We start from the raw sequence: 49049 nt of genomic DNA, 5'->3' as shown, positions 1-49049 counted from the left end.
GCGCGAAGTCCCAGGTTGCGTGTGTCGACCGGCCGTCGCGCCATCCGTCCCTCGATGCGGCGGTCGGTTCACAGGACCTTCCTGCGGAGACGCGTCGCCTTCCCAAAGGCGGCGCGTCTTTGACTCTGGAGGCCCGCATCGCCATGGTCCGCCGGATGCAAGATCCGCAGCACCACATTCGTTGGCGCGACCTTCAGCTTGATCCGATCCACTGGGTGCGTGAAATCCTCCGCGTTCTGGGCCTGGCCCTGTCGCGCCTATGGGGTCGCGACGTCATGCTGTACGTCGGCGGCGTCTCGTTTTTCGCGCTGCTGGCCGTGTTTCCGGGGCTGGCGATTCTCATCGGCCTCTACAGCTTCTTCCTGACGCCCGAGAGCGCCGCGCGTCAGGCGACCAAGCTGGCCGAGCTGATTCCCTCAGGGGCTCGCTCGATGTTCCAGGACGAGCTTTCTCGCCTCGCCCATGCGCCTGGCCAGACCATCTCGTTGCAGAGCGGCGTGGTGCTGATCGTCGGCGCCTACGCCGCCCATCGCGGCTTCAAGGCGTTGCTGGCGGGGCTGTCGTTCATTCACGACGAGGAAGACCAGCGCGGCTTCTTCGGCTTCAACATCATGGCGCTGCTGGTCCTGATGGCCGCCTTTGGCCTGCTGTTCTTCATGTCAGGCGTGTTTCTGACGTTGCGTCTGCTGAGTTCGGCCATGGATCTGAAGCCGCTGGCCGGAGTCTCGTGGATCCAGTCGGAATGGACCTGGGCCAGCTTCGGCATCGTGGTCGGCATGAGTCTGGTCTACCGCTACGCCATGTCGCGCGGGGTGGTCGGCTGGCGCGCCTCGATCTCGGGCGGTGTCGCGGCGGCGGCCCTATGCGTGTTCATGTCGTGGGCCAGCGCCTTCTATGTCGAGAAGATCGTTCACCTGGGCGCGACCTACGGCTCGATCTCGGCGGTGATCATCTTCCTGATCTGGCTGTCGTGGAGCGTGAACGCCATCTTCTTCGGCGGCGCCCTGGCCACCGAGGTCGAGATCGCCCTGGACGAACGTCCCCGGGCCCTGCTGGAAGGGCCCAGGGCGATCCCGCTCAAGGCGCCTTCCGAATATGAAAACGGATAACTCCGCCCTCCTGGTCGGTGATCTCCAGCACGCTCGCGCCGATCTGACTGGCGAAGTGCGGGACGTCGATCCGGGCCATGGGATCGGTGGCTAGCAGAACGAGTTCAACGCCCGGCGCAGCGGCCTCGTGAGCCTTGCGCAGCTTCAGGGTCGGAACGGGGCAGTGGTGGCCGCGCGCATCGACCAGGATCGGCTCAGACATCGAAGACAGCCTCGGCCTCCGCGGCCGGCAAGATCCGATATTGGCCGGGCTCGAGGTCGGCGGGCAGGGTCAGGCCGCCGATCCGCTCGCGATGCAGCGTGACCACGTGGTTGCCGACGGCGGCGAACATCCGGCGGACCTGGTGATAGCGGCCCTCGGTGATGGTCAGCCGCGCGGTCTTGTCGTCGACGACGTCCAGTTGGGCCGGCAGCAGCGGCTTTTCCTCGCCTTCGAGCATCAGCGTTCCGGCGGCGAAGATCTCGCCCTCCGGGCCCCTCAACGTGCGGTCGAGCGTGGCCAGATAGGTCTTCGGCACATGGCGCTTGGGCGAGATCACCCGGTGCAGGAAGTCGCCGTCGTCGGTGATCAGGATCAGGCCGCTGGTGTCCTTGTCCAGGCGGCCGACCGTCGACAGGCCGGGATCGCGCAACCGCCAGCGGCGCGGCAGCAGGTCGTAGATCTTCTCGCCCTCTTCCTTGTGCGAGCACGTCACACCCAGCGGCTTGTGCATCAGCAGCACCAGCGGAGCCGGCGGATCGACCGCGACGCCGCGAATGGTCATGCGCTCGGGCAGCGCAGCGTCGACGGCGATGCGGGCCCCGGCGTCCTTCAGGATCTTGCCGTCCAGCACGACCTTGCCGCTGGCGACCAGGGCCTGGACGTCCTTGCGGCTGCCGTAGCCGAGATTGGCCAACAGCCGGTCCAGCCGGGCCATCAGCGCTTTCGTCATTTACGGGCCTCGAAGACCTTGTAGCCGCCGCCCTCGGCGGCCAGGCCGACCTTGGCGAAGCTCTCGCCCAGGATCGCCTCGTATGGCAGGTGGCGATTGGCCACCATCCACAGCACCCCGCCCTTGCGAAGGGCGGCGGCGGCCGAGGCGATGAAGGCCTGGCCCAGGGTCTTGTCCTCGCCGCCGCCATCATGGAACGGCGGATTGCTGACGATGAAGTCGAGATCCTTCAGTTCGGTCTGACGGACGTCACCCCAGACAAACTCGGCGCGCGGGTCGGAGACGTTGCGGCGGGCCACGTCCAGCGCGCGGCGGTCCAGCTCGACCAGGGTTAGCTTGGTGACTTTCGGCGAAGCCAGGACGTTGAGGGCCAGCAGTCCGATGCCCGCGCCGAAATCGGCCCCGGCTCCGGCGAACGGCGGCAGAACCTGGAGCAGGGCGTTGGTGCCGGCGTCCAGGCGATCCCAACTGAACACGCCGGGCTGGGTCCACAGGCCGTTCTCGGAAATCTGGCGCGGGGCTCCGGCGGCGATGGCCTCGGCCAGGCCCTTGATCACGGCGGGGCGGACCACGAGGCAGATGCGGTTGTGGCGACGGGCGCTCTCGCCAACCTCGCAGCCCAGGGCCTCGAGTTCCTTCTTCAGGCGCAGGCCGCCGCGATCCTTTGGGGCGAAGGCGGTCATGCGGCCGCCCGGCGTCAGAACACGCAACGCCTGGGCGAGGACAAATCGTCGCTCCACCGCGCCGGCGGGCGCGCGAACGGTCACGGCGGTAAAGGATTCGTCCGGAACCGAGGCGATGTCCCTCGAACCGGCGACCAGCGGCGACAGCTGCGCGGCTTCCGCCGCGGACGGCGCCAGGTCATGATCAGCCTGGCCATAGATCGCGGTATTGGAAGCCGACATGCTTGTCCTGAAAGGGTTTTCCGGTCGCCAAGAGCTCTGGCGGGCAGGGTGTCTAGCATACCCCCCTTACGCCACAAGGGTTTGCGGGGCTTTTCGGATCTGAGACCAAAGTTACAGCCTAACGGGTTCGCCCCGCTAGGCCGCTCGTCGGGGCACGGCCTGGGCGCTGGCCAGCATGGCGCGGATGTCTGAAACCTCAACGATGGTCAGTCGCCCGACCTTCTTGAGCGTGATCTTGCCGGCCGCGTGCAGCCGATAGATCGTTGGGCGCGACATGCCGGTAACCTCCAGGGCCTCGGCGATCGTGTAGGATAGGCGCTCGTCGGGGTTCAGGGTGCGCTTCGGACGCTCGGCGTAGCTCTCAGCCCCCATGTCCGCTCTCCTTGGTCTGGATTGCGCGGGCCGGCGCAACGTCCGAAAGCAGTTTGGTTCCGTTCAGATAGATGCGGACGCCGTTGAAAATCTGCTTGGCGAGCATCGATCGGGCCATCGCGTCGTTGACGCTGATCTTGCCCGCGCGCAGCTCGTCTAGATCGGAAACGAGCCCGGCGATGATATTCGGAATGCCAAGTTGCTCAGAGACGGGCGCGGTGACGTAATCGCGTTCAGCCATAGTGGACGCTCCATGTCTTGCGTGCGGCTTCAGTTCTCAGCGCCTCGGCAAGCGCCACGCCACGGATGACGTTGCGGCGGTCCATGAATGACCCGGCGAGGGGCTTGCCAACCCCGCGCGAATATTCTCGCTCACATGATCGACAGAGGGGCGGAATGATGCGTTCGGGTCCTCGCAGGTGGTTCCACCGCGTGTCCACCTCGCAAAGGCAAATCGCACAGGTGAAGTCGGTCTTCGTCTTCACGCTTCTCCCCCTTTGGCTTCTGGATGGGTGGCGACAAGAGGTAGTTCAGCCAGTTCCGACCTTTCGTCGGCTAGCCGATCCCCCTGCGCCGAGACCGGATGGAGATGGCGGAACGTCGTCGTCGCCAGTACCCGCGTGGAGCCATTGCAGAGGGCGCAAAACTCGTCGGGCGCCATGGTGTCGATAGCGCAATAGCGCCGATGACCGGTGCCTCCCGGCAACGCGACCTGGCCATGCATCCACCGATAGTCGCCGCACCATCCACACGGCTCCATGCAGCGCGGGCAATCCACCTCGCGTTCGGACATCACCGTCCTCCCTCCCTATCCGTAGGAGCGGGAGGGGCGAACACCTTCATCGAGACCGTGAAGTTGTGCAGGTCGCGGACCATGAAGCCGCCAGCCGCCACGCGGTTGTTGCGGAAGTAGAGGACCGCTCCGCCATCGTCTTCGTTGAAGGTGTAGTTGCGGATCTCGCGCGACGGGACCTTGCCGGTGTCGGCCGCCGCAATCGCGTCAATCCAGGCGTGAATGCGGGTCGCCGCGTCGATGGCGTCGCCGAAGCGTTCAACGGTCTCCACGTCCCCCGCCTGTCCTCCTACGGGCGGAGGAGCGGGAGTGGCGATCGGCAGTGCCGAGCCCTTAGGCTTCGACTTTTGCTTTTCGCGGATCTGCTCGACCTTGGTCCAGACGCGGGCCAGTTCACGATCGGCGGCTTCATCAATGTCCACGCCGATCGTGTTGCAGAGCGCGGCCAGAGTGACCATAACGCCGCCGACCTCATTCCACTTCTCGCCGACAGGCCGACTGAACACGTAGTCGACGAGTTGGTGCGCACGCGTCGCGTCGTAGCCGTTGGCTTGGCAGAGCTCCAACGCCTCCTCTATGAACCGGTCGTTTCGCTCCAGACGGTCGGCGGCAATCTCTTCGCCGAAGCACGCCAGCATCCACGGCGCAACGCGCTCTTGGAACGTCGCCACCGCTTCCGGCAGGGCGGCTTCATCACGGACAGAACCGGAAGAAGAGACGGATTCATCCCGGAGTTGCCCGGTGTGGACGGCTTCGCCGCCATCAGGGAGCGGCCTAAGGACTACACGCCACGCGGCGTCATCGTCGAGATGCACCGCCTCCGCATCGACCCGGCGGGCGTAGAACGTGGCGTCGGCCAAGTCCTTTACCCAGACCGTTCCGCCATCCTGCCAGGCCCGGTACTGGTCCATGTTGGCGTTCATGATCACCCAACCCTCGGTCATTCCGGTTGCTCCGCGTTGGTGCTTTCCATGTACGACTTGGCTGAGAGGAGTGCGGCCAGCGGCGTGGCGCCTTGGCCGATCAGATCCCACTCGCGGTCGTTGATGCTTCCGCTGCGCTCGTGGACGCGCCAGAACGTGTCCTCCTCCTCGGCGTCAAAGCCGTAGTCGAGTTCCAGGCTGGGGCGCTCGGCGAGCCAAGCCAGCATGTCGTGCGAGTGCGGGCGGGGCCACGCATCCGCGCACTGGTCTGTCAACCGTTCCGGGAGGCACCCTGCTTCTAGCGCAGGGTCACCAGGAGAGCAGCGGCCCTCCTGGCGGGCGGCGTCGAGCATCCAGGCCAGTTGTTCGAACCGCATGGTGATGTTGTTGCGGTCGATCGCCACGCCGCCGGGAACGTTACCGATCAGCGCGCGGTCTTCGGGCTTAAGGTCGGTCATGGGCTGCTCCGCGTACCGGTGTTGCGGAGGCGCATTGGCCGGATCAGCCAGGGCAGCCCGGATGTCTGCGGCCAGATCTGGGTTCGTCGCCTCAATGCTATCGGCGTAGGCGTTGGCCGCGACGACGGCGTGCGGATCGGCGCCAGAGAAGTCGAGCACCAGAGAGTAACGGCGATCAGCCGATATGGGCTTGCCGTCGACGCGCTCGATGATGAAGCGCGGCTCCAGGCCGCCGGTCGTGGCGCGAGTGGGTTCGGTCATGCTGCAATCTCCATCCATGGTTGGTGAGCTGAGATCAGGTCGGCGCTCAGGCGCGCCGCATCCATCTTTGGAATAGCCAGGGCGAACTTGGTCCCGCCGGAGCCGTCGGTGCTGTCCGCGCCGGCGTCCAAGGCTGCCCTGAAGCGTTCGCCGGTGTTCACGCGTCCTACGTGGTACCAACAGCGCTTGCGGCGGCAGAACGCGCCCCACTTGCCCATTTCCTTGATCTTCCACTCGGTAGAGCCGCCGAGGAAAATCCCCACGCGCTCGTTGACGAGGTGCTCAAGGTCTTCAGGCTCAATGCCGTCTTGGACAGGGATCAGCACAAGGTCGGACGCCGACGCGCACCGGTTCATCCACCGGATCGACAACTCCAGCGATCGGCGACCATCGGCGATGATGTCCGGAAGGATCAGGAAGTCCGGCTTCCAGCCTTCGCTGGCCATCTTCTCAAGAAAGCGCTCGTATTGCTCTTCCTGGAACGGGAGGTTCTGTTGCGTGGAGGCCCAGACGCCGTTGTCGCCGCAGGACGGGAAGCCCTCGGTCCGCCAGACGCCGCCAGCGGACACGAGCAGGCGCCACCCGGCCTTCCACATCAGAAAGAGGTTTCGAGCCGTGCCCGTGCGGCTGGCATAGCAAAGCATGGGCACGCCTGGCCGCAGCTTCCCGCGCTCGATGGGGAATTCCCACACGCCGCCGTAAGGAACGTTGCGGCATACCTTCCGATAGACTTTCCCGGTCTTCTTCGGCCCGTACCGGACGCCGATGTCGAAGTCGCGCATGCGGACCATCACGGCCTCACACAGGCGTAGATCCGCTCCAGCGGGCGGTTCACGTCCACGATGCGGCAACCCGTCAGGTGCTCAGCGACCCAGCGGCCAATGTCCTCCGCGCGCGAGAGGCCGTCGCCGAGGTCGGTGTGGTCGATCTGGTCCAGCACGGCTTTGAGCTTCTGCTGAAGTTCGACCGCGTCTCCGTCGCCAAACCAGGCCACGACCTCGTATGTGTGGCCATGCAGCGGGCCGCCGCCCTTAGGACGGTGGGCGATGCTCAGGACAGCGCCGACGCCGATGAGGGCTTCGCTCACGCCTCCCTCCCGTCCTCTAGCGCCGCACGGCCGGCAGCGGTGATCTGCATGATGTTGAGGTCTTCGGATCGATACCGAAACCTAATCAGGCCAGCCTTTGCGAGGCCCATCACGGGCGGGTTCGCCAGAGAAGTCGAAAGCTCTCCATGCTTGACGAGCGCCGCCAAGAAGGCGCGATCTTTGTCGGTCAGCTTCCCCATCACCCTTCCCCTTGTTCATGGACGGGCCGGCAGCAGTAGTGATCGCCGCTCGCTCCCCGCCACAGACGGATGCATCGGCAGCGGATGCCAGGCGGAAGGCGTCTGAAGCCCTCGGGCGGATTGTCAGGGTTCGTGGCGAGCGCAGCCGTCGCAGGGGCGGGACGGTGTTCTGGACACGGCCCGTCATCTTCGGGGTCGCTGCAAATCGCGCACGGACCCCCGTCTTCTCCCTCCCCCTCCCCGCCCTTAGACAGGAGAGCGCGGATCACGTCGCCGGACATGACGCCCTGAGACCAACGAATGTAGCTGTCGGGCAGCGCGGCGTTGATGGCGGGACGGCCGTCCAGAACCTCTTGAAGAAGGTCGCATTCGGCTTTCGCCTCATCGCGTTCCGCAGTCCGCTCCAGCACAGCCTGTTGCAGGATAGAGCGGGCCTCGTTGGCTTCGGCGAGGGCGGCGAGAACCGTGTCGACCGCGTTGGCGTAGTTGCTCGCCTCGATCGCCACGGCCGCAAGCTGCGGGTTCGGGTCGAAGATGTCCCCGCGCTTGGCCGTTTCACGCGCACGATCGCGGCTCTGGGACAGCCGCTCAACGGCGGCCTGGATGTCAGCGGTCATCGGAGGGCTCCTCGGCAAGGACGCGGTCCTTCTCGGCGTCGGTCAGCGAGAAGCGGTGGCTCTCGATCTTGATCGGGGAGTTGCCCCAATCGAACGCCCGGTAGCGCAGCGATGACGGGCCATCGGGACCGGTGCGCAGTTCGTAGACCGTCCGACCTGGCCCGAGGCTCGTGTAAAACACGTCCTTGCCAAATTGCTCCGCGAAGGCGATTTCGCGGCGCGTGCTCTCGCCGATGTAGCCGCCGGGATTGATGACCACGATGGCATGGCTGGCGTCGATCTTGGCGATGTGGATATGGTCGAGCCGTTCCTTCTCCTCGGGCGTGAACGTATCGCCGCTGTGGCCGAAGCCCGCGACGGAATAGACGAGGAAGCCGGCCAAGGTCAGGCGCTTGTTCCACAGTTCGTACTCGTCGCGGAACTTGGTCGATCCGCACAAGGTGATGCGGCCGACTTCCTTGCGCGTCACGTCCCAAGACGCGGTGATTTCCGTGATCTTAGACATTGCTGTCGGCCTCGCTCTTATTATGGGAGAGGGCAGCGTCGATGCGCGCTTGTGTTCTCTGGCCTTGCGAGCTCCGAAGGCTAATCAGAAGGTTCTCGTAGACCGCCACCTGCTGTTCGGCCTTCTCAGCGCGGGCGGTGAGGTCGGCGATATCGGCCTCGGCGCCCTTGGCCTCGCTTTCAGCGTTGCCGTAGTCGTGCAGCGCGTCGTCAAGCTTGTTGGTCAGGTCTTCTATCCGCCCCTCTGCTTCTTCAAGGGCGGTGAGAAGGGAGAGGATGACGTCGTGGAATGAACGATCCTCGACCAGGGCGATGTCGGCCGCTTCGGTGGCGTTATAGTTCTCGACGCTGTCGTTAGCCTCGTATGCGGCATAGGCGGCTTTGGCCTTCAGCGCCTTCGCCTTCAGGTCTGCCAGCACTTCAGGTGATAGGGTGTCGGTGTTCTCGGTCATGGGTGTTGCGCTCCGAAAAGGTCGCCCTGGGCCGGCGAGATCTCGCGAAGCCATGCGTCGACGGGAGGGGTGATGCGGCTTGACAAGCCGTGGCGGATCTGGCGCGCGGCGGCTGATATGGCGGCGCCGCGGTTGCTGTGGACCTGAAGGCCAACCGGGAAGCTGACCCAGGCGGCCGAGCCCTCAGCGTCGAAGCCAACGCTGTAGCCGGCGGCCTCTGGGGCGAGGATCAGGCGGCAACGGCCGGGGCCGGTGAGGATCTCGGCAGTGGTCTCGCCCTTACCCACGGCCCGTCTCCTTCGAGGAAGGGCCGCGCCGCTCAAGCCAGGACCGGAAGGCGACAGCGTGGGTCGGGCACAGGTCCTTGCCCTCCTCCGGCGCCGTGGAGCAGGCGGCGCAGATCTTGGCGTCACAGGTCCCGCCCTCGACCTTCCAGTCACAAAGGAGGTCGGCCGGGCGACCAGAGCCGCAGGCGCAGCGCTTCGGCTTGACCTTGGGGCCGCAGACGAAGCCGGTGACGCCGTTGATGCTGAAGGGGGTGCAGGGCATCAGAGGCCCTCGACCTTGACCATGCGCGCGGTCATGCTGCCCTCCGGAGTTGATGGAGGGGCTGATGCACGTAGGATTTCCGGTGGAAGTAGTCGGCGACGGCATAGACTGGCCCGCCTGGGTTCAGGCTGTCGGGTCGGTCGCCGCGATCTTCTTCTCGGTCCAGATCCAGCGGAAGACTGCGCTCGAAGCTGACGCTGAGCGCTACTCGGCCCTCGAAGGCGTGTTCACGTTGGCCTACGAGGTTGCTCGCGACTACCAAAATGCATGGCGGGAATGGATCTCCGGATCTCTCTTGGAGCCGTTCGATAAAAATCGCATCGTCTACGCTGACGGCTTTTTGGCCGAGGTTCCGACCTTTGCCCTCGGCAACCCGATTGCCGCTAAGCTCGTGAGGAACATGCGCGACATTTTGGCTGAAACCTCGTCGTTCGGCTGGCCGCGTCCCGCCGTACCGCCCGAAGCCAGCACGGCTAAGAGGGCAGACAATTTGGCCAAGGTGGTGGAGTCCGCTCTGGGATATGAGGCCCTCGTACGCGCAAGCGCGGAAAAGAAGCGCCACCGGGCGCGGTTCTGGTGGGTGCCTGGTGCGTAGGGTCAACGGCCCATCTCCGAATGGGCAGCATCACGAGCGGCGTTGAATGTAGCGCCGTCGGCAGCAAAGCCTTTGTGCTGCGTGGACATGTGGCGCTGCAGGTTCACGAAGGACCGATTGCAGCAGGGGCAGAGGCCGGCGGCGGCGCGGTTCTTCAGGCGCGTGACCTGGCCCCGGGCGGCGCTCGCGCGGCGTTCGGCGGCGGCGCGCATCTCCTCACGCTCGTTGGCCGTGTTCCAGGCGATCCGCTTCTCGTCTTCGACCTGGGCGACCTTCTGGGCCAGCCGGTCACGCTCGCGGCGAAGGAGGTCTGCTTCCGAAGGCCCCTCGCTAAAGATTTGCCCATGGCCGTAGGAGCAATAGAACGAGACCTTCTCGCTCGCCTTAGCCGCCCGGTAGTGGCTTTCAGGCAGGCCGAACACCGTCTTGCACCGGTAGCAGGTGACCTTGATCAGGGCCTCGTTCATGCTTCCGCCCCTGTAGGCCCGGGAACGGGAAGGGCGGCATTGGCACCGGGAGGCACCACCCCACGGGACTCGTAGGCGTGCGCTAGGGCCTCGCCAAAGGTCGGAGCCGGCTTCGGCGCAGGGGTCAGCACGACGCCGCTGACCGCATCAACCTTCAGGCCATGCAGCGGACAGGTGATCACGCCGTTGGCGTCGGGCTCGACGCTGCCCATGGGCCAATTCTGGTGCGGGCAGACCCAGCCGGAGCGGGCGCGGGAGCACTGGTGGCCCGCGTAGTGCTCGTTCAGCTTCTCGACCGCAGGCGCGTCGCTGAACTGATAGTCCAGCACCGTTCGCTTGCAGGTCATGACCCGCCAAACCAGCGGTGGCAACGGGCGGGCGTATTCCCCACGGCGATGCGGAGCGATCGGCGTGCGTTGCGCGATCTTTAGAGCGATGGGGTCGCCACTCCTCCCGGCGTCCCACCAGACGTCGGCGCCCATTCCCCGCCAGATCCGCGTATCGATGAAGCGCGGGTCAGCGTGATAGTGCTCCTCCTTGAAGTTGAAGAACCGGGCATCGTCATGCAGCGGCAGGAACACCGGCCATGCGCGCGGCTTGTCTCCTCGCCACAGCCATTCGACGGTCGGGACTAGATAGCGGCGGCCGACGACTGGCGGCGCTGAAAGATTGGTGATGCGCTCAGCCATGATCGTTCTCCCTGGCGGCTCTGGCCGCCTTCTTGGTGGGGCCGATTGATCCGTCGAACTTGCGGGTGCGGCTGGAGAAGCCGGCCGACTTGATCGGGACCTTCCGGCGGCCGATGCCGACCTCGCCGGCCAGGCGCTTGGCCTTGGCGATGGCGGGGATGTCGCGATCGGCGGTCTTCTTGTCGGAGCAGGGCTTGCGCCATAGCTCGCGGTTCTCGACGGCGTCGGAGCCGCCCAGGGCGCGCGGGATCCGGTGCTCGTCCGTCACCTTCTCGCGAAGGGCATCGAGCTTGACGCCGCAGCCGCACCCGCACTTGCCGTTCTGGTCCAAGCAGAGCTGGAGGTATTCGGCGCGGGTGAGGGGGCGGCGGGGCGCGGTGTTGGCGGTGACGGGGGCGCGCTCGGGAACGATCGTGATTTCCGGCTTCATCAGGCGGCCTCCGCCTGCTTGCGCAGCGTGGTCACGTCCACGCCGATGAGGTTGGAGACGAAGGCGAGGATGGCCTCCTTGCTCGCCCTGAACTCCTCGCGCGGCATGGCGCCTTCGGCTTGGCTCTTGGGCGTGCGAACGATGACCCAGGTCCCCCGGCGGCTGACCAAGGCGAAGCCGTCGGCGTTGGCCGCGAAGGTCGCCGTCTTGCAGGCGTCTTCCTCGGTCTCGTGGGCGATCCTGGCCTCGTTGTAGAAGCCGGTGCGGACGAGGGCCTTTTTGCGGAGCATTTCGGGCGAGGGGAACTCGTTGCCCAGGTGATGGGGCAGGTTCTCCCAGGCTAGGCGGATCAGCGCGAAGAAGTGGCGATGATCTTCAGGGGTCCGGTCGGGGACCATGAGATAGCCGTAGCCATGCGTGAACATGGCGGCGGCGCGGCGCGCGTAGTCGGGCTGCACCCGAAGGGCGCGGGCCTTCCCGTCCCAGATAAAGCCGATGCCGTTCATTCGGGCCAAGCTCCGAAGATCGCGTTGCGGGCGGCCTCGGCGGCGCCAGCGTCGCGGAATTGAAGGGTGAGGGCGGCCGAACCGTCGGCGCCCTGGGCGACCTGGCCGTGGTCGGTGACCTGACCGAAGGCGCGGAGGTCGCGGACGGTCTCGCCGAACCGGCGCAGGTTCGCCGCCTCGCTCTCGCGGATCTTCGCGCCCTTGGCCTCGGCCGCGCGCTGTTCAGCGGCAAGCCGGGCCTTGGCGGCGTGGGAGAGCGGGGCGGCGGGCTGCATCAGGCGGCCAGGGCGGTCGGCTGGCCGAAGGCCAGAACCTGGGCGACCAGTTTGTCGAGTTCGTCGTTGAACTCGCGGACCTCGCGCGCCAACTCGGCGATATAGAACTCGTCGCGGTAGACGCGGACGATCGGCATGGGCATGCCGGGGCAGTAGAAGGCCAGATCGACCCAGGCGCGGTCGGTGACCCAGAGCTGGCCCTGGACCTGGGCCTTATGCTCGGACGGACAAGTTTCGTCCCAGCCCGTGATCAGTTCGACCATCAGGTGCGGGGCCTTGGTCTTGATCTCCAGCAGGCCGTCATCGGCGACGGCGCGGTCCGGGCTTGCGCCGGCGCGAATGGCGTCGTTGCGGGCGAACCCGACCTTCTGGACTTCGACGCCCTGGATGAAGGCATAGTGCGCGGCCGCGTCGTCTTCCTGGGCGTGGCCGCGTTCCATGTCGGCGTTGGTGAAGTTCACCATCGGCCGCTTTTGGATGATCTCGCCGGCCAGCTTGCGCATGTAGGTGTTGCGGGTCTTGCGCTCGCCGCCGGCCTTGGCCGCCTTGGCGAGCACGTCGCTGAACGCCGAGGCCGTCGGGATGCCGAGGCGGGCGGCGGCCCATTCGGGCGAGTTCTGATCGCAGTCGATGAAGCGAACAGACATGGTCAGGCGGCCTTTCGTTGGTTCAGCAGCCGGATGGCGTGCTCGAACTGGTTGGAGGGGAGGGCGGAGAGGTCGGAGATCTTGAAGACCCGCAGGAAGCCGGCCTCGTCGCCGCCGGTGCGGTCGATGAGGTTGGCCAGTTCCGTGACCTGAAGGGCGGTGATGGCCGAAGGCGGTGGCGCTACGACGTTGCCGTCCCCGTCCTTGGCGACGGCGATATTGAAGGCCAGGCACAGCAGGTAGCGCTGGGCGTAGGTGAAGGCCGACGCCGCGGCGTGGATCAGGGTTTGAACCTGCTCGCCGTCCTCGACGCCGTCGGACGGGAAGTCGGCCCGGTGCGTCTCGCGATGGCCGTCCACGTGGGTGAGGACGATGACCACGCGTTGGTGGCGCTGGAGGTCCGACGGCTCGGTCGTGAAGCCCACCGTGAATCCGGCCGCCGTGTAGAGCGGGCGAAGGACAGCGTCGAGCGCCGGATAGGTGGCGTATTGGCTGTCGAAGTCGCTGTTGATGGCGTTGGCGCGGATAGCGGTCATGGCCGCCTGCACGCCGTTCATGGCGACGGTGAAGGCCCGGCGCCCGGCGTCGTCGATCGCCTCGCGGTACATCGTCCGCATCAGCTCCATCTTTTCGACAGACACCGCCGGGTCGATGAGGCCCTTGGCCATGGCCTGGAGGATGGCCGGGGCGTCGGACTTCACGACGTGGAGCTTCGGCTTGACCGATGCGGGGCGGACGCGCGCGGCCGGCGCCGGGGGCGGCGCGGGCTCGGCGGCGAACTGGTCGAGGACGTCAGCCAGCATTGCGGCTCTCCAGGGTGAGGGTGAGGTGGGCGATCTGGTCGCGGCCGATGGCCAGGACGACGGCCTTGGCGGTCTCCTCGTCGAGGCGGCAGACCTTCATCAGGTCAGCCTTGGCCAGGCCCAGGGCGGTCAGCAGGGCCGACGGCTCGGGAGGGGGCGGTGAAGGCGGAGCGGTGGGGGCCGGCGGGGGCGCGCTGAACGCCACGGTCTCGCCATGTGCGACAGCGGCCGGCGCCGGGGCGGCGGCCAGGCGCTCAGCCTCCGCATCGCGCAGCCGCTTCAGATCCGCCGCGTCCTGCTCTTTCTGCTTGGCCTCGGCGATTGCCGTGGTCAGGGCGGCGATGGCCGTGGCCCGCAACCGTTCGCACGCGTCCCGGTGCTCGGGCTCGAAGTCGTTCGGCAGGAGGTAGTCGCGAACGGCCTGGAGGCGGGCTTCCAGCGTGGCCGCCGTGTCGTTCAGCAGGACGACAGGAGCATCCTGCAGGAACTTGAACGCCGCCTCGGCGCGAGCCTTCTTGTCGGCCTCCGCCTTCTCCCAATCGGTCAGGGGCTTGCGCGCCTTGACCGCGAGGTCGTTCAGCTTGGCCTCGGCGACCTTGCCGGCCGCGTTGACGGCGGCGGTCTGCTTGCGCCAGCCCTCAGTCAGGCCCAGGCGGGCCTTGTCGATGGCGGCCTTTCGCGTGTTGCTGCGATAGGCGAGCGACGCGATGGCCTTGCGGCCCGTGTCCGTGGTCAGGTCGGGCGTGTGGGCGTCGACCTCGGCGGCGCAGGCGGCATAGAAGGCGGCGGCCTTCTTCTCCTCCTGGAGGACGATGCCAGCGTCGGCTTCGAACTCAGCCAGGATGTCCGCGCCAGCCTCGGCCGACGCTTCAACGGGGGTGATGGCGTTCATGCGAACACGCGAGCCAGGGCGGGCCCTTCCAGCTTCATGGCGGTGGCCATGCGCTCGCCGGTGATGGCGGCGTCTCGCGCGGCGATGATGCGCGCCTCTTCGCGAGCGTAGCGCTCAGCCGCCTTAGCCGCCGCCTTCTGTTCCGCCTTGGCGTCCATCCGAACTTGGCGGAGGGCCTTCATGGACTTCAGCAGCGCGGCGCGGGCGATAGCGCCCTCGACCAGGGCGGCGTCGATCTGGTCGAGCGGCAAAGAGCGGCCGACGAGCCGGTCGAACCGGATCGCGGCGGCCGAAGCCGTCTGCGCTGGCGTGGAAACGGTGATCGGGATGGCGACGGGCCAAACCATGGCTATTCCCCTCTCTGGGCTAGAACCGCTCTTGGCGGCGTGGTTGCGGGTTGGGTGGTCAGGCCGCGTCGAGCGGCGGGCCGTCGGCCTTCGCGGCGCGAACCGGGAAGGGCTTGACGTTGGAGGTCGCGGCGACGGCGGCGCCCAGGCCGCCGTGGGTGATGACGGACGTGGTGAGCACGAAGGCCAGCGCCTCGGCCTGGGCGACGTCCGAGAACGACAACATCGCGACGTGATCGCCGGGCGGGCCGATCAGGACGTGGAAGCCGCCGCCCTGGCGCGGGCGCACCCGCATGTCGTCGCCGATGGCGATGTCGATGTTCGCTTGAACCTTGGGCATCACTCGACCTCCGGCAGGGCGGCCATGAGTTGCTCCTGGGCGCTCTCGGCGATGAAGTCGGCGATGTTGGCCAGGATCTTCTCGCGCGCCGCCTTGTCGACGCCGCCGAGGAGGTCGACGCGCGTCCAGCCGCCAGCGCAGCGGCGCAGGCCCGACAGGCTCATGACCTCGACGTCTTCCATGCTGGCCGGCTCGGCGGGAGAGCCACCGCTCGCGTAGCTGGGGCGCTCTTCGGGACAACCCGGATTGAACGTGCCCTTGAGGTCGACCTCGACCTCGAAGGTGTCCGTGGCGGTGACTTGGTTACGGGGCATTATGCAGCCTTTCGGATGGGGAAGACGCGGGTGACGGTGACCTGGGCGTGGGAGCCGTTGCGGCTCAGAACCACCCTCAGGACGGCGAAGACGACGCCAGCGCGGGCGAGGCGCGCGGCAGCGGCGATCCGAAGCTCGTCGGTCTCGCTGAGGCCGTTGCCGATGCCCATGTCGAGATCGAGGAGGAGTTCATCTCCAGCCGCGCCCAGGTCTCGGCCTGAGCTACGGGGGACATCGCCTTGATGCGGTCGACCGTCAGGCGGGCGGGAGGAGCGATCTCGGTCATCGACCGAAGACCTCCCAGAGGAGGGCCGACGTCAGGCCGACGGCCTCGCGCATGGAGCGGTGAAGGGCGACGGCGTCGACGCCCTCGGCCAGCGTCTCATGGTACTCGCCGCCCTTGTAGGCGATGCGGTAGCCGTCCATTCCGGGGGTGATGGTCAGGACCAGGGGGCGCATCTGCGCTTCGTGGTTCGGGGTGATCGTGGCGGCCATGGTCAGGACTCCAGCGAGCGGATGACGACGGCCGGCGACCAGTGCGCCATCGAGCGCAGCTTCTTGCGGGCCTGGGTCGGGGTGAGGTTGGCCTTCGCGGCCAGGGTGGCGAGGCGTTCAGCGGAGAGGCCGTCAACAAGCGCCTTGGCCTCGATCGTCAGCGCCTTGAGCGTGGCGGCGCGGTCCTTGCCCTCCGCCTTCATCGTCGCGGCCAGCTTCGCCTTGTAGGCGTCCAGCTGCTTGTCGATGTCGCCGCGCTTGGAGAGCGGGATGTTCAGGATGCCGTGGTCGAGGGCCATGGTCAGGCCTCCGCCGAAAGGCCGACGACCGAAGCGCGGTGATCGCGATCGACGGTGACGGGACGACGGGTGACTTCGGCGACCTTCTCGACCTTGGCCGGAGCCTGGGCGACCGAAGCGGCGCCGACGGTGAACACCTTCACGCCCCGGGTGAAGTGACCCTTGCTGTTCCGACCCTGGACCGTCTTGCCAGCGCGAGCGCGGGCTTCGAGGTCAGCGCGGGCCGCGGCGTACTCAGCTTGCGTCGTGTGCAGCTTGCGAGCGACCGGCGCGTGCGAAGCGGTCGCTTCGGCCATTGCAGCTTCTAGGGCGGAGGTGGTGGGCACTGGGTGGCTCCATCAATTCGATGAAGCGACAATGCAAAATGCATTAGTGCCGGTCAAGTGCATTTTGCATTATTTCTGCAACGCGCTATCCTCCGCCCATAGAAAAGCCCCGCGCTTGGCGGGGCTGGATGGAGGTCGAGATGGACGAGCGAGCGGTCGGCGAAAGTGATTTGGCCTTTCACAAGCGCCGGGTCATGGAATTGGAGGCTGAGCAGACGAAGGCCGCAGCTTCAAACCCCTCGCGAGAGTTGCACAAGGCGTTCTTGCGCGGCGTAGAGCGCCTGGCGCAGGAAGCCAAGACGCAAGTCGTGCTGAAACCGCCAGGCGAGCGCAGCGGGATAAAGCTGACTGGCCGTGGTGATGGTCTTACGACCGGCATTCATGACGCGCTGACCGGCGAAGACCTCGGAGCCCGCTACGGCGTCCGCAAGATCGATCTGAAGATCACGGGCGACGACTGGTCCGGCGCCAGCTTGGTCCTGGAGCTTGGTTGCCCTGTCACTGCCGAACTAACCGGCTGCTGGCCTAGCGGAAATTTCAGCTGATCTTAGCGCGGCCGGCTGGCGTCAAGCGGAGCAGACCGATTTCTCTGCTCCGCTCGATCAGTCCGCGATCGCGCAAGGGCGAGACGTTGTTGAAGTCCAGGCCGTAGGGCTCCAAGGCGGGGCTGACATCTACCCACCATGCAGCGCCACTTCCATTCGACACCTTCATGATTGTTTGGAGGATCAGAATGGTGTGAGGGTCAGAAGTCATTTAGCCTCCAGCGCGGGTTCGATCATTCACCCCTCCTAGGGGTAGGGGAGGGCTAGGGCTTGATCCCAGGAAAGTCGGGCTCGAGCTTCGCCGGCAACGCAGGCAGCGGCGTCTGGCATCTCATGAGCCACAGGCCCGTGAACTCGTTGCGAGCGTCCCATTCGCGAACCGCGGCGCGGCTGATGCCGGGGCTCAACGCTTCTGACGGGAGGTCCAGCTCAACAGTTACCTGGTCGTCGACCACAATGAAGTGCTTGAAGCCGGCGTAGGCGCCGAAACCGTTTTTCCCATTCACCTCGCCGCAGACAGCCCCGCCGTGCTCGACTACATCGCGGAACTGCGCGGAAGCTGGATCTCGCAAGCTATGTGCGACGAGCTTCTTGGCGGCGGCCGGTCGGCCATCGTGCGTGAGGACGAAGAACACGCCCCAGATCGCGACGGCGCCAGCGGCCAGCACGCCGGTTTTCCAGTCGATCGCCATTCCCCCTCCTAGCCGCTAGGCGGCGCTAGATTTCCGCGACCACCATAGTCACACGGCCTATGACTTCCCAGGTCTCCCCGTCGCGGGGATAGATGGGCTCGTTTGCCGGGTTCCAGCTCTCGGGCTCCAGGCGATACGGATCCTTACCGCCAAACCGTTTGAACGTCGTCTTGCCTCGGCTGGCGAATATGTAGCGGCGCCCGCGCACCAGTTCGCGGTCGGCTCGATTGACGATCAGAAGGCTATCGTCGGGCGCAACCCGGTTCATCGAGTCGCCGCGCGCTTTCGTGCCGAAGTAGTCTCCAGGCGGCAGGCCGCTGATTTCGATCGTCTCGCTCTCGGGCGGTAGCTGCGAAACATTGTCCGCAAGTTGGCCGGCGGCGACCCAGTCGATCACCGGTATCTTCCGCGTCTTTGTCTCAGTGGGTACTGGCACGGGAACAAGCTGCGGCTTGGTCTTGCGCCCGTAGAGCAACCACTCCGGCGTTGTCCGAAGGAATTCGGCATACTGCGCAGCCTTCTTGGCCGGGTAGTTCCGCGTGCCGTTCTCATGCTGGGTATAGGTCGGCACCTTTGCGCCGACAGCCCTGGCCATCTCTTCGATGGTCAGGCCCGCCCTCTCTCGCGCCTCGCGCAGTCGCTCACCCATAGTGCCCATGGCATGAGGGCTAGCGCGCCGATTAATGCAATAGGCACTTGCCTCGCTAAATGCAAAATGCATTATACGGGCCTATGCGAACCCATGCAGTCATCATCCGTAGTCGCCCCGCCAGCCAGGTCAGCGAAACGCTGGGTGTGAGCTTGCACACCGTCCGCTCGTGGGCGCAGCGAAACTCGATCCCAGCCGAGCACTGGGCCAGACTTCGCGATCTGGGCGTGGCGACGTTGGAAGAGCTTGCCGACGCGGCTGCTGACCGCGCGTCCCAGGAAGCCGCATAATGTCGGCCTTCACCCTTCACGTGATCACGGCAGTGGCCTTCGGCCTCTCGTCGCCTGCGGCAGCCATCCATGCCGCAGCGCACTTCTTCTGGTGCGAGTTCTGGCGATCCGCCGCCTGGGCGACCCTGGCCGTGACCTACGGCGTGTTGGCCTTTTCCTATGACACTCGCGCGATGGGGGCTGCCTAGATGTCGGCCTTCCAGATCTACATGTGCTTCGTCGCTGGTATGGCCGCTGCGGCCTTCGCTGAGATGCTCTATCGGCGCCTCGTGGAAGGCCGTCGTCAGCGCAAGATCGAGCGCGAAATCGCCACAGACATCCGCGCCGCGCGCCTCGACTTGGAGGCTACGCGTCGTGTTCGATAGGTTCGAGTGGCCCCATCTCCGACTCCATGACCGCCATGATGCGGTCGAAAGCTCCTGGCGAAAGCTTTTCCATTTCCTGCATGAGGCCGACGATGAGCAGTCGGTTCTGGCGGGACTGATAGGCTTGGCCAGAGGCATTTGTCGATACCTGCTGCACAAGCTCGTACAGGCGAGCGGTAGCTTCATCCATCTCAAGTTCTCCGTGAGTCGTTTTGCAGCTCTCACGGGAGGGCGCCCCGTCGTGCCGGTCAACCCGGCCGGCGGGGCAATGCCAAGGCTGTCGGCGTAGCGCCATGGATCGGGGGCAATCACACAACCAGATCGACCGGCGAGCCGCTCCCCCGGCTGGCTGCGTCGTGGCGCGCGGGGGCTTAGCGTCACCCGCTGGGAATGGACCTCCGCGCGCCTTTTCACGCCACACTCCGATCGCGTCCGGAGCTGCCCATGGCCTCTAAGGTTTCCATCCGGGGCGGCTCTGTCTTGGTAGACGATCAGGATGTCGCACTCGCGCAAGCAAAGCCGTGGAAATTCCGCGCGAACGGCAAGGTCGTGCGTATCGAGCGAAAGCGCATGTTCAGCTTCGCGAGGGAACTCCTTGGCTATGACGGGTCTGAGCGCATCTACCCGCTGAACGGCGACACGACTGACTATCGTCGCGAAAACCTGAGCATTGGCCGCAAGATCTTCCGCGAGCCATTCCTGGACGACGACGGAGTCTGGAAAGTGCCGCTCGCGTGCGGCCGCATGTCTCCCATCGACGAAGGGGACGTGCCCCTGGCGGCGGGCCACTTGTGGTTCGCCTTCACCTGCAATTCGTCGCGCGGCACGATGCACGTCGCCCGTCACGTGCGCGATGGTAGTGAGGACGGGGTTGTCTGGCTTCACCGCCTCATCATGGACGCGCCCGATGGCGTCCTCGTTGACCACGCTGACCGTGATGGCCTGAACAACCGGCGCGCCAATCTTCGCCTGGCAAACTGCGCTCAGAACGCTTCGAACAGGGACTCCGCGCCGAACCATACCGGATTGCGCGGCGTGCGGCGTATCCGCCAGACAAATCGCTACCGCGCCGCAATTACAGGGCGGAGAACCTCTCTCGGCACGTTCGACAGCCCGGAAGGGGCCGCCAGGGCCTATGACGCGGCGGCCCTGCGGATTTACGGCGAGTTTGCGGTCCTCAACTATCCGCGAGGCGACCAATGACGGCCGGCTCACCCCGCAACACCGTGCTCGTCGGGGCCGCGACCGAGGCGCCGTGTTCGGTCATCCGAGTATTCGCCCCGTCGTGGCCTCGCACCTCGCGCTACGGCCGTCGTGGCGATCTTTTGGGCGAACACGCGATGGCAATGAGCCTGAGCGGCGAACTCTTCTGCCCGCCGCTCGGCCTCTCTCGCCAGCACCAAGTGCTGAACCACCCTCTCCATGTCGTTCATCGCCGCCGCCCTCTTGGCCAAGCCCCACGCTTGGACGGTCGGAACATGCCCGAACTCAAAATGGGCTTCACCTTGCGAAACGGAGCTATCGCGCAATGAAGGCCGTTGAATTCGAGCCCGCCATGCTCAAGGCGCTGTTCAAGCAGCTGGTCGCGGCAATCGGGACGCAAGACGCTTGCGCCACCTATCTCGGCATCAGCCGCCAGCGCGTCGCCCAGCTGCTCAGCCTAAGCGAGGACCACGCGTCCGACATTCCGACGTGGGGGCAGGTTTTCACGCTGGAGGCGGCCCTAGAGCGGTCGGTCGTGTTCGCCGGCCTGGCCAAGATGATCCAGGGCGAGCCCGAGGTCGACCTGATGGCGACCTCGATCAGCAGCACCGTTGCTTCGGCGACCAGCATGCAGGCCGTGGTGGAAATGGAAGCCGACGGCAGAGAGGAAGAGCACGAACTGAAGCGTGCAGAGGACGCCGCCCGCGACGCCTTCCTCAAGGCCCAGGACCATTACAACGCCGTCCGCGCCCGCAAAGCTCAAATCCGGCTGGTGTCGTGATGAGCGTGATCCGCACCCCGACCGGCTCCGGCCGCCGCCCCACCCCGTTCGCCGCCGCCATCGTGCTCGAGCTGCTGATCTGGGCGGGGATCGTCGCCGCAATCCTCTTTGCCGTGAAGTCCTGCGGGACCTGACGGCCTGGGCTATCGCGCCGGGGCCCATCCTCTCACCGGCGCACAAGGAGAGGGCTTTCTTCTATGCGCCCATTCACCGACACACTTCGGGATATGCGAAAGGGGCGGGTCGTCGACTCCGCCACTGAGCAACTCGCTGAAGTCGTGCGCGGCGTTCTTGAGAACGGCAAGGCCGGTTCCCTGACGCTTACGCTCAATGTCAAGCCGCAAGGCAAGGGCGACAATGCCGTCATCATCTCCGCGAAGATCGCGACCAAGGTCCCGCAGCCCAAGCGGCCGGACGCGCTGTTCTTCGCCGACTTGGACGGCGACCTGTTCCGCGACGACCCGACCCAGCGGGAAATGTTCGTCACCACCACGCTCGGCGATGTCGTCGACAAGCGCACCGGCGAAGTCGTCGCCGAGAAGGCGGGAGCCTAACCTATGACCACGGAAGCCAACGCAATCGCCGATCTCGCCCGCAAGGCCGCAGGCGTCCCCGAGGTCGTCAAGACCGAAAGCGGCCGGACCTTTCTCGTCGCCCCACATGACGTGACCGTCAAAGATGTGACCGAGCCGAACACGCTCGACGTCGCCAAGCCTAAGCACATCACTCAAGCGGTCACGCTCCAGACGGCCGACTCCCTGGTCGAATACGTCAACCGGTTCAAGACCGCTGACACGGTGCTATTCGCCGACATCAGCCGCAACAGCATCCAGGCGGCCATCGACTACCATGGCCCGACCTCGGCGGCCCTGGTTGCGCACTCAAGCCACCTGACCCTTCCGTTCGCTGCTGAATGGACGACATGGGTCGGCATCGACAAGAAGTTGATGCCGCAGCTCGAGTTCGCCCGGTTCCTGGAGGAGAACGCGGCCGACATCGTCGCTCCGTCCGGCGCCGATCTTCTTGAAGCCTGCCGCGACCTCCAGGCGGTTCGGAAGGTCAACTTCAAGAAGGCGGTCAGAACAGCCACCGACACTGAGAACTTCGAGTACAGCGATGAGACCGAGGCGCGCACCACGGGCGGCGTCGAACTGCCGACCAAGTTTCAGCTCGGCGTCCCGGTCTACTTCGGCGGCGAGCCCGTCACGCTCTATGCCTTCCTGCGCTGGTCGCTGGACGAAGGCGCTCTGAAGCTCGGCGTGGCGCTGCACAGGGCCGAGCATGTTCGGCAAGAGACCTTCAAGAAGATCGTGCTGGACGCGGCCAAGAGCACCGAGCGTCCGGCCGTCTTCGGTCGCCTGGGGGTCTAAGTCATGGGCGCCGTCCACTCACACCCCAAGGCGTCTGCTGTAGTGGTCGGCGCCCTTGATCACGGCTTGCGAGCCCTGTTCCGCATGGCTTGGCGCGGCGAGCGGCCCATCACCACACGGGAAGCTGCGAGCGTCATGGGCCGCGCCGCCGCTGCCAAGCGAGAGCGCGACAATCGAACCCTCGCCGAACGCAAGGCTGACTTCCACGCCCGCCTTCGCGCGGAGCGGGAGGCCGGTTGGCCGATCAAGATTGAACGGCCCTGACCCATGGCGAGGGGCGAACTCTTCACCTCGACCTACGCCTTCAACGACCGCATCGGCGGCTGTGAGCGCGTCCAGGTGATCACCTGCGCTTGCGGCCGCAATGCCCTGGTGAAGGACGAGGTCACGCGTGGGAGCGGGTTCACCGCCGCTTCAGCTCAGTTCCGCCGCCTCGGCTGGCGCGTCGCCGGCAAGCGCCGCGACGACACCTGTCCCGATTGTCTCGCCGGCCGTCCCGCGCCGGCTCTCAAGTCCAAAGGTCTCAAGATGACCACCACTCAAGCAGCGGCCCGCCCGGGCGTCGCCGTCGGCATCTCCGCCGAGCCGCCCCGCAAGCCCACGCCCGACGACTGGCGCCGGATCCGTGAGGCGCTCGACGGCGACTACGACGACCTCGCCGGCTGCTATCGCGAGACGCTCAGCGACCGCATCGTCGCCGATCGCCTCCTTGTCCCGCGTGCATGGGTCACCGAGGAGCGCGAACGGCGAGGCCCTGAGCGTTGCGCTGCCGATGCGGTCGACCTCGCCGAATTGCGCCAGGTCGTCGCCGGCTACTCCGACCTCATGGCCAAGCACATGGAGCTTGCCGCGAAGGCGGAGACCCACGGCAGGGCCGCCCAGCGCCTCGTCGAAAAGCTGACCGCCCGAGGTGTCGCTTGAGCACCTACATCAACACCCCGCCCAATACTGTCCGAGGCCTGGAAGGCCCCGGCCATAGCTGGGAAGAGCAAGCCGCCCGCCGCCTAGTTCACCAGTACGGCCATGCCCGGGCGAGAGCGATCGTCGAGGGGATCGACCCCGCCACGAACGCCGACATCGCCGCTTGGAATGGCCTTGGTGGGCGGAGGGCTGCGGCTTGACCTACCTCCGCAAGGAAGTGATCGGCGACGCGACCCTATACCTTGGCGATGCGCGCGAGGTGCTGCCGACGCTGGCGCCGGCGGACTGCGGCCTGATGGATCCCCCCTACCTCGTCACCTCCGGTGGGGGCTCCCTGGAGGCGATCGACAAGGCCGGCTTTTCCGGCTGGATGCGAGACGCCTACAACAACAGCGGCGAGATCGTCGCGTGCGACCTCGATTGGTCGGACTGGCTTCCTATGCTGCCGGCCGCCCTTCGGCCCGACGCGCATGTCTACGTCTTCACGAATGACCGAAACCTCGTTGCCGCCCAGAGCGCAGCCGAGGCGGCCGGCCTGCAGTTCCACCGTCTGCTCACCTGGGACAAGCGCGCGGCCATGCCGAACCGCTGGTACCAACAGACCTGCGAATTCGTCCTCTTTATGAGGAAGGGCAAGGCCTTCCGGATCAACGATCCGTCGTCGAAAGCCCTGGTCTCGATTTTCCAGCGTGACGAGAGCGACCACCCGACTGAAAAGCCGGTCAGCCTTTGCCGGTTCTACATCGAGAACTCGACCAGGCCGGGCGAGACGGTCCTCGACCCGTTCATGGGGTCGGGAACGACGGGCGTCGCCGCAATTGGCGCCGGTCGAAAGTTCATCGGTATCGAACTGACCGAGCAATGGTTCGCCGTGGCCTGCGACCGTATCGCCAAGGCCGCGGCTGCCGCGCCTGGCATGTTCGACGCGCCGCCGGCTGAAGGGGTTCAGGCCAACCTCTTCGCTGATAGGGCGGGAGAGGCGGCATAGATGGCCAAAACGCCAGAACAACCCGCCCTGTTCGACATGTCGCCCAGGCCGCGCGAACTGAACGATCACGGCCAACGCGTCGTGGCGTGGTTCTCTTGCGGCGCTACATCCGCCGTTGCGACCAAGCTCGCCATCGCGCGCTGGGGTGAACGCGTCGAAGTTGTCCGCATCCGGCTAGGCCGAGAGCACGAGGACAACGACCGCTTCGCAGACGACTGCGCGAAATGGTTCGGTCGGCCGATCACTGAGATCGGATCGCATCGCTATAAGGATCACTTCGAGGTCGCGCTTGGCGAGCGCTATATCAACGGGCCTGACGGCGCGAAGTGCAGCGCACTGCTGAAGCGTGCTGTCCGTGAGAATTTCCAGTCCTTCGACGACATCCAAGTCTTCGGCTTCGATGCGGACGAAGAGATCTCGCAACATCGAGCCCGCGACTTCCGGCTCCATCATCCTGAAATCATGTGCGTGACCCCGCTCCTTGATGAGGGCCTGGGGAAGTCCGACTGCCTGGCGATGGTAGAGCGAGCCGGGATCGCTCTGCCGACAATGTACCTCCTCGGGTACGGCAACAATAACTGCAAAGTCTGCTGGAAGGGCGGCATGGGTTACATGAACAAGGCGCGCGTCGACTTCCCTGAAGACTTTGCAGAAGCGGCCCGCATCGAGCGCATCGTTGGCCGGTCGGCCATTCGCACCAAGACCGACGGCCAGGTCTTCCTCGACACACTCGATCCCAAGCGTGGGCGGTTTGAAGACGAGCCGCGCATTTCGTGTGGCGTCACCTGCTTCAGCGCTGAGCGCAAGATCGCGGGAGAGGCGGCATGACGGCCGGCAACCTGTCTGGCTACGTCGCTGAGAAGCGCGCCCACGGTATCCCGTGGAACCACATAGCCAACATGGCGGGGTGTTGCGCCGACGACCTGGGCGCCTACCGCGTGGCTGAGGCGAGAGGCCTGCTGGTCGCGCCACCCGCGCCGACACCTGCAGTGCCCGCGCCGGTCGTCAAGGCCGCGCCTCTGTCCGTCGCCCAGGCCGAACCCGCCCCGCGCCGTCGCCGTCGCGGCCCCGGCGGCCTGCTGCTTGCTGTCCTATTCGCCGTGGGCGACGGCTACAGCACGAGCCTGACGATCTCGGCTCTTATTGAGACCAGCATCGACAACGTCAACGGCGCCCTGCGTCGGCTTGAGGCCAGCGACCACGTCGAGCCGGTGTCGGAATGGAATGTCTCACCTGTAGTCTGGGCTGCCACTGAAGGCGGCATGGCGCACCTGCGCTGTCAGATGGCGGAGGGGTTCGACTGATGAAACGACAAGAGGCCTGGCTGAAGCTCGCCGACCGCGTCGGCCTGTCGCGCGCCAACACCGTCGCGGTCTGCGTCTTCCTGAACATGAAGCGGTCCCCCGAGTGGATCTCAAAGAACCTTCACGTTGCCATGTCGGACGTGCTGAAGATCGAGGCCGCCTCCAAGCCGCTGCTGCGCCGCTCGCGCCGTGATGCGGCGGCGCCAGCCGGCGACCCGATTTGTTTCTATTGCGGCGCGACCGACGGGATCACCAAGGATCACCAGATTCCGAAGTCGCGCGGCGGCGGGCGAGGCAAGAACCTCGTCTGGTGCTGCGTCAACTGTAACTCGGCCAAGGGCGACCGCACCCCGGAGGAATGGCTCGGGTGAGTGCCCCTCCGTATATGAAGCTCTATGTCGCCGACTACTTGGGCGACACGCACCACCTCGGCGCCCTTGAGCACGGGGCTTACCTGCTGCTGCTCATGGGCATGTGGCGGGCCGGCGGCGCGCTTCCGGCGGCCGACGCAAACCTGTCGCGCCTGGCCCGCTGTACGCCAGCGGAATGGGACGCGATCAAAGGCGTCGTTCTCCCTTACTTCACCCGCTCGCGGGGCAAACTGACCCACCGTCGCCTCTCGGCTGAACTCGCCAAGTACGAAGACACTTCCGGTAAGCGATCAGAGGCGGGAAAACGTGGTGCGGCCGAAAAGGCCAAGAAAAACAATGCCAGCGGCGAAGCAATTGCTTCCAGCGCCGACAGCAATAGCCGGCATAACCAGAACCAGAACCAAAACCAAATAGATGCTGTTGCTGTAGTAGCGCGAGCGCCGCGCGAAGTGGCCGCCGAGGTCGACGACTGGCCGAAGGGCGACGCAAACGCTCACGCTGGCGACCTCCAGGCCGTCAACAGGCACATCGACCTCGCCCGTCAGCCAGGCCTGATCACGTCGCTTGGCGAAATCTCCCGCTGGCGGTCACTCGGCTATTCCTGGTTCCTCGACGTAATCCCGGCGGTGGAAGCCCACGCGGCGAGGCCAAGGGCCGGGCCGATGACGACCTGGACCTACTTCACTCCCGCGATTGAGCGGAACCACGCCAACCGAACCCGCCCCGTTGAACCCGTCCAAGTGGACCAGCCCCATGAACGACCTCACCACGACCGGAAGCAAGCCGCCTACGTTGACCGACTGTCGGATATCGACCGCGCTATGGCGTCTGCTTTCGAGTGAAGCGCCGGCCGATCTGGAGGTCGAGGCGATATGCCGGGCGCCGGCGCTACTCGCTGAGGCCAGGGCTTCGGTAAAGGCGCTGAGCGCCGTGGCGGCGCCGTGCGGATCTGATGCTGTCCGCGCTCTGCTCCAGCCGCTCGTGCTCGTTTACGGCGTTGGGGAGGCGGCGCGATCGGCGGCGTTCTGGAAGGTCTACCGGGAGCAGCTGGCCAGCTTCCCATATGAGGCCTTAGAGCAGGCCGTGACCGACTATGCCGGCCAGCCAGGCGCGGAGTTCTTCCCGAAGCCTGGGCCGCTGAAGGCTCTCGCCACCGCCCGCGCCGTGCCAATCCTGAAGGCGCTATCACGCGCCAAGCGCGCCGCCAATTCTCAGCCTGTGAAGGTGATTCCGCCGGCCGACGCGGCTCACCGCCGAGCCGAGGTCGCCAAGCTCATGGCCGGCTTCGCCATCAAGTCCAAGCCGGTCCGTCCCGGCAACCGCGCCTGACCACAAGCTATTCGGGGAATAGATCATGACCGTCACCATCACCGACCCGGCGCCCAAGAAGGGCGAGCCGATCGACGACACGCTGCACCGCCTGACCGAGGATTCGAAGATCCCGCGCGGCCCGCCCGGCCACAGCTGGTTCGCGATCAAGGCTAAGCCGATGGGTGAAGGCCGCCTGGTGCGCGGCCTCCAGCGCATGAAGCTGGACACCTACCGGCCAATGTCCACTCACTTCCTCCGCAAGCGCTCTGGCAAGGTGAAGATCAAGCGCCCGCTCTTCGCTGGCTATGTGTTCGTGTGCTGCGGGATCGAGCATTTCGACGACATCTTCAAGCTCGACGGTTACGGCCATTTCGTTCGCTGCAGCGGATCCGACCTCTACTTCAAATTCCCCGACATGAAGATCGGTGACCTGATGATGCGCCAGCGCTTCGGCGAGTTCGACGATCCGACCCCGAAGGAGGGGAAGTACAAGCCCCAGAAGGGCGACCGCGTCCTCGTGGTGGCGGGCAAGTGGTACGGCTATTTCGCCGAGGTCCTGGGCTTGGTCAGCAAGAAAAACCGGGCGAAGGTACAGTTCGACTTGGGCGGAGCCCCCCAAGAGGTCGAGTTCACGCAATTGACGCCTGAGGCGGTCTGACACCACCCCTTGCGCGAAAGCGCGAACCACGGCACAAGATAGGGCAATGACCTCGCCTCGGCGTGGTCCTGGACGAGGGCTGAGGGTTTCGACCCGATAAGACGGTAGCTCGCTAGACGGGCAGGCCCCCCAGAGAAGCCGGAGCGCCCCAGGGTGTTCGCGCTTCTCACGTATCCAGAAATGCGCCTTCGCGGTCGTAGCTCAGCGGTAGAGCATTCGCCTTCCAAGCCTTGTGCGCGGGTTCGAGTCCCGCCGGCCGCTCCACCTTTCCCGCCCTTCCTCATCCCCAAGGCTGAGAAGCCCCCGAAACCTTGAGCCGGGGGAGGGCGGGGAAACCACTTCGCGCCGCCGTCACATCCTACAGCAGGGCCTATGAGCAAGGCGGGCCTGGCGCGAAACCCATAGGAGGTCGACCATGCTGCAAGCCCTGGGCGGCTTCCTCGCCGGCGCCTTCGTCACCATCATGGCCGTGGCCTGCTTGGCCGGCCTCGCGTACCGCGCCTTCGTCACTGGCCGATAGGCCCACCCCCTTCACCAGATCCACCCATGTAGCGCCTACCGGCGGGAAGCGAGGCCGCATGGCCAAGAAGATCGACTGGGAGGCCATTGAGCGCGAGTATCGCGCTGGCCAACTGTCCCTACGCGAAATCGGCCGCATCCACGGTGTGACCGACACCGCCATCCGCAAGAAGGCGAAGCTTGAGGGATGGGCCCGGGACCTCACCGACCAAGTCCGCGCAACGGTGCGCGCCAAGCTGGTTCGCGAGGATAGTTCGCAGTCAGGTTCGCAGGACGGTTCGCACCCAGAACGTGCGAACGACCGCGACATCGTTGACGAAATGGCGGCGCGCGGCGTCGAGGTGGTTCGCTCTCACCGACGCTCGCTTGCCCAGCTCAACGCGATCGGCGACATCCTCGCGACGCGCCTTTCACAGATCCTCGACGGCGTTACGCCGGATGGGCCGTGCATGAGCGAGAAGGAGAGCCCGTCTGACGTGTTGGAAAAGCTGTCGCGGACTCGGCAGCGGTCGATCCTTCTAGAACGCCAGGCCTTCAACCTCGACAACCTGCCAGACGAGCCGAACGGCCAGGGCGGAGGGCAGGTCACCATCTTCGCCTTGCCGGACAATGGTCGAGGCTAAGGCCGCCATTCGGCCTCAGGCCGGGCCGCAGCTGACGTTTCTGGCTTCGTCTGCGGACATTGCGATCTACGGCGGCGCTGCTGGCGGCGGTAAGACGTGGGCCCTCCTGTTGGAGCCGATGCGGCACGTCTACAACGGCGACTTCGGCGCAGTCTTCTTCCGTCGAACGACGGTGATGATTCGCAACGAGGGCGGCCTGTGGGATGAGAGCGGCAAGCTCTACCCGCTGCTAGGCGGTAGGCCTAAGGAGCATGTGCTGGAGTGGCGCTTCCCATCGGGCGCTGCGGTCAGCTTCGCCCACCTCGAGCACGACAAGAACGTCCTGGACTATCAGGGCTCGCAAATCCCGCTGATCTGCTTCGACGAGCTGACGCACTTCAGCCAGAAGCAGTTCTGGTACATGGTCAGCCGGAACCGCTCGATGTGCGGTGTTCGGCCGTACATCCGGGCGACCTGCAACCCCGACGCCGACAGCTGGGTCGCCAAGTTCATCGCCTGGTGGATCGACGAAAAGACCGGCCTTGCCATTCCCGAGCGTTCGGGTGTCGTCCGCTGGTTCGTAAGGATCAACGACAAGCTCATCTGGGCGGATACGCCCGAGGCGCTTGAGGAACAGCATCCGGGCATCCCGCCGAAGTCGGTGACGTTCATCGCGGCGAGCCTGACCGACAACAAGGCCCTGATGGAGGCCGATCCCGGCTACCTGGCCAACCTCATGGCGCTGCCCACGGTGGAGCGTGAGCGCCTGCTAGGCGGGAACTGGAAGATCCGGCCAGCCGCCGGCCTGCTGTTCAAGCGCTCGTGGTGCAGGGTTGTCGATCAGGCCCCGCCTGACTTGGATATCGTTCGCGGCTGGGACTTGGCCGGAACACCGAAAACCGAAACCAACGACCCAGACGCAACCGCTGGCACGAAGATAGGCCGATCGCGCTCGACTGGCCGCTACATCGTCCTTCACCACGTCGAAGACTACCTATCGCCCCACGGCGTAGAGTCTCTGCTGTTGAACACGGCCACCCAAGACGGCCAAGATGTCGAGATCAGCCTACCGCAGGATCCAGGCCAGGCCGGCAAGGCGCAGGTTGAGACCTTGGTGGGCAAACTGGCGCAGTTCACTGCCCGCAGCTCACCCGAGACAGGCGACAAGGTCACTCGCTTCGGTCCGTTTTCTGCCCAAGCCGAAGCCGGAAACGTCGACGTCCTCCGCGGTGACTGGAACGAGGGTTGGTTCGCAGCGCTCGAAGGCTTTCCAGACGCCGCTCACGACGACGCGCCTGACAGCACCAGCCGCGCATTCAACGCGGTCTCGTTGCGCTCGCGCTATTCCCTGGAGAACGTCTGATGCGCTTCGCCGACCGTCTGGTGAACCTGGTCGCAGGGCTGGGCACCGCCAAGGACAAGAGGACCGCGACCCGTTACGCCGTCCAAGAGATGGACCAGCAGCAGGCCCTGGCCGCCTATCGCGGCGACTGGATCGCCCGCAAGGTCGTCAACATCCCTGCCTTCGACATGGTCCGCGAGGGCCGCAATTGGAAGGCCGGCAAGACCAAGATCGAGGCGCTCGAAGCTGAAGAGGCCCGGCTTCAGGTCTGGCCGAAGCTGGCCAAGGCGCTGAAGCTGGCTCGCCTCTACGGTGGCTCGGCGATCATCATCGGCGTCGAGGGCGACGATCCGTCTCGTCCGCTGGATCCGTCGCGGGTCGGGCGCGGCGGTCTATCCTACATCCACGTCGCAAACCGCTATCAGATCAATCCCGGCGAGATCAACAACGACCCGGGCACGGCGGATTGGGACGAGCCGCTTTACTACACGATGAACTCGGCGGCTCGCGGGAGCCTGCGCATCGACCCGTCGCGCGTCATCCGTTTCATCGGCGCCGACGTGCCCGACACCACCTTTGCGCATGGCTGGGGCGACTCCGTGCTGATGGCGGTGAGCGAGGCGATCGAAAACGCGGGCCTAGCCTCGACGGCCATCGCCCAGCTGCTGCTTGAGGCCAAGGTCGACGTCTACAAGATCCCCGACTTCATGCGGAACGTCGGCGACGAGGTCTATCGCCAGAAGGTCATCGAGCGCGTCAGCCTGTCCCAACAGGCCAAGTCGATCACCAACGGCATCCTGATGGACGCCGCCGAGGACTACGTTCAGAAGCAAATCAGCTTCGCCCAGTTGCCAGAGACCCTGCAACTCTATCTGCAGATCGCCGCCGGTGCGGCCGATATCCCCGCAACCCGCTTCCTGAGCCAGTCGCCGGCCGGCATGAGCAGCACGGGCGAGAGCGACATTCGCAACTACTACGACCGCCTCGCCGCCGACCAAGAGATCGACCTTCGCCCCAAGCTGGAGAAGCTCGACAACTTCCTGATCCCGTCCGCGCTCGGCTCGCGCCCTGGCGAGGTCTACTTCGAGTTCGCCCCGCTCTGGCAGAGCACCGAGAAGGAAAAGGCCGACATCTTCAAGACGAAGGCCGACGGCGCCCGCGCCCTGGCCGGGGCTCGCGGCGGCCCGCTGCTACCGGTCAACGCCTTGTCTGACGCCCTGGTGAATACCTTCACCGAGGACGGCTCACTCCCTGGTCTGGAAACGGCGATCGAGGAGCACGGTCGACTGAGCGAGCAAGAGCCTGTCGAGCCCGTCGCCGAGGACCCGCTGGACCCTGCGAACGATCCAGCGCTCGACCCGGAACAGCCTCCGCAGGCCTAGCGGTCAGGAGACCCCATCATGATGATCACCGACACCCTGACGCTCGACGCGTCGGGCCTCTCTCTCACGCGTGACGGCTACCTAGTCGGTGACGCCAAGGTCTCGCGCGCCGGCAACGTCCAGAAGTACCTGGGCTCCGAGCTGGGCTTGACAGGCGACGACGCCACGAAGGTCTTCGGCGTCTACCGCGACCCTGACGTGGTCTTCCACGAGGACAGCCTTCTCTCGCTCGCTGGCCGGCCCGTAACCCGTGACCATCCCACCGAGCCGGTGACGGCCGACAACTGGGCCAGGCTCGCCCGGGGCCAGGTCGGCGGCCGGATCCGCCGTGACGGTGAGCACGTCGTGGCCCCCATGGCGATCATGGACTCGGCCTCGGTCAAAGAGGTCGCCGACGGCGCCCGGAGCCTGTCGGCCGGCTACACGGTCGATGTGGTCCCCGCGGTAGGGATCGCCGCCGACGGCACCCCCTACCAGTTCAAGCAGGCCGGCCAGCTGCGGTTCAACCACGTGGCCTACCTGCCCAACAACAATCCGCGCGGGGGCAACACCCGCCTCGGAGACGCCAACCACAACGGGGCCTGGGGCTCCTCGCTTGCGGACCACTTCACGCCCCCCAACCATGGAGACCGCCACATGGCGCTCAAGACCATCATCGTGGACGGCCTCCCGGTCGAGACCACGGACGCCGGTGAAGCCGCCGTCAACAAGCTGAAAGGCCTGCTGGACACCGCCAGCAAGGCGCTGACGGACGCCCAGACGAAGCATACGGCCGAACTGGCGACCAAGGACGCCGACCTGGCCAAGAAGGACGCCGAAATCACCGACCTGAAGGCCAAGGTGCTCGATGCCGCCGCCCTCGACGCCCTGGTCGCCGACCGCTCCGCCGTCGTGTCCAAGGCGAAGGTCCTGGTCCCCACGCTGGACACGGCCGGCAAGTCGAACCTCGACATCAAGCGCGCAGTCCTGGGCGACGCCGCCAAGGACAAGTCCGACGCCTATGTCGACGCCGCCTTCGATCTGAAGACGGCCGACGTGAAGGCCCCGGACCCGCTGCGCTCGGCCATCGCCGATAGCCGCTCCACCGGCGGCGTCAGCGCCGTCTCGATCCGCGACGCCGCGCGCTTCGCCAGCCTGAACTAAGGGAGACCCGACCATGGCTGTTCTTCAGGACACCTACACCAGCACCATGACCGCCGGTTACCCGGGCATGGTCGTCAACGGCGAGCCCAGCAACCGGATCTCGCGCACCTGCGAGGACTCCGACGGCATCCCCTTCGGCGCCCCGGTCTATCGCGGTACCGGCGACCACGGCTGCACCGCCACCGTCGGCACCGCTGCCACCTTCCTCGGCTTCGCCATCGCCGACGAAACCCAGGCTCTGCTGCCCGGCCAAACCGCTGATCGCTACCAGCAGTACGACAACGTCGCGATCATCACCGACGGCGTGGTCTTGAACACCGTCACCGGCGCCATCGCCGACGGCACGGCCATCACCATCGGCAAGTCCGGCGGCGCGGCCGACGCGATCGGCGGCACCGCTGCCGACTCCACCCACATCGCCACCAACGGCTGGGTCGCCGATGACACCCTCTCGGCGACGGGCCTGGCCCGCCTCGCCAAGCGATAAGGAACGCCGGACATGATCATCAACTTCGCTGACGCGACCGGTGGCCTGTTCACCGACGCCGCGTCCTTCCTGGCCGCGGATGCCAGCCAGCGTGACCTGGCCTTCCAGCGCTGGGCCGACTACGACGCCCGCCTCGCCGCCACCTTCGGCGACAAAACGGCCGAGTTCTTCGTAGACGCCCAGGTCGGCCGCGCCTTCCTGACCCCGCAGCTGTTCCGCATCGAGACCCAGGTCTACATGCGGCGCTATCCGAACGCCGACCTGACCGGCCTGATCTACGTCAACACCGACGGCGACATGTGGGACGTCGGCACGGTGTTCTACAGCATGGACGAGGTCGGTAAGGCCGAGTTCCTGAGCGGCAAGGGCTTCGATATGCCCTACGCCTCGACGCTGATGGACCAGAAGACCCGCGGCTACCACCTGGCCGGCATCGGCTACGAGTGGTCGACGCAGGAACTGCAGCGCGCCGCCAAGCTGGGTCGCGCGCTGTCCGCCGACAAGGCCGCCGCCGCCCGCAAGGCCGCGCAGTTCTTCAAGCGGTCGGTCGCGATGACCGGTCGCGCGCCCGGCACAGCGGCTTCTGAGAAGGGCTGGACCGGCCTGGTCAACGACGCCAACATCCCCGCCGCGAACGTGGCGGCCGACGGATCCGGCTCGACCACGACTTGGTCGACCAAGACGCCGGACCAGATCAGCCGCGACATCTGGGCGGCGGTGAACGCGGTGGAGTCGCAGACCGGCGAGACGCACACCGCCACCACGGTGGCCCTTCCGACCGCCAAGCTGCGCTACATCGAGCAGACCCGCATGTCGGACACCGGCTCGACGATCCTGGCCTACATCCGCGGCAACCGCGATGGTGGCGAGAACATCGAGTTCAAGGCGATCCGCGAGCTGGCTGGCGCTGGAGCGTCGAGCACCGATCGCATGCTGGCCTACGACAACTCGCAGGAGGTCGTCCAATTCCACCTGCCGGGCGATCACGAGTTCCTGCCTGCGTTCCAGAAGTCGTCCATGACCTACGACGTGGGCGGCATCATGAACGTCGGCGGCACCGAGGTCCGACTGCCGAAGGCGGCCACCTATCGGGATGGGATCTAAGCCCATGGCCAAGTTCACCAACCTCACCACGGGCCCCAAGGGCGTCTACGCCCTGACCGGCCTCGTCTACGTCAGCGCCGGCGCCACCAGCGATGACCTCGACGTCAGCGAGGGCGAACTGAAGTCGGCAAAGTCGACCGGCTGGTTCGACATCGATGGCGCTCCGGTCGAGGACGATGAACGGGTCGACCTGGCGTTCTCAAACCTCACGATCGCCGAACTCAAGAAGATCGCGAAGGCGGAAAACGTCGACCTGGGCGACGCCAAGGAGCCCAAGGACATCGTCGCCGCCATCGAACTGGCCCGCGAAAGCAAGGCCGGGGCGTAGGACTATGGCGGGCTACGGCACCGATAGCGGGTTCAACGACTGGCTGGCCGGCAACGGCTTCAGTCTGCCCGCAGGCGCGTCGTCGCCCGCCGCTCTGCGCCAGATCGGGAGCGTGTACGTCGACGCGCACGCTTTCCCGGGCGTTCCGACGGAAGGTTTCGCCCAGGACCGCGCCTGGCCGCGCGCCGGAGCAAAGGCCTATGGCCAGGACATTCCCGACGACGTCATCCCCGCCAAGGTGGTCGATGCGGCCTACGCCGCCGGCTACTTCGAGGCTCTGAACCCTGGCGCTCTCACGACGCGATCGGCCGCCGTCGACGTCCAGGTGAAGCGCAAGAAGGAGCGGGTCGAAGGCGTCGTTGAAGAGGAGACCGAGTATTTCGCCGCCCCCAGCACGGGCGACGGCGCGAAGGTCACTGTTCCCATGGCCGAAAACCTGCTCGCGCCGTTCGTGACCAGCACGGACGCGCAGCCGACCTTCTTCATCGTCTGATGACCATCTTCGACAACGGCCGGGCCCTGGCCATCCGCCAGCTGGCCCCCATCGCCCAGGGCGGGAAGGGCCAGGTCGTCACCCTGACATTCGACATTTCCGGAACGGTTGGGCCAGGCGGAGCGGTGACGGGCGGCGCCCCGGTAAGCCAGACGTGCAGCGGCGTCGAGAAGGCCATCAAGGTCGACCGCGTTAACGGCTCGAGCATCCTGGCCGGCGACTCCGAATTCACGATCTCGCCCGTCACCACGGCAGGCGCTGACCTCCAGCTTCCCGACGAGCTTCCGCAGCAAGCTACCGTCACGCTGGCAAGCGGCCAGGTGAAGCAAGTGGTGGGCTTGGATCCGAAGCGTCCGGCGGGGCTGTTGATCTCCGCCACCCTGCAACTGCGGGGCGCGGGCTGATGGCGGGCTTCGCCGACACGGTCGATGAGGGCGTCGAGCTGTATTGGTCGCGTGCTGCCGCCTTCGTCATCGGCACGATCGAGGAGGCTGGCCAGCGCCTGGTCGCGCGCTCCCCCATCGGCCTGCCGCCTTCCTGGAAGCGCGGCAAGGCTCCGCCGGGGTACGTCCCTGGAAAGTTCATCTCGAACTGGAACCTGGGCGTCGGACGCGCCGACACGACCGTCACCGAGGCCCGCAACATCCGCACCGTCAACGGCCTGGACCGCATCCCGGCCTATCCGTTCGGCCAGCGCTTCGTCATCTCGAACTCGAGCCCGCAAGCCCTGCGCCTCGAACTGGACAACTGGTCCCGCCAGGCGCCCGGCGGCATGGTCCGCCTTACCGGCCTCGAACACGACCAGATCTTCCGTATCGCCAGAGAACAGGCGCAAGCCGTCGCCGGCCCGCGCGAGATGCACAGGGGAGGGTACGGACGATGAGCGATCTCCGCGCCGCCCTGGAAGAAGCGCTTGCGGCGATGACGCCGGCCCTCGCCACCGCGTGGGAGAACGCGGCATTCACGCCCGCCGCCAACACGCCCTTCCAGCGCGTGAGCCTGCTGCCTGGGGCGCCGATCAACGACGAGATCAGCCGAAACTTCGCCGATCAGGGGATCTTCCAGATCAGCCTTCACTATCCGCCCGGCACGGGTGCAGCAGCTGCCGAGGCCCGCGCCCTGTCGATCCGCTCGACCTTCTATCGAGGCGCGTCGTTCACCAAGAACGGGCTCACGGTCACGATCATGAAGACCCCGATGCTTCTCCCGGCCATGGACGATGACCAAGACCGGTACGTGAAGCCCGTCTCTATCGAGTACCGCACCTCCAACCAGACCTGACCGGCCATCTGGCCGCCAGACCCATCCGCCGCGGCGCTCGCCCGGCGGCTTCCCTCGTCACATCTAGATCAGGAGGTCCGCCATGGCTGTCGCCCAGGGGATCAACAAGAAAACCGTCTACAAGAAGCAAACCGGCTTGGGCGCTGCCGCCTCGGGCTCGGGCGGCCAGATCGTGCGCCGCACATCGAGCGTCTTCCAAGCCCCGCCGGACACCTACGAGTCCAACGAGATCGTCTCGCACCAGCAGGGCACGGGCGTCGGCATCGGCGTGGTGAAGCCGGCCGGCAAGATCGACGGCCTGCTGTCGCCGGGCACCTATTCCACGCTCATCGGCTCCCTGCTGCGCAAGGACATGGCGGCCACGGCGGCCATGACGGGCCTTTCGGTCACCATCGCGACGTCTGGCCAGAACTACACGCTTACCCGCGCTTCGGGCGACTTCCTGGCCGGCGGCCTGAAGATCGGCGACGTGGTTCGCCTGACCGCCGGCACGTTCAACGCCGCCAACTCGCAGAAGAACCTTCTGGTTCTCGCCCTGACGGCTACGGTCGCCACGGTGAAGGTCGTCAACGGCAGCGCCCTGGTGGCGGAGGGCCCGATCGCGTCGGCTACCCTGACCGTGGTGGGCAAGAAGTCGGTCGTGCCGCTGACCGGCCACACCAACGACTACTATACGTTCGAGGAGTGGTATCCGGACCTGACGCGATCGGAGACCTACGCCGACCAGCAGATCGCCCAGGCCGCCATCAACCTGCCGGCCACGGGCAACGCCACCATCTCGCTGGACACCGTCGGCCGGACCCGCACGCTGGGCGCCAGCCAGGTTCTGACCACGCCGACCACGGAAACCACGACCGACATCCTCACCGCTGTGAATGGCGTGGTTCTGGTCAATGGATCCGCCGTCGCCAACGTCACCGGCGCCCAGATCACGATCAACGGCAACACGACCCACAGCGACGCCGTGGTGGGCTCGAACGTGGTCGACGATACCCAGCGCGGCCGGGTCACCGTCTCGGGCAGCTTCACGGCGAAGTTCGACAGCGTCACCCTGCAGACCATCTTCGAGGACCGCTCGACCACGTCGCTCCTGCTGGTCGTCACCGAGGACGCCACGGCCAACGCCGACTTCGTCGTGGTCAACATCCCTATGCTGAAGCTGACCGGCGACACCCCGGACGATGGCGAGAAGGCGATCGTTCGCAGCTATCCGTTCGTCGCGCAGATCAACTCGGCCGGCGGCGCCGCGCTCGCGACCGATCAGACGATCATCAGCCTGCAGGACTCGGCGGCTTAAGGCTTCCTCGACAGGGCGGCGTCAAGCATGGCGCCGCCGACAAAGAGGCGGCGATAAAGTTCGCCCCACGGGCCCAGTTCGTGAGCGCATTCAGCGCACCAGACGGAGTCATCTTCCTCGCCCGTCATTTCCGGGTGAAACCAGTCCCGATGGCCGCACGACGGGCAGGCGTACATCACGCCGTCGGCGAACTCGTCGTCCTCTTCCATAGGATCACGCGTCACGGTAGCGTCCCGGGCTTTGGGGAGGTGAGTAGATGGTTACGAGCGAAGCGAAAGCTGATGCATGGACACTACGAATTGTGGGCGGTGTTGGAGCGCTTGTCGTTCTTGGTGTGGTGACCTTCTGGATAGCTGGCCCAATGCTCGCCGTTAGCGGCGCGAAAAAAGAGGCCGCTGCTCAGCTTCGAGACCCGCAGTCTGCTCAGTTTCGAAATGTCCACTTGAGCAAAGGGCACCTCTACGTCTGCGGCGAGATCAACGGCAAGAACGGCTATGGCGCCTACGGCGGCTTCACGCGGTTTTATGGCGACGAGCATAGCGCGACTTTAGACAACGGCGATACCTTGCGGGTGTTGCCGGAAATCCCGAGCGATGCGGAGCGGTTCGAGCGCGATTGGAAGGAATACTGCTCCTAGTCAAGCCTACCAGCCTCAACGGCGGCCTCGATCATGGCGCGGATAGCTTCCGGGCGTTTGGCTTTGTGCTTAGCTGCCCAGGCATCTACCTTGGACAGGAGATCAGGCTGAAGCCTGACCAGCACCGGAGTGCCGATCCCAGTCCGAGGACGGCCACCTAGGTTTTTGATATCAGCGCTTGACGTCATGGGGTATTTGATAGCATAAAGGTCGGGCCGGAGGGAAGCGCCAACTCCCCACCGGCCCTAACCAGAAACACGGAAAGGGCTTTCCGATGTCCCAGGCTTCCGCCTGTATACCGCCGCGCGCCCGCGTCGTCACGTTTCGCCGCGCCGCCAACGACAACCGCCGTATCGCCAGCATCCCGAAGACCCGTGGTCCGTCCCCGGCCGTCGCCCAAGTTCTGGTGGGGGCCTGACCATGGAGAGCAACACCACACGCCGTGGCCTGTTTGGAGCCGGCCTTGCCGTAGCCGCCATGGCGGCACCGGCGATAACAATCGCTGCGCCCTCGGCTGGCGACGCCGAGCTTGAGCGCCTGTTTGCTCGCCTGGAAGCGGCAGGCGAGGCATCGGAGCAAGCCAACGAAGTCTGGATCAAGGCTCGCGAGCGCTACGAGAAGATGATCGGGGAGCCGCCGCAGGTGCTGCGCAAGATCGGCTTCGACTACGCCGCCGGCCTGCCGATTTGCAGTTCACTAGCCAGCAATTTCCACGACGACATCGACGCGGCGCGCGAGGCGCTGGCTCGGAACGAAAAGCTGGTCGTGGAAAGCAAGGGCATCTTCAACGTCCGGTCTCGCGATCGGTGCAAGGAGGTCGTCGCGGCCCTTGAGGAGCGCGATGCACTGATGGATGCGGCCTTTGTCCGTGCTGGTGTCGGCGAGGCCCATATCGCTGCGGAGAAAGCCGAGGACGCCGAGGACGACATCCGCGTCGAGATCCACCACTACCGGCCGCGCACCCTGGCCGGGCTTCAGCGCAAGGCGGCGTTTATCGCGGCGCGGATCGGCGAAGAGGGCGGGCTGAACGCGTGGCAAGCCGCCTGGGCGCGGACGCTGATCGAGGACGTCAAAGCGCTCAACCCCGCTTGAGGTGTTCACAGAAAGTTCCTGTGGATAGGGGCTTCCCACCTCGCCAGAAGCACGGCATAGACTTTCGTCAGGCAGCAGAAGGACAAACACCGCAGCGACCCGCGCGACCCGCGCGCCGACGCTCTGCGCCTACCCCACAAAATTCTGGAATTCCCGCAAGGGAAGGGCCGCTGGCGATGTCCTACGCCAGATGGCGGCAACCCCGACGACCGCTGTGCTTTTCGACGGAACGGCGGCGTCGGGGCATCCATCCGTATCGGCGCTTAGGACCGCCGAGCAGACCGGAGCAGGCCATGAAGGCCCCCGAAGAGGAAGTCAACCAGAAGACTACCCAGCTCGTGACCGTCCCGTTCCACGGCGACGGTCTCGTCACGTTCGAGGTGAACGGTGAGCCGCATGTCGCTATGCGCCGCATTGTCGAGAACCTCGGCATGAGCTGGGGCGGGCAGCGTGAGAAACTGCAGGCCCAAACCGAGAAGTTCACGTGTACGGATATCCGCACGCGTGACAGCCTGGGTCGGGAGCAGATCATGCTTGCCATGCCCGTGAAGAAGCTGCCGCTGTGGCTGGCCACCATCAACCCGAACAAGATCCCCGATCCGGTTCGGCGCGCGAAGGTGGAACTCTACCAGTCGGAGTCGGCGGTCGCCCTGCACGACTACTGGACCAAGGGCGTCGCTGTTCGCGGCGACCTCGACGGCGTCCTGACTGATATCGATCCGAGCGCACGCAAGGTGTTCGGCGGCATCATGAAGGGCATCATCCACAAGGAACTGGTCGAGGCGGTTCAAACGCTGCTGCCCGCATTGATCGCCCAGGCGGTCACCGATCAGCAGTACGGAGTCGTGCGCGGCCTGACGGCTGGCGATGTGATCGAACTGGCGGGCGTGAAGGACCGGAAGGGGCTGAAGAGCATCCCGCGCCGCGTGTCTGACAGGCTGCGCCAGTTTCACGCGGAGGCTGGCGCCGTGGTCAACCGTGCGTCGCTGGGCTGTTCGAAGGCTTACATCTTCGATGCTGCCACGGCCCGCCGCTGGCTGGACGAGGGCGGCAAGGCGATGATCCAGCAGTGGATCGCCGAGAGGCGCGGTCAGGGTGTCCTGCGCCTGGTGCCGCGAAAGACTGATCACACCCTCCTGGTTGAGGGGCCTCATGGATCCCAATAACCGCGATCGGCGCTATCTCGCCAACCTGTTCGTAAAGGATATGCGAGCCGCGAACCTCATCGTCACCCGCAAGGGTTTCGCTGACGAGAAGTTCTTCATCATCTCGGGAAACGGCCTCCGCGTCTGGTTCCACCCGATCAGCCACAAATGGCACGACAGAGATAAAGGCCTGAACGGAAAGGGCATCCCTTCCCTGAAGCAGGCATTCGGCTTCAACGGATAGACACTGGCGGGCGGACGGACCCAACATCCGCGAGCCCGCTTTCTACCCGCCCCACGATGGGGCATCGTCCGGCGCAGAGCGCCAATCCCAACAATTCGGATCCAACGACAACGCGCTGAGACTTCTCGGCGCGCTTTGTCGTGGTTGCCCTGCCGCCGGGCCATGGCGGCTTCTCCCCTCCCACAAACTCTACAGGCCGAGTCGCGCTCGGCCTGCTTTCTCCTGAAAGGAAAGCAACATGACCAAGACCCTAGGCCTCGCGGCCCTGAGCGCCGCCGCTGCCGGCGACGTCCCCTTCGAGATCGAATACGTCCTTCCGAACGGCACCGGTTCCGGCGTCTTCCTGCAAGTGCTGGGCGGCCAGAGCGCCAAGGTGACGGAAGCCGTCAACGCCCTGGTGAATGAGCGCCGCAAACGCCAGGCCGCCGACGCGCGGAAGGGCGGGGACAAGTCCGACTTTGTCCCGATCGAGGATGACATCCTGTTCGGCAACAAGCTGACCGCCGTCCGCCTGGTGGGCTGGCGCGGGATCACGGAAGAGTGGTCGCCGGAGAACGCCCTGACGCTGGTCCGCAGCAACGCGGATATCGCCGAGCAGATCACGACGGCGTCGAACGATCTCGCCAATTTTATGAAGGCGAAGTCGCCGGCCTAGTCGACTTCGCCAAGGAGCAATTTGCGCTGTGGGCTCGCCAAGAAGACGGCGAGCCCCTTCTAGTCCACCTCCAGAGCCTAGCCAGGCAGGGCGACCCGGAAGCAGTCTGGCGCCTGGCAAACCCGCCCCCGCTCTCCAAGCACGTCGCGCACGTCTGGGCTTGGTACCGCGACCTTTGCCAGACCCGTCAAAGCGGCGGGTTTGGAGCCGCCCGCATCAGCCGGCTCGAAATCCAAGCCTGGGAACAGGACGAACGAATTCGCCTCGAACCCTGGGAGCGCCGCGCACTTATGCGGCTCGACGCTGAGCATCTGCAGACCATGACCAAGCCGGCCAAGGAGGGGTAGCCTATGTCAGAAATTACCTTGGCCAGCTTGGCGATGGCGTTCGACGTCGCCTCAGCCGATCCGGCCATTCAGAAGACCGACAAGTTGACGGCGTCGTCGCGCGAGCTGGAGAACCAAGCCCGCAAGACTGAGGCAGCTGTGAAGTCGGCGGCCGGCGCGCACGGCGCTTCCGGCACGGCAGCGGGCCAGGCCGAGGCCTCAATGCGTTCCTTGGCCCAGGTCTACGGCCAAGCCCGCGACGCGCTCGGCCGGTTTGCGAAGCTGGACGGCGACTACAGGCTGTCCCAAGAGGCGACGGTCCTGGTAACTCTGCGAAACGCCCAGGCTCAGGCGGCATTGGCGAAGGAGCAGGCGAAGGCTGCGGCCACGACCGCCAGCTACGCCGCCAGGGTCGACCAGCTGCGCGCGGGCCTGGATCCGTTCGCTGCCGTCCAACTCCGCTTGGCCCAGAACACGCGCCTGCTCGATGAAGCGCTGGCACATGGCGCCATCAGCGCCCGGCAGTATGAGGACGCGCTTAGCCAGGTCACGCGCGCCGCGACGTCAGACCTGATGGCGATCGACAGCCTGAACAAGTCCCATGGCGCGCTGACCGGCAGCAGCCGCACGCTGAACTACGCGATGCTGAACATGAGCCGGCAGGCTTCGGACCTAGGCGTTGGCTTCTTTGCCGCCGCGACGTCTGGCAAGCCGCTTCAGATGGTCTTCATGACCCTCGCGCAGCAAACGCCCCAGGTCATCGACATCTTCGCCGACCTGAAGACCCAAGGGATCGGCGTAAAGACGGCGCTATCCGAGATGGCGACTGCCGCGCGCGGGCTGGTTGTGACGTTCGCTCCGTGGATCGCTGGCGCTCTTGCGGTCGGCGCGGCGGTGTACCTGCTCAATAAGCGGCATGAGGAGCAAACCAAGCGCCTCAAGGCGCTGAACAAGGAAATCGACGAGTTCCATAAGAAGGTTGCGGAGGCAGCACCGACGCTGAACGCCCTCACCAATCAGACCGACTTGGCGCAAATCGGCACGGCTAACTTCACCGACTATCTGCGTAAGGGTCGGGAGCAGATGGATGGCTATGCGGAGAGCGTCCGCAAGGCGACCATTGAGCTCTGGAAGAAGAACGTTGCGGAGGCCCAAGGCCGCGTGGATGCGGCGAAAGCGCTGGTCAAAGACAATCCCGCACCGGCAGCGCTCTTCGTCAACAGCATGGGCAAGGTCAGCCAGTGGGCGAATTCGCGAGAGATCAGACTCGCCGCCGACGCGACCAAGGCGCTCGGCGGCGCGACGACTGATCTTGCTCACGCGCAGTCGATGCTCACCGCCATGCAGAAAACGACCGATCTCAAGGCGTTTACCGGCGAGACCGACAAGGCGACCAAAGCCACCAAGGAGCACAAGCAAGCGATCACCGCCGACGCAGTCGAAGTGGTCGGCCTTGGCGATGACGTCCTGGCGCTCGTGCGGGCGCAAGAGCAGCAGAACTCAGCCGCCGGACAGTCTCAGGAGGCGCTTAAGCGCGCGGAACTGGCCACGGCAGCGGCAATCGCGCCGACGGTTGAGTTGCGCGAACGAGTCCTTGCCGCTGCCGACGCATGGGAACGACAGATCCAGTTCACCAAGGACTATGCCGCCGGACAGAAGATCGCCAACGACGCGGCGAACGCCAATATCCGGACGTTCGAAGAACAAACCAAGGGACAGATCCACTTCTCATCCGCCTTGGAGATTGCCAACGCGGAGTTGGAAGCCGCCGCCCGCCTGAGCCAAGACCTCCGCTACGACATCGAGGACGTCGCTCACGCCATCAACGATAATGACTGGACCAGCGCTTTCGCGAGCCTTTCGCGGGTGCTGATGCAGGTAAAGGCCGCGTTCGACCAAGGCGCTACCTCCGCTCAGAAGTACGCAGCGGCGGCCGGCGTGGCGCAAGCAGTTGGCGGCGCGGTCGGCGGGACTGGTGGAGCCGCGATCAGCGGGGCCGCGTCTGGCGCTATGGCTGGCTTCACCATCGCTGGGCCGGCCGGCGCTGTCGTGGGCGGGATCCTGGGTGGTATCGGCGGCATCCTTGGCTCATCCAAGGCCAAGAAGCGCGCCCGCCAGCAGGCTGCCGCCCAAGCCGCCGCTGAAGAGGCTCAGCGCCAGCAGCAGATTTCAGACTACACCACTCAATTCCAGATCGACACGCTAAGGGCTGGCGGCACGCCCGCCGGGGAGGCCGCCGCGGTCGCGATGGAACGCGCTGCGGAGCTTGCCGCCCTGGCAAAGCTCAGCCCGGCGCTGGTGGACCTGAAGCAGAAGTATTACGACGCTGCTGACGCGGCCAAAGCTGCCGCCGATGCCGCTGAGAAGGCCGCCGAGGTCGACGCCAAGGCCGCCTTCTTCGCGAGCAACTTCCTGACCGACGCCGAGCAACTGGCGCCGGTCATCAAGGCCGTGAACGACAACCTGAAGGCCTATGGCCTATCGGCCGAAAGCAGCCGGGACACCTTCAAGGCTCTCGTCCTCGCCCAAGACCTGACGACCGAGGCCGGACGTAATACCTATGCCGCCCTGCTGGCCGTGGCGCCGGCGTTCGACAAGGTGGCCGATGCCGCCGAAAAAGCGAGCGCCTCACGCCGAGAACTGGAAATCCAGCTCCTAGACGCGATGGGCAAGACTGACGAGGCCGCCAAGGCTCGTTTGGAGATCGAGCGCCAAGGTGTCGACGAAAGCCTTCGATATCTCTTCGACCAAATTCAGGCTGAAAAGGCGCTCACAGCCGCTCGCGAAGCGGCGTCCGTGGCCGCCGTCGCAGACGCCGAAGCTGCCGCCAAGATGCAAGATCTCTGGTCCAAGAGCACGGCTGCCGCGATCGAAACAGCGACTCAGGCCGCCGAGCGCCAGGCCGAGGCGTCGAAGACGCTGGGTGATGGCTTCGCGGGCCTCATAAACAAGTTCTACGAGCTGTCGAAGTCGCTGAACGAATTTGCAGACTCGCTGGGGGTTGGCGAGCTTTCTGGCCTGTCTGGAAATGACGCCTATAGGGCGACCAGATCGCGCCTTATGGGGGCGAGCGGAGAGCAGACCCAGGACGCCATTCGCGCGTTCTTGGCAGCCTCGCGTGAGGTATCGGCGACGGATCAGGCCTATCGGCTTGACGTGGCCTTCGCCGAGAGCATCGCCCGCCAACGCGCCATCGAGGCCAGCGGCTCGGCGGTGGGCATTGCGGAGTTGTTCTCGCGGGCCATGGCATCTCAGGCGGCCGGCTTTGCGACGGGCGGGAGTTTCGAGGTGGGTGGTTCGGGTCCGGCGGACTCGAAGCTGTTCAGCTTGGCCCTGTCGCCCGGCGAGATGGTCAACGTCCAACGGCCAGGGTCCGCGAACGACAACAGCGAGATGGCCGCGCTTCGCCAGGAGGTCCGCGAGCTTCGCCAGGTCATTGCGAACGGGCTCGTCAAGGTCGCCGACAACGTCAACGAAACCAACGACTTCTTGCGAAACGGCACTGTGACGACGGTGGGGGTTTAAGGCATGGCGACCGGCACGATCCCTATTCCGATCACCGATGTGATGCTGTCGGACTTCTCGGTTGCAGAGCCCAGCCCTGGCGAGGTCGAGTGGACTTCCGGCGCGACGTTCGCGATCGGCGGTCGGTGCATCATCGGGGCGCCAACGTCCACGGTGGCAATCACCAGCGCCTCGCCGGCCGTGGTGACGTGGACGGCGAACCGCCTGCCCAACGGAACGCCGGTGCGGTTTTCGACGGACGGGACCTTGCCCGCCGGTATTGTCGCCGGCAAGACCTACTACGTCATCAACCGCACGACCGACACCGTCCAAATCTCCGAAGAGCTAAACGGTGCGGCCGTCTCGACCACATCGGCCGGGTCGGGGACGCATACGGGCGTCGCCTCTATCCATCGGACCTATGCGAGCCGGATCGACGGCAATACCAATAATCCTCCGGCCCTAGACGACGGGACGAAGTGGCTTGATGTCGGCCCGACAAACCGTTGGGCGATGGTTGACCTATACCGCCCGAGCATCACCTGGGGTGATAGCCCGATGACGTTCAAGCTTACGCCCAGTCGTGCGGTCCAATCGCTGTTCTTGGGAAACCTGACGGCGGTAAGCTTGGAGATAGTTCAGAAGCGCGACGCGGTCACGATCAAGTCTTGGTCTCGCGACCTAATGACCCGCAAGATCCAGACGTTCACGGAATACTTTTATAAGAGGTTTACGCCCCGGCGCTCGGTGCAGATCCAAGACCCTCTTCTCTATCCCGATACCACCTTCGAGATCACCCTCACCCGAGACAGCGGGCAGGTGGGTATCGGGGTGATCATCCAGGGAGATCCGACGCTACTTGGGAAAACGCAGTACGGCGCCCAGCGCAAGCACCGTAACTTCACTAAGTTCGACCGAAACATGGACGGCACGCCGCAACCGCCGATCCGCCGCCGCAACGTCCCAAGCTCCGTTCAGACGATCATGTTTGAGAAGGAGGCGACGAGCGCGCTCCTTCAGTTCTCCGATGACGCCAATGGCCGAGTGGTTGTGATCTCGGGTCTCGATGACGACACCGACGACTATTTCGAGCCCGTCTTGATCCTTGGTCTGATCACCACCTTCGACATAGACCTCACGCATCCGAAAAACGGCTTCCTATCGCTGGTCGCCGAGGAGTTCTGATATGCCCGCACTGAGCGATTGGCCCGCCATGCCGGGGCCGGATCGGCCTACGACCCTGGACACCGACACGCAAGCCTTCTTCGACCACCTGAAAATAACCTTCACGCCAGAGGTCAATGACCTGGCCGATTATCTGGCCAACGCGGCGCGTCCGGCGTTCTCGGTCATGGCCGTGTTCGACGGCGCGGCGACGAGCGATGCGGATCCTGGCGCTGGGAACTGGCGCCTGAACAGCGCCACCCAGAACGCGGCAACCTACATCTACCCAGACCTCTTGGACGCCAACGGCGCGGACATGACCGCGATCATCGAGTCGATGGATGACAGCACGTCGATCACTAAGGGGTGGCTTCGTTTCTCGGAGAACGGCGACCGGACGAAATGGCTCCTGGCTAAGGTGACGGGGCCGGTCGAGACGGCAAGCGGCTATCGCAAGATCCCGATCACGATGATCGCGTGGTCCGCCACCAGTCCGATCACCGACAACGCCGAGATCACCGTCGCGTTTACCCCCAATGGGGACAAGGGCGATCTAGGATCGTTCTCGAATGATGGTTCCCTGGTCACGGTCAGCGGAACGCCAAGCATGATCACGCTGTCAAGCTTGCCCGTGGTCGGCTCTATTGTGAAGTTCGACCTCAACATCGTCCCCAGCACGACCGCGATCCTGCGCGGCAGTTTCAGCCTGGACGGGTCAAGTTATAGCACTGCGTATGATCTTACGGCCTCGCTATCGAGCTTCAGAGGCTCGATCATCATCACCGACTATCGTGGCAACAATCCGCAGCTTGAAGGGCGCCTGCACGCGGCCGATCTTGTCTCTGGGTCAGCCTACACCGTGACTGAAAACCCTCGCTTTAGCTTGGCTGCCTCCGGCGGCCTGGCGGCGTTCAGGCTATCTCTCAGCACTGGTACCTTCAGCAACGGCGGCACGATCCAGCGTCGGGTGATGTGATGGCAAATTTCGATCTTGTCGCGGGTCCTGGCGGGGTTACTCTACGTGAGATGTCGATTGAAGAGGTCGCGGCCCTGGCCAACGCGCCACAGCCTCGCCGCTTGATCCCTAAGAGTGTCATTCAAGAGCGCGTCAACGAGATCGGCAAGTTAGGTGCGGTGATGACCGCTCTGCTAGCCCAGCCGTTGTACTTCTCGCGCTGGTTCGCCCCAAACCATCCAAACGTCTATTTCGACGACGCTGACATGCTAGGGCTTCTCGACGCCGTGGGCTGTACGCCGGACGAGATCGCCACCGTCACGGCCTGACCACCACCACAACTCGACCTTCCGACCGGCGCCTAGCGGCCCGGCCCTTTCTCATGCCTGGAGACTGACCATGGCCAAATCCCCCGTCGCCTCGAATGAAACAGGCGCTCCCATGGGCGCGACGCCCGTCTGGAATGCTGCTGGCATGACAGTTGCCGCGGAGAGCCCCGCGGTCTCCGCTAGCCCGGCCTACGCTTCCGGCGATGTCATCGGCACGAAGATGACCTTCGCCGGCATGGCGCGAGAGGCGGGCGGCTCCGGCCTCATCCAGATGGTGAGCGTCTTCAGCAAGTCGGCCCAAACTTTCGCCTGCGAGCTGTGGCTGTTCCACACCGACCCAGCCGCCTCGACCTTCACCGACAATGCGGCGTTCGTGCTCAACGCCGCGGACTTCGACAAGGTCACTGCGGTCGTGCCGATCTCGACCTGGTACGCCGCCGGCGGCCCGAGCTTTGCCGAAGCGGCCCAACTGGCGATGCCCTACAAGCTGGCTGACGACAGCACGGCCATGTTCGGAGCCCTCGTCGCCCGCGCGACGCCGACGCTCGGATCCACCAGCGACATCAAGGTCGCGGTCAAGGGGCTGCTGGACTGATGGCCCTCAACATCGGTCCCCGCCGGGTCATCACCCTCACCCCTTCCAAGGGTGGTGGGGCCAACGTCCTCCGCTCGGCCATCAACGGCGCGGTCCTCACTTCCGCCATCAACGGTCAACCGCTGACCAGCGCTAGGAGCGCGTAATCATGGGCGTTCTCAACCCCGCTGAAATCGTCGCTGGTGGCGGCGCGCTGGTAAGCAGCCTCAACGCCTATTCGCCAGAACACGACGCCTTGGCCGAATGGCTGGCGAACATGTCGATCTCGACGATGATCCAACCAAACCTCTTCAGCGGCCCACCGCAGGTGTGGCTTGGCGCGGGAACTTACACGTTGCTCTCCGACGTGTCGGCGCGCATCATCAGCGATGGCACGGGCACGTCTGGGGT

General features: G+C 65.5%; 80 protein-coding genes and 1 tRNA gene (1 of these 81 only partly in view). 46 read left to right on the top strand and 35 right to left on the bottom strand.

The window, feature by feature from the left end; translation table 11 throughout:
- Positions 1-143 precede the first annotated feature (143 nt).
- On the top strand, positions 144-1109 hold the full coding sequence (locus AC1RJ9_RS10550; RefSeq protein ID WP_492839384.1) for a YihY/virulence factor BrkB family protein: 966 nt from the start codon (positions 144-146) through the stop codon (positions 1107-1109).
- On the opposite strand, the gene AC1RJ9_RS10545 is transcribed toward AC1RJ9_RS10550, so the two are convergent.
- The 16 genes from AC1RJ9_RS10545 to AC1RJ9_RS10470 form a co-directional block, all read right to left on the bottom strand.
- Positions 1078-1311, bottom strand: coding sequence for a sulfurtransferase TusA family protein (locus AC1RJ9_RS10545; RefSeq protein WP_492839269.1), 234 nt, complete (start codon positions 1309-1311; stop codon positions 1078-1080). The two genes, AC1RJ9_RS10550 and AC1RJ9_RS10545, sit on opposite strands and share 32 nt — an antisense overlap.
- On the bottom strand, positions 1304-2041 hold the full coding sequence (locus tag AC1RJ9_RS10540) for a pseudouridine synthase (protein ID WP_492839268.1): 738 nt from the start codon (positions 2039-2041) through the stop codon (positions 1304-1306). Before AC1RJ9_RS10540 ends, AC1RJ9_RS10545 begins: the two co-directional genes overlap by 8 nt.
- Positions 2038-2946 (bottom strand): methyltransferase, encoded by a 909-nt coding sequence (locus AC1RJ9_RS10535; protein WP_492839267.1) that lies wholly within the window; start codon positions 2944-2946, stop codon positions 2038-2040. The genes AC1RJ9_RS10540 and AC1RJ9_RS10535 overlap by 4 nt, the downstream gene beginning before the upstream one ends.
- A gap of 135 nt (positions 2947-3081) precedes the next feature.
- Entirely contained in the window at positions 3082-3318 is a 237-nt protein-coding gene (locus AC1RJ9_RS10530; protein ID WP_492839266.1) for a helix-turn-helix domain-containing protein, read from the bottom strand.
- Positions 3308-3559 (bottom strand): hypothetical protein, encoded by a 252-nt coding sequence (locus AC1RJ9_RS10525; RefSeq protein ID WP_492839265.1) that lies wholly within the window; start codon positions 3557-3559, stop codon positions 3308-3310. Before AC1RJ9_RS10525 ends, AC1RJ9_RS10530 begins: the two co-directional genes overlap by 11 nt.
- Before the next feature lie 240 nt (positions 3560-3799).
- Positions 3800-4111 (bottom strand): hypothetical protein, encoded by a 312-nt coding sequence (locus tag AC1RJ9_RS10520; RefSeq protein ID WP_492839263.1) that lies wholly within the window; start codon positions 4109-4111, stop codon positions 3800-3802.
- Positions 4111-5055: a hypothetical protein gene (locus AC1RJ9_RS10515; RefSeq protein ID WP_492839262.1), complete on the bottom strand. Its 945-nt coding sequence runs from the start codon at positions 5053-5055 to the stop codon at positions 4111-4113. The genes AC1RJ9_RS10520 and AC1RJ9_RS10515 overlap by 1 nt, the downstream gene beginning before the upstream one ends.
- A complete protein-coding gene (locus AC1RJ9_RS10510; protein WP_492839261.1) occupies positions 5052-5753 on the bottom strand; it encodes a hypothetical protein in 702 nt (233 codons plus the stop codon). Before AC1RJ9_RS10510 ends, AC1RJ9_RS10515 begins: the two co-directional genes overlap by 4 nt.
- Complete coding sequence (locus AC1RJ9_RS10505; protein ID WP_492839259.1) at positions 5750-6535, bottom strand: hypothetical protein; 786 nt, start codon at positions 6533-6535, stop codon at positions 5750-5752. Before AC1RJ9_RS10505 ends, AC1RJ9_RS10510 begins: the two co-directional genes overlap by 4 nt.
- 8 nt (positions 6536-6543) lie before the next feature.
- Complete coding sequence (locus AC1RJ9_RS10500; RefSeq protein ID WP_492839257.1) at positions 6544-6840, bottom strand: hypothetical protein; 297 nt, start codon at positions 6838-6840, stop codon at positions 6544-6546.
- On the bottom strand, positions 6837-7040 hold the full coding sequence (locus AC1RJ9_RS10495; protein WP_492839256.1) for a hypothetical protein: 204 nt from the start codon (positions 7038-7040) through the stop codon (positions 6837-6839). The genes AC1RJ9_RS10500 and AC1RJ9_RS10495 overlap by 4 nt, the downstream gene beginning before the upstream one ends.
- Positions 7040-7657 carry a hypothetical protein gene (locus tag AC1RJ9_RS10490; protein ID WP_492839255.1) on the bottom strand — a complete coding sequence of 206 codons (618 nt, stop codon included), beginning with the start codon at positions 7655-7657 and terminating at the stop codon, positions 7040-7042. The genes AC1RJ9_RS10495 and AC1RJ9_RS10490 overlap by 1 nt, the downstream gene beginning before the upstream one ends.
- A complete protein-coding gene (locus AC1RJ9_RS10485; RefSeq protein ID WP_492839254.1) occupies positions 7647-8162 on the bottom strand; it encodes a hypothetical protein in 516 nt (171 codons plus the stop codon). The genes AC1RJ9_RS10490 and AC1RJ9_RS10485 overlap by 11 nt, the downstream gene beginning before the upstream one ends.
- Positions 8155-8613 (bottom strand): hypothetical protein, encoded by a 459-nt coding sequence (locus tag AC1RJ9_RS10480; RefSeq protein WP_492839253.1) that lies wholly within the window; start codon positions 8611-8613, stop codon positions 8155-8157. Before AC1RJ9_RS10480 ends, AC1RJ9_RS10485 begins: the two co-directional genes overlap by 8 nt.
- Positions 8610-8900, bottom strand: a complete 291-nt coding sequence (locus AC1RJ9_RS10475; protein ID WP_492839252.1) for a hypothetical protein — start codon at positions 8898-8900, stop codon at positions 8610-8612. The genes AC1RJ9_RS10480 and AC1RJ9_RS10475 overlap by 4 nt, the downstream gene beginning before the upstream one ends.
- Positions 8893-9162: a hypothetical protein gene (locus tag AC1RJ9_RS10470; protein WP_492839251.1), complete on the bottom strand. Its 270-nt coding sequence runs from the start codon at positions 9160-9162 to the stop codon at positions 8893-8895. The genes AC1RJ9_RS10475 and AC1RJ9_RS10470 overlap by 8 nt, the downstream gene beginning before the upstream one ends.
- 64 nt (positions 9163-9226) lie before the next feature.
- Here AC1RJ9_RS10470 and AC1RJ9_RS10465 point away from each other — a divergent pair, with 64 nt between their 5' ends.
- Positions 9227-9757, top strand: coding sequence for a hypothetical protein (locus tag AC1RJ9_RS10465; protein ID WP_492839250.1), 531 nt, complete (start codon positions 9227-9229; stop codon positions 9755-9757).
- 2 nt (positions 9758-9759) lie between these two features.
- Here the strand turns inward: AC1RJ9_RS10465 and AC1RJ9_RS10460 are convergent, their stop codons facing one another.
- The 11 genes from AC1RJ9_RS10460 to AC1RJ9_RS10410 are packed head-to-tail and all read right to left on the bottom strand — an operon-like array spanning position 9760 to position 15467.
- Positions 9760-10224 (bottom strand): hypothetical protein, encoded by a 465-nt coding sequence (locus AC1RJ9_RS10460; RefSeq protein WP_492839249.1) that lies wholly within the window; start codon positions 10222-10224, stop codon positions 9760-9762.
- Positions 10221-10913: a Rieske 2Fe-2S domain-containing protein gene (locus tag AC1RJ9_RS10455; protein WP_492839248.1), complete on the bottom strand. Its 693-nt coding sequence runs from the start codon at positions 10911-10913 to the stop codon at positions 10221-10223. Before AC1RJ9_RS10455 ends, AC1RJ9_RS10460 begins: the two co-directional genes overlap by 4 nt.
- Complete coding sequence (locus AC1RJ9_RS10450) at positions 10906-11343, bottom strand: hypothetical protein (protein WP_492839247.1); 438 nt, start codon at positions 11341-11343, stop codon at positions 10906-10908. The genes AC1RJ9_RS10455 and AC1RJ9_RS10450 overlap by 8 nt, the downstream gene beginning before the upstream one ends.
- Complete coding sequence (locus AC1RJ9_RS10445; protein ID WP_492839246.1) at positions 11343-11849, bottom strand: hypothetical protein; 507 nt, start codon at positions 11847-11849, stop codon at positions 11343-11345. The genes AC1RJ9_RS10450 and AC1RJ9_RS10445 overlap by 1 nt, the downstream gene beginning before the upstream one ends.
- On the bottom strand, positions 11846-12124 hold the full coding sequence (locus tag AC1RJ9_RS10440) for a hypothetical protein (RefSeq protein ID WP_492839245.1): 279 nt from the start codon (positions 12122-12124) through the stop codon (positions 11846-11848). Before AC1RJ9_RS10440 ends, AC1RJ9_RS10445 begins: the two co-directional genes overlap by 4 nt.
- Positions 12124-12771 (bottom strand): lambda exonuclease family protein, encoded by a 648-nt coding sequence (locus AC1RJ9_RS10435; protein WP_492839244.1) that lies wholly within the window; start codon positions 12769-12771, stop codon positions 12124-12126. Before AC1RJ9_RS10435 ends, AC1RJ9_RS10440 begins: the two co-directional genes overlap by 1 nt.
- Positions 12772-12773: 2 nt before the next feature.
- The gene (locus tag AC1RJ9_RS10430; protein ID WP_492839243.1) at positions 12774-13574 is read right to left on the bottom strand and encodes an ERF family protein; all 801 of its coding nucleotides are present in this window, start codon (positions 13572-13574) and stop codon (positions 12774-12776) included.
- On the bottom strand, positions 13564-14466 hold the full coding sequence (locus AC1RJ9_RS10425) for a hypothetical protein (RefSeq protein ID WP_492839242.1): 903 nt from the start codon (positions 14464-14466) through the stop codon (positions 13564-13566). The genes AC1RJ9_RS10430 and AC1RJ9_RS10425 overlap by 11 nt, the downstream gene beginning before the upstream one ends.
- Entirely contained in the window at positions 14463-14813 is a 351-nt protein-coding gene (locus AC1RJ9_RS10420; RefSeq protein ID WP_492839241.1) for a hypothetical protein, read from the bottom strand. Before AC1RJ9_RS10420 ends, AC1RJ9_RS10425 begins: the two co-directional genes overlap by 4 nt.
- Before the next feature lie 58 nt (positions 14814-14871).
- Positions 14872-15153, bottom strand: coding sequence for a hypothetical protein (locus tag AC1RJ9_RS10415; protein ID WP_492839240.1), 282 nt, complete (start codon positions 15151-15153; stop codon positions 14872-14874).
- Positions 15153-15467 carry a hypothetical protein gene (locus AC1RJ9_RS10410; protein WP_492839239.1) on the bottom strand — a complete coding sequence of 105 codons (315 nt, stop codon included), beginning with the start codon at positions 15465-15467 and terminating at the stop codon, positions 15153-15155. The genes AC1RJ9_RS10415 and AC1RJ9_RS10410 overlap by 1 nt, the downstream gene beginning before the upstream one ends.
- Before the next feature lie 47 nt (positions 15468-15514).
- On the opposite strand from AC1RJ9_RS10410, the gene AC1RJ9_RS10405 reads away from it, so the two are divergent.
- Positions 15515-15688 (top strand): hypothetical protein, encoded by a 174-nt coding sequence (locus tag AC1RJ9_RS10405; protein WP_492839238.1) that lies wholly within the window; start codon positions 15515-15517, stop codon positions 15686-15688.
- Between the two features lie 61 nt (positions 15689-15749).
- Here AC1RJ9_RS10405 and AC1RJ9_RS10400 read toward each other — a convergent pair whose 3' ends face one another.
- From AC1RJ9_RS10400 to AC1RJ9_RS10390, 3 genes are read right to left on the bottom strand one after another with little or no spacing between them, the layout of a single operon-like run.
- Positions 15750-15962 (bottom strand): hypothetical protein, encoded by a 213-nt coding sequence (locus tag AC1RJ9_RS10400; protein WP_492839237.1) that lies wholly within the window; start codon positions 15960-15962, stop codon positions 15750-15752.
- 2 nt (positions 15963-15964) lie between these two features.
- Positions 15965-16261: a hypothetical protein gene (locus tag AC1RJ9_RS10395; protein ID WP_492839236.1), complete on the bottom strand. Its 297-nt coding sequence runs from the start codon at positions 16259-16261 to the stop codon at positions 15965-15967.
- A 2-nt stretch (positions 16262-16263) separates the two neighbouring features.
- A complete protein-coding gene (locus AC1RJ9_RS10390) occupies positions 16264-16557 on the bottom strand; it encodes a hypothetical protein (RefSeq protein ID WP_492839235.1) in 294 nt (97 codons plus the stop codon).
- 158 nt (positions 16558-16715) lie between these two features.
- Between AC1RJ9_RS10390 and AC1RJ9_RS10385 the strand changes: the two genes are divergently transcribed.
- Complete coding sequence (locus AC1RJ9_RS10385) at positions 16716-17132, top strand: hypothetical protein (protein ID WP_492839234.1); 417 nt, start codon at positions 16716-16718, stop codon at positions 17130-17132.
- Positions 17133-17395: 263 nt separating this feature from the next.
- Here the strand turns inward: AC1RJ9_RS10385 and AC1RJ9_RS10380 are convergent, their stop codons facing one another.
- On the bottom strand, positions 17396-17824 hold the full coding sequence (locus tag AC1RJ9_RS10380) for a hypothetical protein (protein WP_492839233.1): 429 nt from the start codon (positions 17822-17824) through the stop codon (positions 17396-17398).
- Between the two features lie 25 nt (positions 17825-17849).
- A complete protein-coding gene (locus AC1RJ9_RS10375; RefSeq protein WP_492839232.1) occupies positions 17850-18473 on the bottom strand; it encodes a LexA family transcriptional regulator in 624 nt (207 codons plus the stop codon).
- Positions 18474-18762: 289 nt separating this feature from the next.
- Here AC1RJ9_RS10375 and AC1RJ9_RS10370 point away from each other — a divergent pair, with 289 nt between their 5' ends.
- A complete protein-coding gene (locus AC1RJ9_RS10370) occupies positions 18763-18951 on the top strand; it encodes a hypothetical protein (protein WP_492839231.1) in 189 nt (62 codons plus the stop codon).
- Positions 18952-19128 (top strand): hypothetical protein, encoded by a 177-nt coding sequence (locus AC1RJ9_RS10365; RefSeq protein ID WP_492839230.1) that lies wholly within the window; start codon positions 18952-18954, stop codon positions 19126-19128.
- On the opposite strand, the gene AC1RJ9_RS10360 is transcribed toward AC1RJ9_RS10365, so the two are convergent.
- Positions 19109-19318, bottom strand: coding sequence for a hypothetical protein (locus AC1RJ9_RS10360; protein ID WP_492839229.1), 210 nt, complete (start codon positions 19316-19318; stop codon positions 19109-19111). The genes AC1RJ9_RS10365 and AC1RJ9_RS10360 overlap by 20 nt on opposite strands.
- Positions 19319-19572: 254 nt before the next feature.
- Here AC1RJ9_RS10360 and AC1RJ9_RS10355 point away from each other — a divergent pair, with 254 nt between their 5' ends.
- From AC1RJ9_RS10355 to AC1RJ9_RS10335, 5 genes are all read left to right on the top strand, one after another.
- Positions 19573-20331, top strand: coding sequence for an AP2 domain-containing protein (locus tag AC1RJ9_RS10355; protein WP_492839228.1), 759 nt, complete (start codon positions 19573-19575; stop codon positions 20329-20331).
- Positions 20332-20656: 325 nt separating this feature from the next.
- Positions 20657-21112 (top strand): hypothetical protein, encoded by a 456-nt coding sequence (locus tag AC1RJ9_RS10350; protein WP_492839227.1) that lies wholly within the window; start codon positions 20657-20659, stop codon positions 21110-21112.
- The gene (locus AC1RJ9_RS10345; protein WP_492839226.1) at positions 21112-21246 is read left to right on the top strand and encodes a hypothetical protein; all 135 of its coding nucleotides are present in this window, start codon (positions 21112-21114) and stop codon (positions 21244-21246) included. Before AC1RJ9_RS10350 ends, AC1RJ9_RS10345 begins: the two co-directional genes overlap by 1 nt.
- Before the next feature lie 63 nt (positions 21247-21309).
- Complete coding sequence (locus AC1RJ9_RS10340; protein ID WP_492839225.1) at positions 21310-21666, top strand: YfdP family phage-associated protein; 357 nt, start codon at positions 21310-21312, stop codon at positions 21664-21666.
- Positions 21667-21669: 3 nt separating this feature from the next.
- Positions 21670-22482: a DUF2303 family protein gene (locus AC1RJ9_RS10335; protein WP_492839223.1), complete on the top strand. Its 813-nt coding sequence runs from the start codon at positions 21670-21672 to the stop codon at positions 22480-22482.
- Positions 22483-22500: 18 nt separating this feature from the next.
- On the opposite strand, the gene AC1RJ9_RS10330 is transcribed toward AC1RJ9_RS10335, so the two are convergent.
- Positions 22501-22689 carry a hypothetical protein gene (locus AC1RJ9_RS10330; protein ID WP_492839222.1) on the bottom strand — a complete coding sequence of 63 codons (189 nt, stop codon included), beginning with the start codon at positions 22687-22689 and terminating at the stop codon, positions 22501-22503.
- Between the two features lie 60 nt (positions 22690-22749).
- Here AC1RJ9_RS10330 and AC1RJ9_RS10325 point away from each other — a divergent pair, with 60 nt between their 5' ends.
- The 22 genes from AC1RJ9_RS10325 (at position 22750) to AC1RJ9_RS10220 (ending at position 38013) form a co-directional block, all read left to right on the top strand.
- Positions 22750-23403, top strand: a complete 654-nt coding sequence (locus AC1RJ9_RS10325; RefSeq protein WP_492839221.1) for a hypothetical protein — start codon at positions 22750-22752, stop codon at positions 23401-23403.
- A complete protein-coding gene (locus tag AC1RJ9_RS10320) occupies positions 23400-23603 on the top strand; it encodes a hypothetical protein (RefSeq protein WP_492839220.1) in 204 nt (67 codons plus the stop codon). The genes AC1RJ9_RS10325 and AC1RJ9_RS10320 overlap by 4 nt, the downstream gene beginning before the upstream one ends.
- Positions 23604-23620: 17 nt before the next feature.
- The gene (locus tag AC1RJ9_RS10315; protein ID WP_492839219.1) at positions 23621-24391 is read left to right on the top strand and encodes a DNA-methyltransferase; all 771 of its coding nucleotides are present in this window, start codon (positions 23621-23623) and stop codon (positions 24389-24391) included.
- Entirely contained in the window at positions 24392-25219 is an 828-nt protein-coding gene (locus AC1RJ9_RS10310) for a hypothetical protein (protein WP_492839218.1), read from the top strand.
- A complete protein-coding gene (locus AC1RJ9_RS10305; RefSeq protein WP_492839217.1) occupies positions 25216-25695 on the top strand; it encodes a hypothetical protein in 480 nt (159 codons plus the stop codon). Before AC1RJ9_RS10310 ends, AC1RJ9_RS10305 begins: the two co-directional genes overlap by 4 nt.
- Positions 25695-26066, top strand: coding sequence for an HNH endonuclease (locus AC1RJ9_RS10300; protein WP_492839216.1), 372 nt, complete (start codon positions 25695-25697; stop codon positions 26064-26066). The genes AC1RJ9_RS10305 and AC1RJ9_RS10300 overlap by 1 nt, the downstream gene beginning before the upstream one ends.
- A 14-nt stretch (positions 26067-26080) precedes the next feature.
- On the top strand, positions 26081-26908 hold the full coding sequence (locus tag AC1RJ9_RS10295; RefSeq protein WP_492839215.1) for a YdaU family protein: 828 nt from the start codon (positions 26081-26083) through the stop codon (positions 26906-26908).
- Between the two features lie 241 nt (positions 26909-27149).
- Positions 27150-27395 carry a hypothetical protein gene (locus AC1RJ9_RS10290; RefSeq protein WP_492839214.1) on the top strand — a complete coding sequence of 82 codons (246 nt, stop codon included), beginning with the start codon at positions 27150-27152 and terminating at the stop codon, positions 27393-27395.
- Between the two features lie 25 nt (positions 27396-27420).
- Complete coding sequence (nusG, locus tag AC1RJ9_RS10285) at positions 27421-28035, top strand: transcription termination/antitermination protein NusG (RefSeq protein ID WP_492839213.1); 615 nt, start codon at positions 27421-27423, stop codon at positions 28033-28035.
- 190 nt (positions 28036-28225) lie between these two features.
- Positions 28226-28299 (top strand) — tRNA-Gly (locus AC1RJ9_RS10280).
- A 314-nt stretch (positions 28300-28613) separates the two neighbouring features.
- Complete coding sequence (locus tag AC1RJ9_RS10275; protein ID WP_492839212.1) at positions 28614-29177, top strand: hypothetical protein; 564 nt, start codon at positions 28614-28616, stop codon at positions 29175-29177.
- A complete protein-coding gene (gene terL, locus AC1RJ9_RS10270; protein ID WP_492839211.1) occupies positions 29164-30519 on the top strand; it encodes a phage terminase large subunit in 1356 nt (451 codons plus the stop codon). The genes AC1RJ9_RS10275 and terL overlap by 14 nt, the downstream gene beginning before the upstream one ends.
- Entirely contained in the window at positions 30519-31880 is a 1362-nt protein-coding gene (locus AC1RJ9_RS10265) for a DUF1073 domain-containing protein (RefSeq protein ID WP_492839210.1), read from the top strand. The genes terL and AC1RJ9_RS10265 overlap by 1 nt, the downstream gene beginning before the upstream one ends.
- 18 nt (positions 31881-31898) lie before the next feature.
- Complete coding sequence (locus tag AC1RJ9_RS10260) at positions 31899-33023, top strand: DUF2213 domain-containing protein (RefSeq protein ID WP_492839208.1); 1125 nt, start codon at positions 31899-31901, stop codon at positions 33021-33023.
- Between the two features lie 13 nt (positions 33024-33036).
- On the top strand, positions 33037-33510 hold the full coding sequence (locus tag AC1RJ9_RS10255) for a structural cement protein Gp24 (RefSeq protein ID WP_492839207.1): 474 nt from the start codon (positions 33037-33039) through the stop codon (positions 33508-33510).
- Between the two features lie 12 nt (positions 33511-33522).
- Positions 33523-34614 (top strand): major capsid family protein, encoded by a 1092-nt coding sequence (locus tag AC1RJ9_RS10250; protein ID WP_492839205.1) that lies wholly within the window; start codon positions 33523-33525, stop codon positions 34612-34614.
- A 4-nt stretch (positions 34615-34618) separates the two neighbouring features.
- A complete protein-coding gene (locus tag AC1RJ9_RS10245; protein ID WP_492839204.1) occupies positions 34619-34942 on the top strand; it encodes a hypothetical protein in 324 nt (107 codons plus the stop codon).
- A gap of 4 nt (positions 34943-34946) precedes the next feature.
- The gene (locus tag AC1RJ9_RS10240) at positions 34947-35435 is read left to right on the top strand and encodes a DnaT-like ssDNA-binding protein (protein ID WP_492839203.1); all 489 of its coding nucleotides are present in this window, start codon (positions 34947-34949) and stop codon (positions 35433-35435) included.
- Positions 35435-35839, top strand: coding sequence for a hypothetical protein (locus AC1RJ9_RS10235; RefSeq protein WP_492839202.1), 405 nt, complete (start codon positions 35435-35437; stop codon positions 35837-35839). Before AC1RJ9_RS10240 ends, AC1RJ9_RS10235 begins: the two co-directional genes overlap by 1 nt.
- Positions 35839-36318, top strand: a complete 480-nt coding sequence (locus tag AC1RJ9_RS10230) for a hypothetical protein (RefSeq protein WP_492839200.1) — start codon at positions 35839-35841, stop codon at positions 36316-36318. The genes AC1RJ9_RS10235 and AC1RJ9_RS10230 overlap by 1 nt, the downstream gene beginning before the upstream one ends.
- On the top strand, positions 36315-36716 hold the full coding sequence (locus AC1RJ9_RS10225; RefSeq protein WP_492839199.1) for a phage tail terminator-like protein: 402 nt from the start codon (positions 36315-36317) through the stop codon (positions 36714-36716). Before AC1RJ9_RS10230 ends, AC1RJ9_RS10225 begins: the two co-directional genes overlap by 4 nt.
- A gap of 82 nt (positions 36717-36798) precedes the next feature.
- Positions 36799-38013 (top strand): phage tail tube protein, encoded by a 1215-nt coding sequence (locus AC1RJ9_RS10220; protein ID WP_492839198.1) that lies wholly within the window; start codon positions 36799-36801, stop codon positions 38011-38013.
- Here AC1RJ9_RS10220 and AC1RJ9_RS10215 read toward each other — a convergent pair.
- Positions 38010-38222 carry a hypothetical protein gene (locus tag AC1RJ9_RS10215; RefSeq protein ID WP_492839196.1) on the bottom strand — a complete coding sequence of 71 codons (213 nt, stop codon included), beginning with the start codon at positions 38220-38222 and terminating at the stop codon, positions 38010-38012. The genes AC1RJ9_RS10220 and AC1RJ9_RS10215 overlap by 4 nt on opposite strands.
- 47 nt (positions 38223-38269) lie before the next feature.
- On the opposite strand from AC1RJ9_RS10215, the gene AC1RJ9_RS10210 reads away from it, so the two are divergent.
- From AC1RJ9_RS10210 to AC1RJ9_RS10150, 13 genes are all read left to right on the top strand, one after another.
- Positions 38270-38650 (top strand): hypothetical protein, encoded by a 381-nt coding sequence (locus AC1RJ9_RS10210; RefSeq protein WP_492839195.1) that lies wholly within the window; start codon positions 38270-38272, stop codon positions 38648-38650.
- A 274-nt stretch (positions 38651-38924) separates the two neighbouring features.
- A complete protein-coding gene (locus tag AC1RJ9_RS10205) occupies positions 38925-39068 on the top strand; it encodes a hypothetical protein (protein WP_492839194.1) in 144 nt (47 codons plus the stop codon).
- Between the two features lie 2 nt (positions 39069-39070).
- Positions 39071-39742, top strand: coding sequence for a hypothetical protein (locus AC1RJ9_RS10200; RefSeq protein ID WP_492839193.1), 672 nt, complete (start codon positions 39071-39073; stop codon positions 39740-39742).
- 293 nt (positions 39743-40035) lie between these two features.
- A complete protein-coding gene (locus tag AC1RJ9_RS10195; protein ID WP_492839192.1) occupies positions 40036-40908 on the top strand; it encodes a phage antirepressor N-terminal domain-containing protein in 873 nt (290 codons plus the stop codon).
- A complete protein-coding gene (locus AC1RJ9_RS10190) occupies positions 40895-41131 on the top strand; it encodes a hypothetical protein (protein WP_492839191.1) in 237 nt (78 codons plus the stop codon). Before AC1RJ9_RS10195 ends, AC1RJ9_RS10190 begins: the two co-directional genes overlap by 14 nt.
- A gap of 238 nt (positions 41132-41369) precedes the next feature.
- Entirely contained in the window at positions 41370-41786 is a 417-nt protein-coding gene (locus AC1RJ9_RS10185; protein WP_492839190.1) for a hypothetical protein, read from the top strand.
- Positions 41672-42133, top strand: a complete 462-nt coding sequence (locus tag AC1RJ9_RS10180; protein WP_492839189.1) for a phage tail assembly chaperone — start codon at positions 41672-41674, stop codon at positions 42131-42133. Before AC1RJ9_RS10185 ends, AC1RJ9_RS10180 begins: the two co-directional genes overlap by 115 nt.
- Positions 42134-42136: 3 nt before the next feature.
- A complete protein-coding gene (locus tag AC1RJ9_RS10175) occupies positions 42137-45637 on the top strand; it encodes a hypothetical protein (protein ID WP_492839188.1) in 3501 nt (1166 codons plus the stop codon).
- A 3-nt stretch (positions 45638-45640) separates the two neighbouring features.
- A complete protein-coding gene (locus AC1RJ9_RS10170; protein WP_492839187.1) occupies positions 45641-46801 on the top strand; it encodes a hypothetical protein in 1161 nt (386 codons plus the stop codon).
- A gap of 1 nt (position 46802) precedes the next feature.
- Positions 46803-47756: a hypothetical protein gene (locus AC1RJ9_RS10165; RefSeq protein WP_492839185.1), complete on the top strand. Its 954-nt coding sequence runs from the start codon at positions 46803-46805 to the stop codon at positions 47754-47756.
- The gene (locus tag AC1RJ9_RS10160) at positions 47756-48064 is read left to right on the top strand and encodes a hypothetical protein (RefSeq protein WP_492839184.1); all 309 of its coding nucleotides are present in this window, start codon (positions 47756-47758) and stop codon (positions 48062-48064) included. Before AC1RJ9_RS10165 ends, AC1RJ9_RS10160 begins: the two co-directional genes overlap by 1 nt.
- Positions 48065-48209: 145 nt before the next feature.
- On the top strand, positions 48210-48659 hold the full coding sequence (locus AC1RJ9_RS10155; RefSeq protein ID WP_492839183.1) for a hypothetical protein: 450 nt from the start codon (positions 48210-48212) through the stop codon (positions 48657-48659).
- A 148-nt stretch (positions 48660-48807) separates the two neighbouring features.
- On the top strand, positions 48808-49049 hold the 5' end (the start) of the coding sequence (locus AC1RJ9_RS10150; RefSeq protein ID WP_492839182.1) for an SGNH/GDSL hydrolase family protein. The gene runs 838 nt beyond the window's last position; 242 of the gene's 1080 nt are visible here — the first part of the coding sequence; its start codon is at positions 48808-48810; the stop codon falls past the right edge of the window.

The sequence above is a fragment of the Caulobacter sp. GW822-FHT07D08 genome (genome assembly GCF_058798735.1).
The sequence above is the reverse complement of the archived record's forward strand: the minus strand, read 5'-3'. Positions and strand labels throughout refer to the sequence as shown.

Bases quoted from the DNA above. Each gene is read 5' to 3' on its own strand.
- AC1RJ9_RS10550 (WP_492839384.1), top strand. From the start codon at position 144: ATGGTCCGCCGGATGCAAGATCCGCAGCACCACATTCGTTGGCGCGAC.
- AC1RJ9_RS10545 (WP_492839269.1), bottom strand. From the start codon at position 1,311: ATGTCTGAGCCGATCCTGGTCGATGCGCGCGGCCACCACTGCCCCGTT.
- AC1RJ9_RS10540 (WP_492839268.1), bottom strand. From the start codon at position 2,041: ATGACGAAAGCGCTGATGGCCCGGCTGGACCGGCTGTTGGCCAATCTC.
- AC1RJ9_RS10535 (WP_492839267.1), bottom strand. From the start codon at position 2,946: ATGTCGGCTTCCAATACCGCGATCTATGGCCAGGCTGATCATGACCTG.
- AC1RJ9_RS10530 (WP_492839266.1), bottom strand. From the start codon at position 3,318: ATGGGGGCTGAGAGCTACGCCGAGCGTCCGAAGCGCACCCTGAACCCC.
- AC1RJ9_RS10525 (WP_492839265.1), bottom strand. From the start codon at position 3,559: ATGGCTGAACGCGATTACGTCACCGCGCCCGTCTCTGAGCAACTTGGC.
- AC1RJ9_RS10520 (WP_492839263.1), bottom strand. From the start codon at position 4,111: ATGTCCGAACGCGAGGTGGATTGCCCGCGCTGCATGGAGCCGTGTGGA.
- AC1RJ9_RS10515 (WP_492839262.1), bottom strand. From the start codon at position 5,055: ATGACCGAGGGTTGGGTGATCATGAACGCCAACATGGACCAGTACCGG.
- AC1RJ9_RS10510 (WP_492839261.1), bottom strand. From the start codon at position 5,753: ATGACCGAACCCACTCGCGCCACGACCGGCGGCCTGGAGCCGCGCTTC.
- AC1RJ9_RS10505 (WP_492839259.1), bottom strand. From the start codon at position 6,535: ATGCGCGACTTCGACATCGGCGTCCGGTACGGGCCGAAGAAGACCGGG.
- AC1RJ9_RS10495 (WP_492839256.1), bottom strand. From the start codon at position 7,040: ATGGGGAAGCTGACCGACAAAGATCGCGCCTTCTTGGCGGCGCTCGTC.
- AC1RJ9_RS10490 (WP_492839255.1), bottom strand. From the start codon at position 7,657: ATGACCGCTGACATCCAGGCCGCCGTTGAGCGGCTGTCCCAGAGCCGC.
- AC1RJ9_RS10485 (WP_492839254.1), bottom strand. From the start codon at position 8,162: ATGTCTAAGATCACGGAAATCACCGCGTCTTGGGACGTGACGCGCAAG.
- AC1RJ9_RS10480 (WP_492839253.1), bottom strand. From the start codon at position 8,613: ATGACCGAGAACACCGACACCCTATCACCTGAAGTGCTGGCAGACCTG.
- AC1RJ9_RS10470 (WP_492839251.1), bottom strand. From the start codon at position 9,162: ATGCCCTGCACCCCCTTCAGCATCAACGGCGTCACCGGCTTCGTCTGC.
- AC1RJ9_RS10465 (WP_492839250.1), top strand. From the start codon at position 9,227: ATGCACGTAGGATTTCCGGTGGAAGTAGTCGGCGACGGCATAGACTGG.
- AC1RJ9_RS10460 (WP_492839249.1), bottom strand. From the start codon at position 10,224: ATGAACGAGGCCCTGATCAAGGTCACCTGCTACCGGTGCAAGACGGTG.
- AC1RJ9_RS10455 (WP_492839248.1), bottom strand. From the start codon at position 10,913: ATGGCTGAGCGCATCACCAATCTTTCAGCGCCGCCAGTCGTCGGCCGC.
- AC1RJ9_RS10450 (WP_492839247.1), bottom strand. From the start codon at position 11,343: ATGAAGCCGGAAATCACGATCGTTCCCGAGCGCGCCCCCGTCACCGCC.
- AC1RJ9_RS10445 (WP_492839246.1), bottom strand. From the start codon at position 11,849: ATGAACGGCATCGGCTTTATCTGGGACGGGAAGGCCCGCGCCCTTCGG.
- AC1RJ9_RS10440 (WP_492839245.1), bottom strand. From the start codon at position 12,124: ATGCAGCCCGCCGCCCCGCTCTCCCACGCCGCCAAGGCCCGGCTTGCC.
- AC1RJ9_RS10435 (WP_492839244.1), bottom strand. From the start codon at position 12,771: ATGTCTGTTCGCTTCATCGACTGCGATCAGAACTCGCCCGAATGGGCC.
- AC1RJ9_RS10430 (WP_492839243.1), bottom strand. From the start codon at position 13,574: ATGCTGGCTGACGTCCTCGACCAGTTCGCCGCCGAGCCCGCGCCGCCC.
- AC1RJ9_RS10425 (WP_492839242.1), bottom strand. From the start codon at position 14,466: ATGAACGCCATCACCCCCGTTGAAGCGTCGGCCGAGGCTGGCGCGGAC.
- AC1RJ9_RS10420 (WP_492839241.1), bottom strand. From the start codon at position 14,813: ATGGTTTGGCCCGTCGCCATCCCGATCACCGTTTCCACGCCAGCGCAG.
- AC1RJ9_RS10415 (WP_492839240.1), bottom strand. From the start codon at position 15,153: ATGCCCAAGGTTCAAGCGAACATCGACATCGCCATCGGCGACGACATG.
- AC1RJ9_RS10410 (WP_492839239.1), bottom strand. From the start codon at position 15,467: ATGCCCCGTAACCAAGTCACCGCCACGGACACCTTCGAGGTCGAGGTC.
- AC1RJ9_RS10400 (WP_492839237.1), bottom strand. From the start codon at position 15,962: ATGGCCGCCACGATCACCCCGAACCACGAAGCGCAGATGCGCCCCCTG.
- AC1RJ9_RS10395 (WP_492839236.1), bottom strand. From the start codon at position 16,261: ATGGCCCTCGACCACGGCATCCTGAACATCCCGCTCTCCAAGCGCGGC.
- AC1RJ9_RS10390 (WP_492839235.1), bottom strand. From the start codon at position 16,557: ATGGCCGAAGCGACCGCTTCGCACGCGCCGGTCGCTCGCAAGCTGCAC.
- AC1RJ9_RS10385 (WP_492839234.1), top strand. From the start codon at position 16,716: ATGGAGGTCGAGATGGACGAGCGAGCGGTCGGCGAAAGTGATTTGGCC.
- AC1RJ9_RS10380 (WP_492839233.1), bottom strand. From the start codon at position 17,824: ATGGCGATCGACTGGAAAACCGGCGTGCTGGCCGCTGGCGCCGTCGCG.
- AC1RJ9_RS10375 (WP_492839232.1), bottom strand. From the start codon at position 18,473: ATGGGTGAGCGACTGCGCGAGGCGCGAGAGAGGGCGGGCCTGACCATC.
- AC1RJ9_RS10370 (WP_492839231.1), top strand. From the start codon at position 18,763: ATGTCGGCCTTCACCCTTCACGTGATCACGGCAGTGGCCTTCGGCCTC.
- AC1RJ9_RS10365 (WP_492839230.1), top strand. From the start codon at position 18,952: ATGTCGGCCTTCCAGATCTACATGTGCTTCGTCGCTGGTATGGCCGCT.
- AC1RJ9_RS10360 (WP_492839229.1), bottom strand. From the start codon at position 19,318: ATGGATGAAGCTACCGCTCGCCTGTACGAGCTTGTGCAGCAGGTATCG.
- AC1RJ9_RS10355 (WP_492839228.1), top strand. From the start codon at position 19,573: ATGGCCTCTAAGGTTTCCATCCGGGGCGGCTCTGTCTTGGTAGACGAT.
- AC1RJ9_RS10350 (WP_492839227.1), top strand. From the start codon at position 20,657: ATGAAGGCCGTTGAATTCGAGCCCGCCATGCTCAAGGCGCTGTTCAAG.
- AC1RJ9_RS10345 (WP_492839226.1), top strand. From the start codon at position 21,112: ATGAGCGTGATCCGCACCCCGACCGGCTCCGGCCGCCGCCCCACCCCG.
- AC1RJ9_RS10340 (WP_492839225.1), top strand. From the start codon at position 21,310: ATGCGCCCATTCACCGACACACTTCGGGATATGCGAAAGGGGCGGGTC.
- AC1RJ9_RS10335 (WP_492839223.1), top strand. From the start codon at position 21,670: ATGACCACGGAAGCCAACGCAATCGCCGATCTCGCCCGCAAGGCCGCA.
- AC1RJ9_RS10325 (WP_492839221.1), top strand. From the start codon at position 22,750: ATGGCGAGGGGCGAACTCTTCACCTCGACCTACGCCTTCAACGACCGC.
- AC1RJ9_RS10310 (WP_492839218.1), top strand. From the start codon at position 24,392: ATGGCCAAAACGCCAGAACAACCCGCCCTGTTCGACATGTCGCCCAGG.
- AC1RJ9_RS10305 (WP_492839217.1), top strand. From the start codon at position 25,216: ATGACGGCCGGCAACCTGTCTGGCTACGTCGCTGAGAAGCGCGCCCAC.
- AC1RJ9_RS10300 (WP_492839216.1), top strand. From the start codon at position 25,695: ATGAAACGACAAGAGGCCTGGCTGAAGCTCGCCGACCGCGTCGGCCTG.
- AC1RJ9_RS10295 (WP_492839215.1), top strand. From the start codon at position 26,081: ATGAAGCTCTATGTCGCCGACTACTTGGGCGACACGCACCACCTCGGC.
- nusG (WP_492839213.1), top strand. From the start codon at position 27,421: ATGACCGTCACCATCACCGACCCGGCGCCCAAGAAGGGCGAGCCGATC.
- AC1RJ9_RS10275 (WP_492839212.1), top strand. From the start codon at position 28,614: ATGGCCAAGAAGATCGACTGGGAGGCCATTGAGCGCGAGTATCGCGCT.
- terL (WP_492839211.1), top strand. From the start codon at position 29,164: ATGGTCGAGGCTAAGGCCGCCATTCGGCCTCAGGCCGGGCCGCAGCTG.
- AC1RJ9_RS10265 (WP_492839210.1), top strand. From the start codon at position 30,519: ATGCGCTTCGCCGACCGTCTGGTGAACCTGGTCGCAGGGCTGGGCACC.
- AC1RJ9_RS10260 (WP_492839208.1), top strand. From the start codon at position 31,899: ATGATGATCACCGACACCCTGACGCTCGACGCGTCGGGCCTCTCTCTC.
- AC1RJ9_RS10255 (WP_492839207.1), top strand. From the start codon at position 33,037: ATGGCTGTTCTTCAGGACACCTACACCAGCACCATGACCGCCGGTTAC.
- AC1RJ9_RS10250 (WP_492839205.1), top strand. From the start codon at position 33,523: ATGATCATCAACTTCGCTGACGCGACCGGTGGCCTGTTCACCGACGCC.
- AC1RJ9_RS10245 (WP_492839204.1), top strand. From the start codon at position 34,619: ATGGCCAAGTTCACCAACCTCACCACGGGCCCCAAGGGCGTCTACGCC.
- AC1RJ9_RS10240 (WP_492839203.1), top strand. From the start codon at position 34,947: ATGGCGGGCTACGGCACCGATAGCGGGTTCAACGACTGGCTGGCCGGC.
- AC1RJ9_RS10235 (WP_492839202.1), top strand. From the start codon at position 35,435: ATGACCATCTTCGACAACGGCCGGGCCCTGGCCATCCGCCAGCTGGCC.
- AC1RJ9_RS10230 (WP_492839200.1), top strand. From the start codon at position 35,839: ATGGCGGGCTTCGCCGACACGGTCGATGAGGGCGTCGAGCTGTATTGG.
- AC1RJ9_RS10225 (WP_492839199.1), top strand. From the start codon at position 36,315: ATGAGCGATCTCCGCGCCGCCCTGGAAGAAGCGCTTGCGGCGATGACG.
- AC1RJ9_RS10220 (WP_492839198.1), top strand. From the start codon at position 36,799: ATGGCTGTCGCCCAGGGGATCAACAAGAAAACCGTCTACAAGAAGCAA.
- AC1RJ9_RS10215 (WP_492839196.1), bottom strand. From the start codon at position 38,222: ATGGAAGAGGACGACGAGTTCGCCGACGGCGTGATGTACGCCTGCCCG.
- AC1RJ9_RS10210 (WP_492839195.1), top strand. From the start codon at position 38,270: ATGGTTACGAGCGAAGCGAAAGCTGATGCATGGACACTACGAATTGTG.
- AC1RJ9_RS10205 (WP_492839194.1), top strand. From the start codon at position 38,925: ATGTCCCAGGCTTCCGCCTGTATACCGCCGCGCGCCCGCGTCGTCACG.
- AC1RJ9_RS10200 (WP_492839193.1), top strand. From the start codon at position 39,071: ATGGAGAGCAACACCACACGCCGTGGCCTGTTTGGAGCCGGCCTTGCC.
- AC1RJ9_RS10195 (WP_492839192.1), top strand. From the start codon at position 40,036: ATGAAGGCCCCCGAAGAGGAAGTCAACCAGAAGACTACCCAGCTCGTG.
- AC1RJ9_RS10190 (WP_492839191.1), top strand. From the start codon at position 40,895: ATGGATCCCAATAACCGCGATCGGCGCTATCTCGCCAACCTGTTCGTA.
- AC1RJ9_RS10185 (WP_492839190.1), top strand. From the start codon at position 41,370: ATGACCAAGACCCTAGGCCTCGCGGCCCTGAGCGCCGCCGCTGCCGGC.
- AC1RJ9_RS10175 (WP_492839188.1), top strand. From the start codon at position 42,137: ATGTCAGAAATTACCTTGGCCAGCTTGGCGATGGCGTTCGACGTCGCC.
- AC1RJ9_RS10170 (WP_492839187.1), top strand. From the start codon at position 45,641: ATGGCGACCGGCACGATCCCTATTCCGATCACCGATGTGATGCTGTCG.
- AC1RJ9_RS10165 (WP_492839185.1), top strand. From the start codon at position 46,803: ATGCCCGCACTGAGCGATTGGCCCGCCATGCCGGGGCCGGATCGGCCT.
- AC1RJ9_RS10160 (WP_492839184.1), top strand. From the start codon at position 47,756: ATGGCAAATTTCGATCTTGTCGCGGGTCCTGGCGGGGTTACTCTACGT.
- AC1RJ9_RS10155 (WP_492839183.1), top strand. From the start codon at position 48,210: ATGACAGTTGCCGCGGAGAGCCCCGCGGTCTCCGCTAGCCCGGCCTAC.